57 protein-coding genes (2 of these 57 cut by a window edge) are annotated in these 55742 nt (G+C 59.9%); 34 read left to right on the top strand and 23 right to left on the bottom strand.

Annotation, left to right across the window (positions count from 1 at the left end):
• Together nthB and FKG95_RS10360 are read left to right on the top strand one after the other, a co-directional pair.
• Positions 1–470 carry the 3' portion of a nitrile hydratase subunit beta gene (gene nthB, locus FKG95_RS10365; RefSeq protein WP_142896282.1) on the top strand. The gene continues 190 nt to the left of window position 1, outside the view, so the window shows 470 of its 660 coding nt (coding positions 191–660); its start codon lies off the left edge, out of view; the stop codon is at positions 468–470.
• Positions 457–822 carry a nitrile hydratase accessory protein gene (locus tag FKG95_RS10360; RefSeq protein ID WP_218940156.1) on the top strand — a complete coding sequence of 122 codons (366 nt, stop codon included), beginning with the start codon at positions 457–459 and terminating at the stop codon, positions 820–822. The genes nthB and FKG95_RS10360 overlap by 14 nt, the downstream gene beginning before the upstream one ends.
• 124 nt (positions 823–946) lie before the next feature.
• Here the strand turns inward: FKG95_RS10360 and FKG95_RS10355 are convergent, their stop codons facing one another.
• Complete coding sequence (locus FKG95_RS10355) at positions 947–2272, bottom strand: ferredoxin reductase family protein (RefSeq protein ID WP_142896280.1); 1326 nt, start codon at positions 2270–2272, stop codon at positions 947–949.
• Between the two features lie 99 nt (positions 2273–2371).
• A complete protein-coding gene (locus FKG95_RS10350) occupies positions 2372–2980 on the bottom strand; it encodes a DJ-1/PfpI family protein (RefSeq protein WP_142896279.1) in 609 nt (202 codons plus the stop codon).
• Positions 2981–3071: 91 nt separating this feature from the next.
• On the opposite strand from FKG95_RS10350, the gene FKG95_RS10345 reads away from it, so the two are divergent.
• A complete protein-coding gene (locus FKG95_RS10345) occupies positions 3072–4088 on the top strand; it encodes a GlxA family transcriptional regulator (protein ID WP_142896278.1) in 1017 nt (338 codons plus the stop codon).
• Between the two features lie 121 nt (positions 4089–4209).
• On the opposite strand, the gene FKG95_RS10340 is transcribed toward FKG95_RS10345, so the two are convergent.
• Positions 4210–5394, bottom strand: a complete 1185-nt coding sequence (locus FKG95_RS10340; protein WP_142896277.1) for a trans-sulfuration enzyme family protein — start codon at positions 5392–5394, stop codon at positions 4210–4212.
• A gap of 6 nt (positions 5395–5400) precedes the next feature.
• Positions 5401–6783: a pyridoxal-phosphate dependent enzyme gene (locus FKG95_RS10335; protein ID WP_142896276.1), complete on the bottom strand. Its 1383-nt coding sequence runs from the start codon at positions 6781–6783 to the stop codon at positions 5401–5403.
• A 217-nt stretch (positions 6784–7000) separates the two neighbouring features.
• Here FKG95_RS10335 and FKG95_RS10330 point away from each other — a divergent pair, with 217 nt between their 5' ends.
• Complete coding sequence (locus FKG95_RS10330) at positions 7001–7387, top strand: hypothetical protein (protein WP_142896275.1); 387 nt, start codon at positions 7001–7003, stop codon at positions 7385–7387.
• Positions 7388–7411: 24 nt separating this feature from the next.
• On the opposite strand, the gene FKG95_RS10325 is transcribed toward FKG95_RS10330, so the two are convergent.
• Positions 7412–9376, bottom strand: coding sequence for a sigma 54-interacting transcriptional regulator (locus FKG95_RS10325; RefSeq protein WP_246116737.1), 1965 nt, complete (start codon positions 9374–9376; stop codon positions 7412–7414).
• Between the two features lie 219 nt (positions 9377–9595).
• Between FKG95_RS10325 and FKG95_RS10320 the strand changes: the two genes are divergently transcribed.
• Genes FKG95_RS10320 through cynS form a run of 4 tightly spaced genes read left to right on the top strand, consistent with a single transcriptional unit; the run spans position 9596 to position 13314 of the window.
• A complete protein-coding gene (locus FKG95_RS10320; RefSeq protein WP_142896274.1) occupies positions 9596–11020 on the top strand; it encodes a CmpA/NrtA family ABC transporter substrate-binding protein in 1425 nt (474 codons plus the stop codon).
• A 12-nt stretch (positions 11021–11032) separates the two neighbouring features.
• Complete coding sequence (gene ntrB, locus FKG95_RS10315) at positions 11033–11860, top strand: nitrate ABC transporter permease (protein ID WP_142896273.1); 828 nt, start codon at positions 11033–11035, stop codon at positions 11858–11860.
• A gap of 7 nt (positions 11861–11867) precedes the next feature.
• Positions 11868–12827 (top strand): ABC transporter ATP-binding protein, encoded by a 960-nt coding sequence (locus tag FKG95_RS10310; protein ID WP_142896272.1) that lies wholly within the window; start codon positions 11868–11870, stop codon positions 12825–12827.
• A 46-nt stretch (positions 12828–12873) separates the two neighbouring features.
• Positions 12874–13314: a cyanase gene (gene cynS, locus FKG95_RS10305; RefSeq protein ID WP_142896271.1), complete on the top strand. Its 441-nt coding sequence runs from the start codon at positions 12874–12876 to the stop codon at positions 13312–13314.
• 8 nt (positions 13315–13322) lie between these two features.
• Here the strand turns inward: cynS and FKG95_RS10300 are convergent, their stop codons facing one another.
• Positions 13323–15728 (bottom strand): penicillin acylase family protein, encoded by a 2406-nt coding sequence (locus tag FKG95_RS10300; RefSeq protein WP_142896270.1) that lies wholly within the window; start codon positions 15726–15728, stop codon positions 13323–13325.
• A gap of 260 nt (positions 15729–15988) precedes the next feature.
• On the bottom strand, positions 15989–16567 hold the full coding sequence (locus tag FKG95_RS10295) for a helix-turn-helix domain-containing protein (RefSeq protein WP_142896269.1): 579 nt from the start codon (positions 16565–16567) through the stop codon (positions 15989–15991).
• 130 nt (positions 16568–16697) lie between these two features.
• Between FKG95_RS10295 and panE the strand changes: the two genes are divergently transcribed.
• Together panE and FKG95_RS10285 are read left to right on the top strand one after the other, a co-directional pair.
• The gene (gene panE / locus FKG95_RS10290) at positions 16698–17627 is read left to right on the top strand and encodes a 2-dehydropantoate 2-reductase (RefSeq protein ID WP_142896268.1); all 930 of its coding nucleotides are present in this window, start codon (positions 16698–16700) and stop codon (positions 17625–17627) included.
• 8 nt (positions 17628–17635) lie between these two features.
• Positions 17636–18529: a DMT family transporter gene (locus tag FKG95_RS10285; RefSeq protein ID WP_218940155.1), complete on the top strand. Its 894-nt coding sequence runs from the start codon at positions 17636–17638 to the stop codon at positions 18527–18529.
• Positions 18530–18547: 18 nt separating this feature from the next.
• Here the strand turns inward: FKG95_RS10285 and FKG95_RS10280 are convergent, their stop codons facing one another.
• The gene (locus tag FKG95_RS10280) at positions 18548–19618 is read right to left on the bottom strand and encodes an endonuclease/exonuclease/phosphatase family protein (RefSeq protein ID WP_142896266.1); all 1071 of its coding nucleotides are present in this window, start codon (positions 19616–19618) and stop codon (positions 18548–18550) included.
• 147 nt (positions 19619–19765) lie between these two features.
• Complete coding sequence (locus tag FKG95_RS10275; protein WP_142896265.1) at positions 19766–20266, bottom strand: GFA family protein; 501 nt, start codon at positions 20264–20266, stop codon at positions 19766–19768.
• A 160-nt stretch (positions 20267–20426) separates the two neighbouring features.
• Here FKG95_RS10275 and argC point away from each other — a divergent pair, with 160 nt between their 5' ends.
• On the top strand, positions 20427–21398 hold the full coding sequence (gene argC / locus FKG95_RS10270) for an N-acetyl-gamma-glutamyl-phosphate reductase (RefSeq protein ID WP_142896264.1): 972 nt from the start codon (positions 20427–20429) through the stop codon (positions 21396–21398).
• Between the two features lie 10 nt (positions 21399–21408).
• On the opposite strand, the gene FKG95_RS10265 is transcribed toward argC, so the two are convergent.
• Both FKG95_RS10265 and FKG95_RS10260 read right to left on the bottom strand, forming a co-directional pair.
• Positions 21409–22929, bottom strand: coding sequence for a malonate--CoA ligase (locus tag FKG95_RS10265; RefSeq protein WP_142896263.1), 1521 nt, complete (start codon positions 22927–22929; stop codon positions 21409–21411).
• A gap of 99 nt (positions 22930–23028) precedes the next feature.
• Complete coding sequence (locus FKG95_RS10260; RefSeq protein WP_142896262.1) at positions 23029–23709, bottom strand: GntR family transcriptional regulator; 681 nt, start codon at positions 23707–23709, stop codon at positions 23029–23031.
• 156 nt (positions 23710–23865) lie between these two features.
• Between FKG95_RS10260 and dctP the strand changes: the two genes are divergently transcribed.
• The 5 genes from dctP to FKG95_RS10235 all read left to right on the top strand — a co-directional run bounded on the left by dctP (position 23866) and on the right by FKG95_RS10235 (position 29839).
• A complete protein-coding gene (dctP, locus tag FKG95_RS10255; protein WP_179954034.1) occupies positions 23866–24885 on the top strand; it encodes a TRAP transporter substrate-binding protein DctP in 1020 nt (339 codons plus the stop codon).
• 192 nt (positions 24886–25077) lie between these two features.
• Complete coding sequence (locus FKG95_RS10250; protein ID WP_142896261.1) at positions 25078–25599, top strand: TRAP transporter small permease; 522 nt, start codon at positions 25078–25080, stop codon at positions 25597–25599.
• A complete protein-coding gene (locus tag FKG95_RS10245; protein ID WP_142896260.1) occupies positions 25596–26903 on the top strand; it encodes a TRAP transporter large permease in 1308 nt (435 codons plus the stop codon). Before FKG95_RS10250 ends, FKG95_RS10245 begins: the two co-directional genes overlap by 4 nt.
• Positions 26904–26979: 76 nt before the next feature.
• A complete protein-coding gene (locus tag FKG95_RS10240) occupies positions 26980–28446 on the top strand; it encodes a malonyl-CoA decarboxylase (protein WP_218940154.1) in 1467 nt (488 codons plus the stop codon).
• 223 nt (positions 28447–28669) lie between these two features.
• The gene (locus tag FKG95_RS10235; protein ID WP_142896259.1) at positions 28670–29839 is read left to right on the top strand and encodes a type III PLP-dependent enzyme; all 1170 of its coding nucleotides are present in this window, start codon (positions 28670–28672) and stop codon (positions 29837–29839) included.
• 85 nt (positions 29840–29924) lie between these two features.
• Here FKG95_RS10235 and FKG95_RS10230 read toward each other — a convergent pair whose 3' ends face one another.
• The 3 genes from FKG95_RS10230 to FKG95_RS10220 form a co-directional block, all read right to left on the bottom strand.
• Positions 29925–30647, bottom strand: coding sequence for a hypothetical protein (locus tag FKG95_RS10230; RefSeq protein WP_142896258.1), 723 nt, complete (start codon positions 30645–30647; stop codon positions 29925–29927).
• Positions 30648–31161: 514 nt separating this feature from the next.
• Positions 31162–32169, bottom strand: coding sequence for an endonuclease/exonuclease/phosphatase family protein (locus FKG95_RS10225; RefSeq protein WP_142896257.1), 1008 nt, complete (start codon positions 32167–32169; stop codon positions 31162–31164).
• Positions 32170–32267: 98 nt separating this feature from the next.
• On the bottom strand, positions 32268–32894 hold the full coding sequence (locus FKG95_RS10220) for a hypothetical protein (protein WP_142896256.1): 627 nt from the start codon (positions 32892–32894) through the stop codon (positions 32268–32270).
• A 463-nt stretch (positions 32895–33357) separates the two neighbouring features.
• Between FKG95_RS10220 and FKG95_RS10215 the strand changes: the two genes are divergently transcribed.
• A complete protein-coding gene (locus FKG95_RS10215; RefSeq protein ID WP_218940153.1) occupies positions 33358–33834 on the top strand; it encodes a GlcG/HbpS family heme-binding protein in 477 nt (158 codons plus the stop codon).
• A gap of 215 nt (positions 33835–34049) precedes the next feature.
• Here FKG95_RS10215 and FKG95_RS10210 read toward each other — a convergent pair whose 3' ends face one another.
• Both FKG95_RS10210 and FKG95_RS10205 read right to left on the bottom strand, forming a co-directional pair.
• A complete protein-coding gene (locus FKG95_RS10210) occupies positions 34050–34508 on the bottom strand; it encodes an ATPase (RefSeq protein WP_142896255.1) in 459 nt (152 codons plus the stop codon).
• 468 nt (positions 34509–34976) lie between these two features.
• Complete coding sequence (locus FKG95_RS10205) at positions 34977–35195, bottom strand: hypothetical protein (RefSeq protein WP_142896254.1); 219 nt, start codon at positions 35193–35195, stop codon at positions 34977–34979.
• Between the two features lie 40 nt (positions 35196–35235).
• Between FKG95_RS10205 and FKG95_RS10200 the strand changes: the two genes are divergently transcribed.
• A complete protein-coding gene (locus FKG95_RS10200) occupies positions 35236–36246 on the top strand; it encodes a lipid II:glycine glycyltransferase FemX (protein WP_142896253.1) in 1011 nt (336 codons plus the stop codon).
• A 486-nt stretch (positions 36247–36732) separates the two neighbouring features.
• The gene (pyrC, locus tag FKG95_RS10195) at positions 36733–37848 is read left to right on the top strand and encodes a dihydroorotase (protein WP_342779227.1); all 1116 of its coding nucleotides are present in this window, start codon (positions 36733–36735) and stop codon (positions 37846–37848) included.
• A gap of 6 nt (positions 37849–37854) precedes the next feature.
• Here the strand turns inward: pyrC and FKG95_RS10190 are convergent, their stop codons facing one another.
• Positions 37855–38487, bottom strand: coding sequence for a hypothetical protein (locus tag FKG95_RS10190; protein ID WP_142896251.1), 633 nt, complete (start codon positions 38485–38487; stop codon positions 37855–37857).
• 514 nt (positions 38488–39001) lie between these two features.
• Between FKG95_RS10190 and FKG95_RS10185 the strand changes: the two genes are divergently transcribed.
• The 6 genes from FKG95_RS10185 (at position 39002) to FKG95_RS10160 (ending at position 44146) form a co-directional block, all read left to right on the top strand.
• Positions 39002–39541: a superoxide dismutase family protein gene (locus tag FKG95_RS10185; protein ID WP_179954033.1), complete on the top strand. Its 540-nt coding sequence runs from the start codon at positions 39002–39004 to the stop codon at positions 39539–39541.
• 332 nt (positions 39542–39873) lie between these two features.
• On the top strand, positions 39874–40452 hold the full coding sequence (locus FKG95_RS10180) for a TetR/AcrR family transcriptional regulator (protein ID WP_142896250.1): 579 nt from the start codon (positions 39874–39876) through the stop codon (positions 40450–40452).
• Between the two features lie 31 nt (positions 40453–40483).
• On the top strand, positions 40484–40786 hold the full coding sequence (locus tag FKG95_RS10175; RefSeq protein WP_142896249.1) for a YciI family protein: 303 nt from the start codon (positions 40484–40486) through the stop codon (positions 40784–40786).
• Positions 40787–40826: 40 nt separating this feature from the next.
• Positions 40827–41435 (top strand): DNA-3-methyladenine glycosylase I, encoded by a 609-nt coding sequence (locus tag FKG95_RS10170; RefSeq protein ID WP_142896248.1) that lies wholly within the window; start codon positions 40827–40829, stop codon positions 41433–41435.
• 160 nt (positions 41436–41595) lie between these two features.
• Positions 41596–42468, top strand: a complete 873-nt coding sequence (locus FKG95_RS10165; RefSeq protein ID WP_142896247.1) for an alpha/beta fold hydrolase — start codon at positions 41596–41598, stop codon at positions 42466–42468.
• 601 nt (positions 42469–43069) lie between these two features.
• Positions 43070–44146, top strand: coding sequence for a YheT family hydrolase (locus tag FKG95_RS10160; RefSeq protein WP_246116736.1), 1077 nt, complete (start codon positions 43070–43072; stop codon positions 44144–44146).
• Between the two features lie 125 nt (positions 44147–44271).
• Here FKG95_RS10160 and FKG95_RS10155 read toward each other — a convergent pair whose 3' ends face one another.
• Positions 44272–45135, bottom strand: a complete 864-nt coding sequence (locus tag FKG95_RS10155; RefSeq protein WP_142896246.1) for an SDR family NAD(P)-dependent oxidoreductase — start codon at positions 45133–45135, stop codon at positions 44272–44274.
• Between the two features lie 73 nt (positions 45136–45208).
• Between FKG95_RS10155 and FKG95_RS10150 the strand changes: the two genes are divergently transcribed.
• Both FKG95_RS10150 and FKG95_RS10145 read left to right on the top strand, forming a co-directional pair.
• A complete protein-coding gene (locus FKG95_RS10150) occupies positions 45209–45637 on the top strand; it encodes a MarR family winged helix-turn-helix transcriptional regulator (RefSeq protein WP_142896245.1) in 429 nt (142 codons plus the stop codon).
• Between the two features lie 312 nt (positions 45638–45949).
• A complete protein-coding gene (locus FKG95_RS10145; protein ID WP_142896244.1) occupies positions 45950–46714 on the top strand; it encodes a hypothetical protein in 765 nt (254 codons plus the stop codon).
• An 87-nt stretch (positions 46715–46801) separates the two neighbouring features.
• Here FKG95_RS10145 and FKG95_RS10140 read toward each other — a convergent pair whose 3' ends face one another.
• Both FKG95_RS10140 and FKG95_RS10135 read right to left on the bottom strand, forming a co-directional pair.
• On the bottom strand, positions 46802–47086 hold the full coding sequence (locus tag FKG95_RS10140) for a type II toxin-antitoxin system RelE/ParE family toxin (RefSeq protein WP_142896243.1): 285 nt from the start codon (positions 47084–47086) through the stop codon (positions 46802–46804).
• Positions 47086–47382 (bottom strand): CopG family ribbon-helix-helix protein, encoded by a 297-nt coding sequence (locus tag FKG95_RS10135; protein ID WP_142896242.1) that lies wholly within the window; start codon positions 47380–47382, stop codon positions 47086–47088. The genes FKG95_RS10140 and FKG95_RS10135 overlap by 1 nt, the downstream gene beginning before the upstream one ends.
• A gap of 264 nt (positions 47383–47646) precedes the next feature.
• Here FKG95_RS10135 and FKG95_RS10130 point away from each other — a divergent pair, with 264 nt between their 5' ends.
• Positions 47647–48912 (top strand): flavin-containing monooxygenase, encoded by a 1266-nt coding sequence (locus FKG95_RS10130; protein ID WP_142896241.1) that lies wholly within the window; start codon positions 47647–47649, stop codon positions 48910–48912.
• A 168-nt stretch (positions 48913–49080) separates the two neighbouring features.
• On the opposite strand, the gene FKG95_RS10125 is transcribed toward FKG95_RS10130, so the two are convergent.
• A complete protein-coding gene (locus FKG95_RS10125; protein ID WP_218940151.1) occupies positions 49081–49647 on the bottom strand; it encodes an NnrU family protein in 567 nt (188 codons plus the stop codon).
• Between the two features lie 93 nt (positions 49648–49740).
• Entirely contained in the window at positions 49741–50625 is an 885-nt protein-coding gene (locus FKG95_RS10120) for a LysR family transcriptional regulator (protein ID WP_142896239.1), read from the bottom strand.
• Between the two features lie 187 nt (positions 50626–50812).
• Between FKG95_RS10120 and FKG95_RS10115 the strand changes: the two genes are divergently transcribed.
• The 3 genes from FKG95_RS10115 to FKG95_RS10105 all read left to right on the top strand — a co-directional run bounded on the left by FKG95_RS10115 (position 50813) and on the right by FKG95_RS10105 (position 52531).
• The gene (locus FKG95_RS10115; RefSeq protein ID WP_142896238.1) at positions 50813–51457 is read left to right on the top strand and encodes a class I SAM-dependent methyltransferase; all 645 of its coding nucleotides are present in this window, start codon (positions 50813–50815) and stop codon (positions 51455–51457) included.
• A 63-nt stretch (positions 51458–51520) separates the two neighbouring features.
• On the top strand, positions 51521–51853 hold the full coding sequence (locus FKG95_RS10110; protein ID WP_142896237.1) for an L-rhamnose mutarotase: 333 nt from the start codon (positions 51521–51523) through the stop codon (positions 51851–51853).
• Positions 51854–52009: 156 nt separating this feature from the next.
• Positions 52010–52531: a hypothetical protein gene (locus FKG95_RS10105; protein ID WP_142896236.1), complete on the top strand. Its 522-nt coding sequence runs from the start codon at positions 52010–52012 to the stop codon at positions 52529–52531.
• Here FKG95_RS10105 and FKG95_RS10100 read toward each other — a convergent pair.
• Positions 52464–52934 carry a DUF1127 domain-containing protein gene (locus FKG95_RS10100; RefSeq protein WP_179954032.1) on the bottom strand — a complete coding sequence of 157 codons (471 nt, stop codon included), beginning with the start codon at positions 52932–52934 and terminating at the stop codon, positions 52464–52466. The two genes, FKG95_RS10105 and FKG95_RS10100, sit on opposite strands and share 68 nt — an antisense overlap.
• A gap of 101 nt (positions 52935–53035) precedes the next feature.
• On the opposite strand from FKG95_RS10100, the gene FKG95_RS10095 reads away from it, so the two are divergent.
• The 3 genes from FKG95_RS10095 to FKG95_RS10085 form a co-directional block, all read left to right on the top strand.
• Positions 53036–53920, top strand: a complete 885-nt coding sequence (locus tag FKG95_RS10095; RefSeq protein WP_142896234.1) for a LysR substrate-binding domain-containing protein — start codon at positions 53036–53038, stop codon at positions 53918–53920.
• Positions 53921–54016: 96 nt separating this feature from the next.
• Entirely contained in the window at positions 54017–55036 is a 1020-nt protein-coding gene (locus tag FKG95_RS10090) for a DUF2157 domain-containing protein (RefSeq protein WP_179954031.1), read from the top strand.
• Positions 55029–55742, top strand: partial view of a DUF4401 domain-containing protein gene (locus FKG95_RS10085; RefSeq protein WP_142896232.1) — the 5' portion only. It continues 387 nt past the right edge of the window; 714 of the gene's 1101 nt are visible here — the first part of the coding sequence; the start codon lies at positions 55029–55031; its stop codon lies beyond the right edge, outside the window. The genes FKG95_RS10090 and FKG95_RS10085 overlap by 8 nt, the downstream gene beginning before the upstream one ends.

Here is a 55742-nt window from a genome sequence, read left to right as displayed (position 1 = left end):
ATGGCCTGTCCTATTACGAGATCTGGTACGAGGGGGTCACGGCCCTCTTGAAACGGCACGGCGAGTTGACGGATGCCGAGTTGGCGGCGGGAAAGGCCTTGCAGCCCGGACTGCGCACGAACCGCAAGGTCACCGGTGAGGCTATGCCGAAGGTGCTGGCTTCGGGCGGGCCGTCCGAGCGCCCGAAAAGCAGCGAGCCGCTTTTTTCCGTTGGACAAAAGGTGCGAACGAAGCTGGCCCATCCGGCCGGGCATACTCGGCTGCCCAACTATGCACGCGACAAAATCGGCGTCATACAGGCCCTGCGCGGCGTACACGTTTTCCCGGACACCAGTGCCCATGGCGAGGGGGAACAGCCGCAGTGGCTCTACACCGTTGAATTCGACGGTGCTGCGCTCTGGGGGCCGGATGCTGAGCCAGGTTTGAGCAATACGATCGATGCGTGGGAAAGCTACCTTGACCCAGCCTGAAGCTCCCCAAAAGTCCAATCCGGCCACTCAGCCTGATCCAAAGGTATTCGACGAACCCTGGCAGGCGCAGGCCTTCGCCTTGACGGTGACGCTGCATGAGAGCGGGCTATTCGACTGGCCGGAATGGGCGCAATTCCTCTCGGCGGAACTGCATCAGAAATCGGCCAAGGAGGATGGCTCGGACTACTACAGCCATTGGCTGACGGCGCTGGAAAAACTCCTGGCGTCGAAAGGTGTCGTGGACGTTCCAAGTGTCGCGGCGCTGGCAAAGTCCTGGCAACGGGCGGCGCACGCTACTCCGCATGGCGTTGCGATCACGCTGGACAACGACCCGATCGGACGGCCGGTCTAAGTAAGGGGAGCGCAGGAAGATGTCCGCTCAACGCAATGCAAAGATGACCGAAGACAGGAGAACGACCGCGTTGGTCGACCACCAGACGCAAAGCAAGAGCGTTTTTTTCGGCACTATTGCCTCCTCAATCATAAACGAACCGCTCGGAGCGGATAGAATTCGACTGCACGCCCCGCGCCCGCAGTGCGGCCTCTGCGCTGTCGATCATGGCAGGCGGACCGCACAGTAAATAGGTCCAATCGCGCGCGTCGCTGAACCCGTCGAAGGTGGCCGCGATCGATTCCGCATCCACCAGACCAACGCCGCCGCGCCACTCGGCAGAGGGTTCGGACAGCACATGATGGACCGTCACCATGTCTTCGGCGGCCAGCTTCTCAAGTTCGTCGCGGTAGACGATCTGATCCTCGACCCGGTTGCCGTAGAGCAATGCGACCGGCCGCAGATCGCCCGTCGCCCGCATCTGACGCAGAATGCCCACCAGCGGCGCGATGCCGACGCCGCCGGCGATCAGCCCGACCCCGGGCGCTTCCGGGCCCGGCGTGGTCAGACTGCCGTGCGGCCCGTCGATCCAGGCGCGCGCGCCCGGCTGGATTGCCGCGAGCGAGCGGGTGAAGTCACCGGCCTCCTTGATCACGAACTCCACCCGTTCACCGGCGGCGGGTGCCGAGCTGATCGAGAAAGGGTTCTCATGCAGCGAGAACGGGGTCGGGCCGATATTGAGCCAGACGAACTGGCCGGCCTCGAACGGCAGCGGTTTCCGGTCCTTCCGGGCGATTGCCAGCTCCCAGGTCCGCTCGGCGATGCGTCGCACGGATAGAACCTCATAGGGATGGCGGATTTGGAGGAGTGGCGAGATCAGGTAGACATAAAGGAGCGAGGCCAGAGCACACCCGAGGAGGACCAGCCAGAAGGTGTAAAGCGGTTGTTCTGCGCTGTAGCGCCCGGCCTCCAGCACGTGATGCGCGCTGAGCCCGGCGATCAGTGCCGAGCCGATCCCGTGGCCCAGCCGCCAGCTCTCGTAGCTGTAGGGCAGACCATCGCGCGCGATCGCCGTCGCCACCAACACGATGAGCAGGATCCAGGCCAGCACGCCGCTTGCCATCGTCCAGACTGTGAGCTTCAGATAGCTCTGCGCCGTCACATCCCAGGGCGGCGGATAGTCAGGGACCGGGGTCGTGTAGAGAAAGGGATGCAGCAGGAGCAGCGCGACGATCAACCGGGCTAAGAGTTGATGGAACCGCATGGTGGTGTCCATACCAACGCGGTCCGAGATCGTTCGGAATCTTCCCGACAACAGGAACTCAACCAAGAGTGCCGCGAAGGCAACCAGTGCCAGGCCCGTCGAAAGCTCGTCGATGAGAGGACGCGGCGGCATCCCGGATAACCAGGTGAGCACCAGCGGTGTCAGTACCAGAGCGAGATAGATCAGCAGTAAAATCGGCGCGGGCATTCAGACTGGCCCTTTGCGTTCTCAACGAGCGTGATGCGTTATAGCAAATGGTTACACGCAAACCAGCCCTTGGCCCTCTCGCTGCGCATGGCCGCGCCTTCAGATCAGGCCGGCAGACTTCGCGAAGGGGTCCCAGGTTGGGTCGCTATGCCATGTGTATTCGCATGATCTCGCCATTTCCCTCGCGACATCCGCACCGAACAAATCTGCAAGTACGGCCAACGCCATATCCATTCCGGCCGAGACACCGGAAGAGGTAAAGAACTTTCCGTCTTCGACCCACCTTGCCTGCTTTACCCATTCCACATCAGGCGCCAGAGGCACTGTCTTGGTGAAATCAAGCTTGTTGGTTGTCGCCTTGCGTCCATCCAGAACACCCGTCATCGCCAGCAGCACAGTTCCGGTGCATACGGCCAGCACCCGCTCCGCGTTTGCAGATGCCTCCCGGATCCATGCCATGAAGTCCGGATCTTCGCTTTCGATCAGCGCAGAATCACCGCCGGGGATGAACAAGAGGTCGTAGTCGTCCTTTTCCGACAAAATCCTGTCCACAACGATTTTCTGACCATGCACACTCGGCACGGGATCTCTATCTTTTGCGACCGTGACAACTTCAATTTCATCTGTCAGCCCCCCGAGCATTTCGATCGGACCAAAGTAGTCGAGGGTTTCAAAGCCGGGGAAAACCAGTGCGCCGAGTGTTCTCATAACCTGTGCCCTTTGCTGAAGGTAACGGAGCCCTGCGTGGCTGCGTGATCGCCATTGTATGACCCGAGTGTTGAATGGCATAAATGCCAAAATGACCTCATATCCTGCCAATCTGCCGATAGATGCGCCTGACCGGATGAACGTCCTGTTCATCGTGTATCCGAATATTGTGCTTCTCGATCTGGTTGGTCCGCTTCAGGTTTTTACGCATTCACGCCGGAACGCTCTGTCGGAGGCCGCATACCGAACCTATGTCGCTTCGCGTGACGGGGGGCGGATTGAAACCAATACGATTGTGCAGATCGAGAGTGACCCGCTCGTCAATTGGAGCGAGGCGCGTCAGAAGCCGCCCATTCATACCCTAATCGTCATCGGTGGAGACGGGGCCGGCGAGGCAGCTCGCGATAAGGCTTTTGTCGAACAGATCAGGATTCTTGCGAAGCAAGCCACCCGGGTCTGTTCGGTTTGTTCCGGCGCGCTTGTTCTGGCAGCGGCGGGATTGCTGAACGATCGGCATGCCGTCACGCATTGGGAGGACTGTGAACAGCTTGCAAGTCAGTATCCGGCAGTGAAGGTGGAAGTCGATCCGATCTTTATCAAGGACGGGAAGGTCTGGACCTCCGCCGGCATCACCGCTGGTATCGATATGGCCTTGGCGATTGTTAAAGAAGACCTTGGAAAACCCGCCGCCATTGAGATGGCGCGTTCGCTGGTGACACCCATGGTGAGGTCCGGCGGCCAGTCGCAATTCAGCGCGGAACTGGACCGGCAAGCCCGCGACACCGAAGGCAGGTTCTCACGTCTGCACGATTGGTTGTCCGACAATATCCGGCGCAGGATTTCAGTCGATGATATGGCCGATGAATGCGGGATGAGTTCCCGAAACTTCTCGCGACGCTACAGCGACGTGATGGGCATCTCACCTGCGAAGTCGTTAGAGGCTATCCGTGTAGACAGGGCACGTGATCTTTTGGCGACGACGGACAAAAGCATAAAAGTCATCGCAAGCAGATGCGGCTTTCAGGACGACGAAGGGATGAGACGGGCTTTCCTGCGTACCGTCAACACCTCGCCGAGCGAGTACCGAAAGCAATTCCGGCTCCGCTGATGGGCATAGCCCGGATACCCTCACACCCTGACACCGTTTCAGGAGGTTTTGGGCAGGATAGATCTCGAAAGCGGGCCGTCCGTCGCAGGGAGTGCGTTCGCTGGCTGTTTAAAGGCCCAGTCTAGGCCAGGGCTTGCTCTAAATCCGCAATCAGATCGTCAACGCCTTCGACACCGACCGAGAGACGCACGAGCCCGTCGCTGATGCCGAGTGCTTCCCGGTTTTCGGGTGGGATCGAGGCGTGAGTCATAATGGCGGGATGCTCAATCAGGCTTTCGACACCGCCCAGGCTCTCGGCGAGCGCGAAGAGCTCGACCCGCTCCAGGAAGCGGCGGGCATCGTCCAGGCCGCCTTTCAGCACGGCAGTGACCATGCCGCCGTAGGCCTGCATCTGGCGCTTGGCCAACTCGTGCTGGGCGTGGCTCTCAAGACCGGGGTAGTAGACCTTTTCGATCTTCGGATGAGCTTCCAGGTGGCGCGCGATGGTGAGGGCTGAGTTGCAGTGCCGTTCCATGCGCAGGGCAAGTGTCTTAAGGCCGCGCAATGCCAGGAACGAATCGAAAGGCCCCTGAACGGCGCCGATCGCGTTCTGAAGGTAGGCCATCTGTTCGATCAGGTCCGGCCGGTTGCCGATCACCAGCACACCACCGACCATATCGGAATGGCCGTTGAGATACTTGGTGGCCGAGTGCATCACCATATCGAAACCCTGTTCGATCGGGCGCTGGACCCAGGGGGAGGCGAAGGTGTTGTCGCAGACGCAGAGGATGCCGCGCTTGCGGGCCAGAGTAGCGACGGCTTCCAGGTCGACCAGCTTAAGCAGGGGATTGGTCGGGGTCTCGACCCAGATCATCTTGGTCTCGGGCCGGATCGCGGCTTCCAGGGCCGAGAGGTCGGTCATGTCGACAAAGCTGAACTCCAGGGCCGCCGAGCGCTTACGGACGTTCTCGAAGAGCCGGTAGGAGCCGCCATAGAGATCGTCCATGGCAATGATATGGCTCCCGCTGTCCAGCAGCTCCAGCGCGGTGCCGATGGCCGCGAGGCCCGAGGCGAAGGCAAAGCCGTTCGTGCCACTTTCCAGATCGGCGATGCAGCGCTCGTAGGCCATGCGGGTCGGGTTTTGGGAACGGCTGTATTCGTAGCCTTTGTGGACCCCCGGACTTTCCTGCACATAAGTGGAGGTGGCGTAGATCGGCGGCATGATGGCACCGGTCGAGGGGTCGGGGCTTTGACCGGCGTGGATCACGCGGGTTTCGAAGCTCGCGCGGTTGGTCTTGGCGGTGGTGCGGTCGGGGCTATCCGGCATAGTTTTCTACTTCATCCTGCGACGCAGATAGTTCAAAAGATCGATCCGCGTAATGAGTCCGAGGAAGGTATCGCCATCGACGACGATGGCGACCATGTCCTTGTTGAATATGGGAAGCAGGGCTTCCATCGGCGCGTCGGAGGGGACCGTTTCCAGTTTGCTGGTCATGGCCTCGCCGACCTTCTTTTTGAAATGGTCTTCGTTTTCCGTCACCGCCAGCAGAATATCGCTTTCATCGATGATGCCGACCGCCTTGCTGTCCGCGTCCAGGACAGGCAGTTGCGAGACGTCGTAGAGCTTCATGCGGCCGTAAGCGACCAGTAGCGTGTCTTCAGGGCTGACCAGAACCGTGGCATGCTTCTCGTGCAGGCGGGCGATCAGGTCGCGCAGGTCATTATGTTGCTCGCGCTGGATAAAGCCTTGGTCGACCATCCAGAAGTCGTTGAACATCTTGGAGAGGTACTTGTTGCCGCTGTCGCAGACAAAGGTGACGACCCGCTTGGGTTCGGTCTGTTCCCGGCAATAGCGCAGGGCGGCGGCAATGAGCGTCCCGGAGGAGGAGCCGCCGAGAACACCTTCCTTGGTCAGAAGCTCCCGTGCCGTCATCAGCGCTTCCTTGTCGCTGATCGTGTAGGCGGATTTTGCCAGCGATAGATCGGAGACCGGTGGGATAAAGTCCTCGCCGATCCCCTCGACCACCCAGGACCCGACGTCCTCGGAGAGGTGTCCGGTGTTCACGTACTCCGCGAGGATCGAGCCTTCCGGATCGGCCAGGACCATTTCGGTCTTGGGAGAGGCCTTGGCGAAATAGCGGCCCAGTCCGGTGATGGTGCCGCCGGAGCCGACGCCGCAGACCATGGCATCCAGGTCGCCGTCCATCTGCTCCAGGATCTCCGGCCCGGTCGTAGTTTCGTGCGCGTAGGGGTTTGCGGGGTTATCGAACTGATTGACGAAGATCGCGCCGGTTTCGGCGGCGATGCGCTCGGCCATGTCCTGATAGTATTCGGGATGACCTTTCCCCACGTCGGAGCGGGTCAGAATCACTTCAGTGCCCAGAGCCTTCAGATGGAAGATCTTTTCCTGCGCCATCTTGTCCGGGACGATCAGGGTCAGGTGATAACCTTTCTGCGCGGCGACGAGCGCCAGGCCGAGCCCGGTGTTGCCTGCGGTCGCCTCGATCAACTTGCCGCCGGGCTTGAGCGAACCGTCTTGTTCAGCCGCTTCGATCATCGACTTCCCGATGCGGTCCTTGATGGATCCGCCCGGGTTCTGGCTTTCCAGCTTCAGGAACAGACGGCAGGGGCCCGTATCCAGGTGTGTGACTTCCATCAGCGGCGTGTTGCCGATGGCTTCCAGGACGCCGCCAAAAACCGGTGCTTTTGCTGTCATTGCGTTCTTCCCTGAATTTTCATCACCGCTTCTACTCTTCGGTGTTTCATAGAAAGGTAAGGCGCCATGCTTGGGAAGGCGACTCAAAAAGCCGCTTTGCGTTATCTCTGGGCGAGACCACACCACACTTGCCGCCGTCATGGTAGCACTCAATATCAATTTGCATGACTGACATCTGATCAGGTTTTAGCGGATGAGAGGAAGGGAGCGTTCGGCCATGAGACTGAACCGATATTCTACTGGGGCCCTCTTGATCGGCGCTGTCATTCTCAGTGCCTGCGCGAGTGAACGGGATCTTTTGCTTGAACAGGGTTATCCTGTTGCTTATGCGGACGGCTTTGAAGACGGCTGTCACAGCGGCAAGAAGGCGGGCGGGGCGCTGTTCGAGGACTTCAAGAAAGACGTCAACCGCTTCGAAGCCGACAGCAAGTATGCGCAGGGCTGGTCGGACGGGTTCCGGCAGTGCGAATCGGAACAGGAAGCCATGGACAGGCAGATGCGGATGGCGCTTGAGATCCAGCAGATGGAAGAGGCGCGCAAAGACCGTATTGGCCAGGATGCGCTAAAGGGAATCGACACCAGCGGCCTCAAAGGTTTGAAGTAGGTTGTTGCTTCGTATGCCGCCGGGTCAGGCGGTGCGTTTCTCGCCAATGCCCATGTTCTTGATTTTCGAGTAGAGGGTCGTGGCTTTCATGCCCAGCAGGGCGGCCGCACCGTCTGTTCCCGACACCTTGCCGCCCACGGCCAGCAGGGCGCGCTCGATATTGGCTTTTTCGAAGGCGGACATTTGCTTCGAGGTGAGAATCCGGCCTTCGTCTGTGGCAGCTTCCTCCGATTTGCCGGCGGACGCCGTATCGCCGGGCAAATGGAATTGCAAACGGCCATGGCGGGCCAGGATCATGGCCCGCTCTATCACGTTCTGAAGCTCACGGGCGTTGCCCGGCCAGGCATAGGCCCGAAGGGTCTCTATGTTGGCATTGGTCAGCGTCAGCTTCTTCAGGTTCAGGCGGCTGGCAACCGTCTTCAGGAAATGCTGGGCCAGAATGGGAATATCGTCGCTGCGTTCGCGCAGGGGCGTACATTCGATGGGAAAGACGTTGATCCGGAAATAGAGGTCTTCCCGGAAACGTCCGGCGGCGGCCTCCTTCTTGAGATTGCGGTTGGTCGCCGCGATCAGGCGGATGTCGACCTCGCGGGTTTTTTCGTCGCCCAGCCTCTCGAAGCGGCGGTCCTGCAGAACGCGCAAGAGCTTGGACTGGAGATCGAGCGGAATCTCGCCGACCTCGTCCAAAAAGATGGTCCCGCCGTCTGCCAGCTCAAAACGCCCCACGCGGTCCCGCAAGGCGCCGGTGAAAGCACCCTTCACGTGCCCGAAGAACTCACTCTCGAAAAGCTCGCGCGGGATCGCGGCGCAGTTCACCCGGATCAACGGCCGGTCCCGGCGGTCCGAGGCCTGATGAATGGCGCGGGCCACCAGCTCTTTGCCGGTGCCGCTTTCGCCCGTGATCAGAACCGAGGCATCGGTCGGGGCAACAAGATCAATCTGTTGCAGGATCTTTTTGACAGCTGCGGAGTTCCCGAGAATTTCATGGTGGTTGGACTGGGTCAGGATTTCTTCCTGCAGATAGGCATTTTCCTTCTCCAGGCGCTCACGCAGGGCGGCGTTTTCCTCGAGGGCCTGACGCAGCTGTTCCTCCGATTGCTTGCGCTCGGAGATATCCCGGAACACGATCACGGCGCCAACCATGGCCCCGTCGTCAACGATCGGGGTCGAGGTGTATTCGACCCGGAGTGGTTTGCCGTCCTTACGCCAAAAGACCTCGTCGTCGACCGTATTTATCTTGCCTTCCCGAAAAGCGTTGAAAATCGGGCAACTGGCGTTGGGATAGCAGGTGCCGTCCGCGTGGCTGTGATGGATCATGCTGTGCATTTCGGAGCCGACCAGTTCCTCTGCCTTCCAGCCCAGCATCGCTTCCGCCGCCGGATTGACGAAGGTCGTGATGCCATCGGCGTTGACCCCGTAGATGCCTTCACCCGCGGCGCTCAGGATCATCTGGTTCTCGCGCTCGATTTCCCGGAAGAAGCGCTCGGCGCGACGCCACTCGTCAAGGCCCTGGCGATGATAGCTATCGGCTTCGCTGTCGATGCTGCGATAGCGCAGGGATGTGAGGTCCAGGATTGAAACCAGCAGATAGCGCCTGTCCCGTTGCTTGCAAGCGACGAAGCCGTGCTCCAGGTCCATCGCGCTGCCGTCCGGGCGCCGCAGGACCAGATCCCGGCTCCAGGCATGGCCGCGCTCGAAGGCTTCCTCGCTCACCACCAGCAGTTCGCCGCGGCACTCCTTGTAGAGGCCCGAGAAGGCGCGTTTCAGCAGTTCGTCACTCGTGAGCGCGTAGATGGCGCAGGCGGTTTTGTTGGCGCGCAGAATCACGTCGTTGAGGGGATCGATCAGCAGAAGCGGTTCCGGCGCGTTCGCAAAGGCGGTCTTCAGGAGTTCGCCGGTCATCGGCAGGGGCGCGTCGCGCAGGCTCTCTGGGTCAAGAGAGACGCCAAAGCGGCGCGCTGCTTGAGGATCGGGAAGCTTGACCGGCACGGCGTGAAATCTCCTGAGAGCAACGATTACGAAAAATCATAACCGAATTACGAAAAAATAGAAATTACGAATTTTCGTAATGATGTATCAATGGAGGAGGGTAGAGTAAGATCTTGATGTTTATCAATACTGTGCGCTGCACAATAACTGGCACGGTCTTTGCGAATACCCCTGTCAACGGCCACGAGCCAAACAACGATCTATGACAGGGGAACCGAAATGGCTTCGAAAAGACCCAGTAATTCCTTAGGCAATCCCTACAGCGCCAAAGCGGACCTGCGCCACGGCGCAAACTGCGGCTGCGAGGTCTGCGGCGCTGAGACACTGTCTGATGAAATGGCGGCCACCGAGATCGAGGTGGCCGGGGAACAGGATTCCTTGAACTCCAGCGAGGCGGTCATGGAGCGTGCCATCGAGAGCGCGGTTGTCCGCTCGGTCTTCGGACACAACGAGCTCTCGCGCCGCAGCTTCGCCGGCTTGCTGGGAACGACCGCGTTGGCGGCCGCAATCTCCAGCGTCTTCCCGATAGAGAAAGCCAAGGCGGCGATCCTCGATACCCTTGGCAAGCCGGAGAAAAGCAAACTGAATGTCGGTTTCGTGCCGATCACCTGCGCGACGCCGATCATCATGGCGAAGCCGCTTGGTTTTTATGAGAAATACGGCCTGGACGTGGATGTCATCAAGACGGCGGGCTGGGCGGTTGCCCGCGACAAATCCCTGAATAAGGAATATGACGCGGCGCATATGCTGACCCCGATGCCGCTGGCCATCACCATGGGTGCGGGTTCGACGGCGACGCCCTTTATCATGCCGGCGGTCGAGAACATCAACGGGCAGGCCATCGTTCTGCATGTCGACCACAAGGACAAGAACGATCCGAAGATGTGGAAGGGCTTCAAGTTCGGCGTGCCCTTCGAATACTCCATGCATAACTTCCTGCTGCGCTACTACGTCGCCGAGGCCGGGCTCGATCCGGATAAGGACATCCAGATCCGCGTCGTGCCGCCGCCCGAGATGGTGGCAAACCTGCGCGCCGGTAATCTCGACGGCTATCTCTCGCCGGACCCCTTCAATCAGCGCGCGGTCTGGGAGAAGGTCGGTTTCATTCACGCCCTGACCAAAGAGATCTGGGACGGGCATCCCTGCTGCGCCTTTGCCTGCTCGGCCGAGTTTGCCGAAACCCTGCCCAATACCTACGGCAATCTTCTGAAAGCGCTGGTGGACGCCACGACCTATGCCAGCAAGGCCGAGAACCGGAAGGAAATCTCCGCCGCCATCGCGCCCACCAACTATCTGAACCAGCCGGTGCCGGTCATCGAGCAGGTCATGACCGGGCGTTACGCCGACGGGCTGGGCAACATCAAGGACGTGCCCGACCGGATCGATTTCGATCCCTTCCCCTGGCACTCCATGGGAGTCTGGATCCTGACCCAGATGAAACGCTGGGGCTATATCGAGGGCGAGGTCGATTACAAGGGTATTGCCGAGCAGGTTTATCTGACCGCGGACTGCGCCAAGATCATGAAGAAGCTGGGACTGACCCCGCCGGACGAGACCTACGAGAGCTACACCATCATGGGCAAGACCTTCGACCCGAGCGAGCCCGAGGCTTACGCCAAGAGCTTCGCGATCACCCGGGTCTGAGGTATGGCCATCATGTCTTCACTGGCCGCACGGGCCTTATTCCTCTCCGGTATCATCCTTGTGGTGACGTTGGGGATCTGGGAATTGTCGACACCGGCGGTGAAAGCCGCCGGTGAGATGACCGAATACGAGAGACTTATGGGCGGGGCGGACCAGGAGGCCAGAGTCCCGCCGCCCTCGCAGGTGCTCGGACGCGCCTGGGAGGAACTCTCCAATCCCTTCTACGATAACGGACCCAACGACAAGGGGATCGGCATTCAGGTCGGCTATTCGCTGTTCCGGGTGCTGAGCGGATATTTCCTGGCTGCGATGATCGCGATCCCCATCGGTTTTCTGATCGGCATGTCGCCCCTGATGTACCGGGCGCTTGATCCCTTCATTCAGGTGCTGCGGCCGATCTCACCGCTGGCCTGGATGCCCCTGGCGCTTTTTATCATCAAGGACAGCGAGGCCTCCTCGATCTTTGTGATCTTTATCTGCTCCATCTGGCCGATGCTGATCAATACGGCCTTCGGGGTCGCCGGGGTGCGCAAGGACTGGGTGAACGTCGCGCGCACTCACGAACTGGGATCGCTGCGCACGGCCTTGACCGTCATCCTGCCGGCCGCCGCGCCGACCATCGTGACCGGCATGCGCATTTCCATCGGCATTGCCTGGCTGGTGATCGTGGCGGCGGAGATGCTCGTGGGCGGAACCGGCGTTGGTTATTACGTCTGGAACGAGTGGAACAACCTCGATCTGACCAGCGTGATTTTCTCCATTCTGGTGATCGGTGTCGTGGGCATGTTGCTCGACGCCGCCTTCGCCCAGGTTCAACGCGCCGTGCGCTATCAGGAATAGGGGCAGCATGAAGAATCCGTTTTTAGAAATCGATGCACTCACCAAGCGCTACCCCAGCCCCGGCGGTGAAGATCTGACCGTGTTCGAGGATGTCAGCTTCGACATCAATAAGGGCGAGTTCGTCTGCATCATCGGGCATTCGGGCTGCGGCAAGTCCACCATCATGAACGTCCTGGCCGGACTGGATACAGCGACCTCGGGCGCGGTTACTATGGATGGCAAGGAGGTCGTGGGGCCGAGCCTCGACCGGGGCGTGGTCTTTCAGAACTATTCCCTGCTGCCCTGGCGATCGGCGCTTAAGAACGTGACCTTCGGCGTGCGTGCCCGCCATCCGGACTGGAGCAAGGAGCAGATCCTTGAGCACTCCTACAAGTATCTGGAGATGGTGGGACTGTCCGGCGGGGCGGAGCACCGCAAGCCCTCGCAGCTCTCCGGCGGCATGCGACAGCGGGTCTCGATCGCCCGCGCTTTCGCCATTCAGCCGAAGCTGCTGTTGCTCGATGAACCCTTCGGGGCTCTCGACGCCCTGACACGGGGCACCATTCAGGACGAGCTGATCCGGATCTGGTCGGGCAGCGAACAGACGGTCTTCATGATCACCCATGATGTGGACGAAGCGATTCTGCTGGCCGACCGCATTCTGCTGATGACCAACGGGCCCTACGCCCGCGTTGCCGAGAGTGTGGTGATCGATATTCCCCGGCCGCGGAACCGGGCGGAGATCATTCACGACCCGGGCTACTACAAGATCCGCAATCATCTGGTCGAGTTCCTGGCTTTGCGCTCCAAGGCTTTGGCTGAGGAACGCCCCGACGATGACGGACCCATGAAGCCCCGGCGGCCTGCGACAGTCCGACCGGCACATTCGGCTGAAGGGGAAGGGTCCGGGGAGGGACTCGGGGAGCGACCGGGGGAAGACCGGCCTGCACCCCTCGTGGAACCCGAACGCATGTCGCTGGTGCAGTGACCAACTCAACACTCTAATCACAGGAATCCTCGAGAAAGGACAGACAATGAATAAAGTCGATGTCGCGGAAATGATCATTGAGAAAAAGAAGACCGCCGGTCTGACCTGGGAAGGCATTGCCGAGAGCATCGGCATGTCGCCGGTCTTTACGACCTCGGCCTGCCTGGGCATGAACTCCCTGCCGCGCGAAAAGGCCGACCTTCTGGTCAAGACCCTGGCCCTGCCGCAGGAAGCCGCCGTCGTGCTCGCGGAGTTTCCCACCAAGATGTTCAATCAGACCATCCCCACGGACCCCTGTATCTACCGGCTTTACGAAATCGTCGGCGTCTACGGAGATACCATCAAGGAACTGATCCAGGAAAAGGGTGGCGACGGCATTATGAGCGCAATCGACTTCGAGATGTACGTCGATAAGATTCCCGACCCCAAGGGCGACCGTATCGAGGTGAAGATGAGCGGCAAGTTTCTGCCCTATAAAGCCTGGTAGCTCGGCGTCTATTCCGGCTTCAGCAGCATGCGGTACTTCGCGTTCGCCTCGCTGGTGTCGATCGTCACGTATTGACTGTCCCGCCAGCGTTCCGCGAAGCTGCCGTAGTGTTGCGAGAGGGGATTGGCCGACTGGCCGGTCGCGATCATGAAGCGCGAGTTCGCCGGGTCGGCCAGATCGTAGACCGCCCGGTAACCGGCGCCGTGGCGGTCATTGAACCGCTTGTCGAGCGGACCGTTGAAACTCACGCCCGCGCGCTTGACGGTCTCGGCGCCGCCATCTGTTTCGACTGAAATATCGAAGAGGTCCGAGAGCACCGGAATGCGGCTGAGAATGGGATGGGGCAGGGTGGCGCGGTGCACGTCTCCCCAGCGCCAGGCATCTATGTCGTCGCCATAAGCCGCCGCGATTTCCGCCAGGGAGTCTTCGAGACTGCTTGCCAGGATCTGCGCGCAGCTCTCGACCTGCCCCGTGCCGATGTCGTCGCACCAGTCCAGCGGCGGGTCGGAGGCTGCGGCCGCGCCGGAGAGAATACGGGCGACCAGCTCTGTCTTGGGGCGGCGGAAGCTGCTGAATTCGGCCCGGAGCTCGTCCTCGAGCAGGGCCGCATTCAGCTTATTGAGCCAGTTATTGTAGATCAGACCCTCTGGCCGCGTGCGGTCCAGTCTGAAGTCCCAATTCGACAGCAGCGCCAGTGCTTCTTTGGCGGCTGGCGAACTCGCTTCGGTCTGCAGCAGGAAAGGCATGAGCGTGCGCGCTGGAATCGAGACGATATCGTTCTGCAATGCTAGCGAGTCCTCAATGCTGCCTTTCGGCGTCGCGTCCAGCACCTCCTGAATGCGGGCGGCGCGGTATTGGCTGGGCCAGTCGGCGGTGATCAGGTGCGGATAGTCGTCGTCGACGATCTTATTGTTGGCGACCACGTAGAGACCGGCTTCAGGGTTTGCGCCCTGGGGCATCTCCTCGAAGGGAATGAAGCCCGTCCAGGCGTATTCGTCGCTCCAGCCGGGGACCGGAACCCGGCCGTCGCCCTTGGCGCGTATCGGCACACGCCCCGGCACGACCAGACCGATGTTTCCATTCACGTCGGCATAGACGATGTTTTGCTGAGGTGCGTGGAAGAAGCGGCTGGCAGCCAGAAATTCCTGCCAGTTGCTGGCTTTGTTGAAGCCATAAATGGCCTGCGGGATGAGGTCGTCATCGCGTAAAGCGGGCCAGGCGAGGGCAAGCCGTGTCCCGCTCTCCGCGCCGGCGGTTTTCGACGCGCTCGCGAGGTCTTCGGGATCGGCGATGTCATCGATGATTGGCCCGTTCCGGCTGCGTCGGACGTTTAGGACGACGTCTTCTGCGCCGCGGACCGCGATCACTTCTTCGCGCGTTTCAAAGGGACGCGGGCCTTCCGGTGTGATGTAATGTCCGGCTTGCGCCGGGTCGAGCTTCTCTACGAAAAGATCCTGCGTATCGCTGTGCGTGGTGGTAAAACCCCAGGCGAGATGCTGATTTTGTCCCAGAACGACAAAGGGTACGCCCGGCGCGGAAGCGCCGCGAATGCGTCCGTCGGGGGTTCGGATATCGACCAGATACCAGAGTCCGGGAGCATTGAGGGCGAGATGAGGGTCGTTGGCGAGGATCGGTTTGCCGGTCGTTGTTTTTGCGCCGGAGAGTACCCAGGAATTCGAGGCATCCTTGGGTTCCAGCGCCCAGGGCAGACTCTCCAGCGGATCAAGCGCGGCTCTGCGGTCGAGCCCCGCCAGCGCGACCGGGGCGTCCGCCGGATAGTCCGGCCACAGCGCGCGGATCTGTTCCGGTTTCAAAAATTCATTCAGGCGCGCCCTTAACAGTTCGCTGCGCCAGTTGCCCGAGAGCTGGATCGCCATCAGGCGGCTCCAGACCAAGGAGTCTGCCGGGCTCCAGGGCTCAGGGCTGTAGCGAAGCAGATGGAACTCCGGCGGCAGAGCGCCGCTCCTGCTGTCCATGTAAGCGTTCACGCCGGCCGTATAGGCGTCCAGCGCCGAGCGGACTTCAGGTGTGAGCTTGCTGTAGCTTGCCTTCGCCAGATTATAGAGCCCAAGCGTGCGCATGATCCTGTCCATCCGGATCGTCGGGGAACCGATCACTTCCGACAAACGTCCGGCGGCACTGCGGCGCATAAGGTCCATCTGCCACAGCCGGTCCTGGGCGTGCAGATAGCCAAGCGCCCGGTAGGCGTCCAGATCGGACCCAGCTTTGATGGTGACGATGCCGTCTTTGTCGCGCAGTGCGGTCACCTCTGCCTGCAAACCAGGTAACAAGACGTCGCTGTTCAGGTCCGGTAGTGACGTTCGCAGCCAGAGAAAACCGCCGACTGCAACAACGAGGAGCAGGGCCAGGAGGGATGTGACGCCCCAAAAACCGTAACGCAAGACTCTTCTCATACACCCGTCTCCGCGAGATGCGGTCTGGCTGCTGGTGGTACTCGAGTGGGGCGCGGCGGATAGAGGCGGCGGGCTGGCATTTTTAACGGACCTCGCTACGAGTTCTCATCTTAGTCTCAAAGACAAGATGGATTCACAGGCATGACGACTCAAGGGGTAAAGCGATTTGTTTGCATGGCTTTAGCGTGCTGACTCTCGCTCATGATCAAGGTCGCTGCAAAAGCCCGGTGTTAATGAAAGTTCATTCGGCCCGGGCTGCTTTATTTCCGCAGGGCCGAACTGTCGATCACTATGAAGAACGTAGCATCGTCGTCACCCGGGTTTTCGAACTCGTGGGCTATGTCGGCCTGGTAGTAGATGCTGTCTCCCGCCGCCAACTCATACGCGCTGTTCCCAAGGTGGATACGCAGTTTGCCGCTGGTGACATAGAGGTGCTCATCCACGCCGGTCTTGTGACCGACTGCGAGATCGCTGCGGGATTTCGCGGCCAGTGTGTTCAGCACGACGTCCACGCCCCGCGCCGGGAAGATCGGCGAGAGGCAGCGGCGCTGGAAACTGCCGTCGATGCTCCGGAACACAGGTTGTTCCGCTTCACGCAGAACAACGACCTCGCGTTTTTCCTGCAGGCCCATCAATTGGGAAAGGCTGACATCGAGCGCCTCGGCTAGTCGGCCGAGGGTGTTGGCGGTTGGACTGGTTTCACCGCGCTCAATCTTGGAAATCATGGATTTGCTCACATCGGCCCGTTTTGCGAGCGCTTCCAGACTCAGTCCTGTTGTGCTGCGGAGGCGGCGGATGGATTGCGCGATGGGGGCATCCAGGTTGGGCGATCTGGTCATTAAGCTGTCGAGCGTCCTTGCGGCGATTACGCTTGAGGTTCGTAAACCTGAAATTGCTCCAACGTCGCTTGACAGGCGCCGCTGATCCAATAAAGTGGAAATAATCTAATATATTATACGGACAAAGTCGATGCGCATTCTCGTGTTGGGGGCCGGCGGAACCGGAGGATACTTTGGCGGACGTTTGGTGGAGACGGGTGCGGATGTCACGTTCCTTGTGCGCGAACGCCGGGCCGGTCAGTTGGCCAAGGAGGGATTGCGGATCGAGAGTCCCTTTGGCAACGCGGAGCTTCAGGTCAAGAGCCTGACCGCCGACCGGATCGATACGCCCTACGATCTGATCCTGCTGAGCTGTAAGGCCTATCACCTGACGCAGGCCCTGGAAGACATTGCACCGGCGGTCGGGGAGGGGACGCTTATCTTGCCGCTGCTGAATGGGATGGCTCATCTGGACCGCCTGGTCGAACGCTTCGGGTCTTCGAAGGTGCTGGGCGGCCTCTGTCATCTTGCGGTGACCCTGACGGGCGAGGGCGTGGTCCAGCACATGAGCAAACTGCACCGGGTGACCTATGGCCCGCTCGAAGAGGGCCAGAAAGCGCGTTGCGCCGAGATCGAAGCGCTTTTTTCCGAAGCCGGTTTCGACAGCAAATGCAGCGACCGGATCCGCAATGATCTCTGGAAAAAATGGGCGCTGCTGGCGACTCTCGCCGGGATCACCTGTCTCATGCGCAGCTCCATGGATGCGGTGGCCGCCACCGAGCGCGGCACGTCCTACACGCGTGCCATGCTCGAGGAGTGCGTGGCGATCGCAGGCGCGGAGGGCTTTGAGCTTGACGAGAAGTTCGTCGAAGGCACCTACGGTTTTCTGACCCACAAGAGCGCGGTTCAAACCTCTTCCATGCTTCGGGACATTCAGAATGACGCGGAGGTCGAGGCGGACCATATTATCGGCGACCTGGTCGCGCGAGGCGACAAAGCCGGAATAGAGACACCGATGCTCGACATGGCTTACTGCCATCTTCAGGCCTACGTGGCCACCCGCGAAGCCCGCAAAAGCTGACCCGGTCTGTGAAAAGCCTTGGGTCCCGGGATGCGCAAGGCCTGTTCTACGGTCTGATCGGCGTCCTCATTTTCGGTCTTACGCTGCCGACCACGCGTATCGCGGTGGCCGAGCTCGATCCGGTGTTCGTCGGCCTGGGGCGCGCGCTCCCCGCGGCGCTTTGTGCCGGGCTCTTGTTGCTTGTCACCCGCACAGCCATACCTGCGCGCAGGCACTGGTGGAACCTCGCCATAACCTCCGGCGGCATCGTGTTCGGGTTTCCGGTCTTTGCAACCATTGCCATGGCGACGGTTCCAGCGGCGCACGGCGGTGTGGTCCTTGCGATCCTGCCGCTCGCGACCGCGGTGGCGGGTTCGCTCTTTGGCGGCGAGCGGCCGTCACTGGCTTTCTGGTTCTTCGGTCTGATGGGCGCGGCGTTGGTCTTTGCCTTTGTCGTCGTGCGCGGTGGTGGGATCGGCGGGATCTCGTTCGGCGATTTGCTGCTGGTGATCGCCGTGATCTGCGCGGCGGTCGGCTATGCCAAGGGCGGTGTGCTGGCCCGCGACATGGCCGGATGGCGGGTGATCTGCTGGGCACTGGTCATCGCCGTGCCTTTCCTGCTGCTTATTGTCCTCCTGGCCTCCGGACCGATCAACTGGCAGGCCGGAGTGGGCGCCTGGAGCGGCTTTTTCTATGTGGCGCTCTTCAGCCAGTTCCTGGGTTTCTTCGCCTGGAACCATGGTCTTGCTCTCGGGGGGATCGCCCGCGTCGGCCAGCTGCAGTTGCTGCAGCCTTTTGTGACGTTGCTGGCGTCGGCACTTTTACTGGCTGAAGCCGTCGGGTGGATCGAAATCGCTTTCGCGCTTGCCGTCGTTGCCTCGGTCATGGCCGGACGGCGGACCCAGGTCCGGCGCGTGCCGTAGCCATCTTCTTCCTACAGGTCAGTTCAGCTTCAGGCTCTCGTCGTTCTTACCCTCTTCGATCATGCGCCGGGCCTCGTGATGATCCTCTAGCGCCGGCTCCGGAGGTTCATGTTCTTCATGGACCGAATGATCGAGCAGCAGCTCGCAGTAAAGGGGAAAATGGTCAGACCCGAAGTAGGGCAGCCGCTTCAGGCTCAGAAGCCGGAATGAACTGCTGTGAAATACATGATCGAGGGGCCAGCGGAAAAAGGGTATCTTCGCGTTGTAGGTACTGTAGAGCCCCCGTCCGATCCGGGGATCCATCATGCTGCTCAAACGCAAAAACAGCCGCGTGGTATGAGACCAGGCGACGTCGTTCATATCACCGGCCACGATGACCGGCTCTGAATGACCCTGAATCTCCCGGGCAACAATGACGAGCTCGGCGTCCCGGCCGACGGTGTCCAGACCGACCTGCGGCGGGTTGGGATGAAGACCGTGAAACCGGACCCGATCACCTGATGGCAGCTCCAGAAAAGCTCGGAAAGAGGGAATGCCCTCGGCGACCAGGAAACGGCATTCCGGTTCGATCAGCGGGTGCTTTGAGTACAGCAGCATGCCGTAGGTGTTGTCCAACGGGCGCTTTATCGTGTGGGGATAGTCCTCCTCGATGGCGTCGAGCTTTTGCTGCCACCAGTCGTCCGGCTCCAGGACCAGAACGATATCGGCGTCTGCGTCGCATATAATCTTGAGCAGATCGTCCGCGCGCCGGTTCGGGGTCAGGACGTTGGCCACCAGAATACTGACTCTGTAGGGATCATCTCCCTCTTCGGCCCTCACGACCTGGCTCCTGAAGATCGGTGAAAAGGGGATCACAAGCCAGAACTGATAGACCAGGGCGGCAAGGAGGGCCGCGGCGACCGGCCACTTCATTCCCTCCGGCACCTCCAGGAGAAGCAGGCCTGCAAGTGCCAGGAGCCCGAAGAACCCGATTTGTAGCCGGGGGTAGTCGCACACCCGGATCCACCAGCGCCCGCGTTTGATCAAAGGCAACAGGGTAACGATGATCACCAGCACAGCGACAATCAGTGCGACATAGGGCAGAAGCATTGAGAAGAATTCAGAAATGAGCGTCGGCCCAATCAAAAAAATGAATCTTAAGCGGAAAGTTCCAAATTAGACGGCTGCGCATGCCGGGTCCAGCCGGATGCAGGAATTGATTCGCGTGTGAGGCCTGCAAAAAAAGCCTGAGTACGCTCAGTTGTCAACTTGCGCTGCCAGTCCCATCCGTTCGTGCCAATCCGCCAGTGATTCATCCGGATAAGCGTCAAAACAGGCGTCATTCTCGGCGCGTTCAAGCGGCACCCAGGACGCCTTGAATTCCAGCATGATGTGGTTGTGGGATGGCGCGGCAGGCAGGTCGCTGTCGATGGCGGAAGCAAAGGGATGCAGCAGTTCGGGCCAACGTGAATCCCAGACCCAGAGCGCTGTGCCGCAGAGACCGCAGAAGCTGCGCTCGGCTGGGCTCTTGGAGGTTTTGCCGGTTTGAGGATCCTCGATCATGGCCTGGTAAACCCGAATGTTCTCTTTACCCTGAAGGCTCAGGCTGTTGTGGGTCGCGCCCAGATTGATGGCGTAACCGCCACCGCCGCCGGTTTTACGGCAAACGCTGCAATAACAGCGCATGTAGGGCACGGGATGGGCAGATTCGACGCTAAAGGTCACTGCTCTACAGTGGCACGAGCCTTCCAGATGCATGATTTACCTTCCAATTGAGGTTCCCGTGGAGGGCTTGGAGCCTACTACAGAATAGGTGCAGGTGCCGCACGCATAGGGGCTATTCCGCCAAAGAACTTGCTATCCGACACGGTCTGTAAGACAAATTTGCATTAATCTAACAGCAGAAGGAGGCGGCCCGATGGGCGCGCGGGTGTTTATTGACGGTGAGGCAGGTACGACCGGGTTACAGATCCGGGCCCGCCTGCAGGAGCGGAGTTCGATCGAACTGCTGAGTCTGGACGACTCGCAGCGAAAGGACGCCGTTCACCGCGCACGCCTGCTGAATGCCGCCGATCTGGTCATTCTCTGCCTGCCGGATGCTGCTGCGCGCGAGGCTGTCAGCCTGCTCGAGAACCCGGAGACCCGGGTGATCGACGCCAGTACGGCGCACCGGACCGACCCCGACTGGGTCTTCGGATTTCCCGAGCTGGACGCCCGGCAGGCGGAACTGGTGGCAAAAGCGCGGTTCGTCAGCAATCCGGGCTGCTATTCCACCGGCGCCATCGCGCTGATCCGGCCCCTGATCGACGCAGGTCTGCTGCAGCCGGATTTCCCGCTGACCATCAACGGGGTGTCGGGCTACAGCGGCGGCGGTCGCGGCATGATCGAGTCCTACGAGGACGAGTCTTCACCGAACTACACAACCCGGGCCTTTCATACTTACGGGCTCGGCCTGCACCACAAGCATGTGCCGGAAATCGTCGCACGCGGCGGTTTGACCCAACGGCCGATTTTCGTGCCCTCCGTGGCCCGTTATAGCCAGGGCATGCTGGTGCAGGTGCCGCTGCAACTCGGCGCCTTGGCGGCGAAACCCTCGGTCGCGGCCATCCATGCGGCTATCAGCGCGCATTATGCCGGACAGCGTTTTGTCTCGGTGGCGAGCCTGGAGGAAGCGGCGCGGTGCGCAACAGCCCTCGACCCTCGAGCCCTGAACGGCACCAACGACATGCGGTTGTATGTATTTGGCGACGAAGAGCTGGGGCAGGCGGTCCTGGTTGCGCAGCTCGACAATCTGGGCAAAGGGGCGTCCGGCGCGGCGGTTCAGAACCTGAACCTCATGCTGGGTCTGACCGCTGACGAAGGCTTGGAGACTCGCGCTGCTGCTGAATGAAGCGGCGGAACTACCGGGTTGTGAAGCTGTCTTTGTAGGTTTCCCGCAGGACGTTTTTCTGGACCTTGCCCATGGAGTTACGCGGCAGTTCCTCCAGGAAAACCACTTTCTTCGGTACTTTGAAGTTGGCCAGATCGTCTTTCACGCTATCGATGATGGATTGTCCGTCGAGGTTCGCGGCACCTGAGCGCGTGACCACGGCGACCACGGCCTCGCCGAAGTCCGGATGGGGCAGGCCTATCACGGCTGATTCGCCGACACCCTCGACGGCATCGACGCAGAGCTCGATCTCCTTAGGATAGACGTTGAAGCCACCGGTGATGATCAGGTCCTTGGCCCGGCCGACAATGTGGATGTAGCCACGTTCGTCGATCTTGGCCACGTCACCAGTGATGAAAAAGCCGTCCGGGCGGAATTCGGAAGCGGTCTTTTCCGGCATGCGCCAGTAACCCTGAAAAACGTTCGGCCCCTTAACCTCCAGGACGCCGGGCTCGTTGGTGGCCAGTATGTTGCCGTCGTCATCGGCAATGCGGACCTCCACATCCGGCAGAGGAAAACCGACCGTTCCCGCGCGGCGCTCACCTTCGAGAGGGTTGGAGGTGTTCATATTGGTTTCGGTCATGCCATAGCGTTCGAGAATGCTATGGCCGGTGCGCGCCTGAAACTGCTGGAAGGTCTCTTCCAGCAAGGGGGCGGAACCCGAGATGAAGAGGCGCATATTCGCGCAGACGTCTCTCGTGAAGCGGGCGTCCGCCAAGAGCCGTGTGTAGAAGGTGGGAACGCCCATCATGACGCTCGCACGCGGCAGTAGCTCGATCATCTTGTCCGCATCGAATTTATTGAGGAACAGCATGCTGCTGCCGTTCAGCAGGACGCAGTTGGTGGCCACGAAGAGCCCGTGGGTGTGGAAGATCGGCAGGGCGTGCAGCAGGACGTCGTCGGGCTGGAAGCCCCAGAGCTTGTGCAGTGTTTCCGTGTTCGAACCCAGGTTCCGGTGGCTCAGCATCGCACCTTTCGAGCGGCCGGTGGTTCCGCTGGTGTAGAGGATGGCTGCGATGTCATCGTGACTTGCCTCGACGCACCCGATTTCCGGATCCAGATCCAGGCTGCGCTCGACCAGTGTGCCGTCGCGGTCTTGCCCCAGGGTCAGCACCCCGCTCACGCCGGCGCTTTCGGCAATCTTGCCCATGGCGGCCTCGCTTGCCGGTCGGCACACCACCACGGTGGGTTCGGCGTCGCCCAGGAAGTAAGCGACCTCGGTCTCCTTGTAGGCAGTGTTGAGCGGCAGATAGATGGCGCCGATCCGCAGGCATCCGAGATAAAGGAAGATGGCTTCGGGCGACTTTTCGACCTGGACCGCGACCCGGTCACCTTTCTTGACGCCCAGGTTTGACAACAGGCGTCCAAAACGTCCGGAATGCTCGATCAGATCGGCGTAGCTGTAAGTCGCGGCGTCGGCGGTTTCGATGAAACGCTGAGAGAGATCTTTTGGAAAGTGGGCCGATAGAAGATTGTATAGGTTCTCATTCATGGATTTAATCTCTGCGAAGCTCTCTCGTTGCGGCGCGCGCTGGCGACGGCCTGTTGCTGGTTCGAAAAGTGTCGGGATAAAACCGGCCTTGCCGACGCCTTATGCCGTCTTTGCCTGGACATAGGAAGGCGGGAGTGCGGAAACCAGATCAGAGAAGACATCGCCCTGGATACTGACGTGTCCGCGCATCCGTTCCGCCGCCAGCTCCGATTCACCCTCGCGGATCGCTTCGACCACGGACGCATGCTCCTGGAGCGACCTGCGGATACGGCCCGGGTGATGAAGCTGAAAGCGCCGGTAGGGGGCAAGGCGGTTGCGGGTATTGGATGTCATGTTCTCCAGAAATTCGTTGTGTGCGCCCGCGTACAGGGTCTCGTGAAAAACCTGGTTTTCCTGATAGTAGGCGTTCACGTCTCCGCTTTTGGCCAGATCGGCGCAGCGCTCATGGCTTTCCTCAAGCTGTTTGCGCTCTGCGGGAGTCATCCGGCGGGCCGCCAATCCGGCGCAAACGGCTTCCAGTTCGGCCATGACTTCGAACATCTGCAGCAGTTCCTGAACCGTCACGGCTGCAACAACCGCCCCTTGCCTGGGACGCAGGTTGATCAGTTTCGCGGTCGCAAGCTGATGCAGCGCCTCGCGTACCGGTGTGCGTGATACGGAGAAGCGGGCGGCAAGCTTCGTTTCGTCCAGTCGGTCGCCTGGCGCCAGCTCGCCTGAGAGAATCTCGCCCTCCAGCCGGACTCTGAGTTGGTCTGCAAGACGGGTTGGTTCCTGTTTCATCGATAAGACCTAGGCATACAAACGGTACTGTTTAGAATACACATATGATATCCTTGTATACAAGACTGGACTCATAAATCGAGCCGCGATAGGCTCCTATGAAGTTCGAGAAGGAATGCGGGCTGATAGAAGGCGCGCGAACATGGGAGGGAAAAAATGAAAACTCTATCTGGTTTCTTGCCGGGTTTGATGGCCGGTGTCGTCGGTGTGACCGCGGTTATGGCCCTATCCGCAAACGTTCAGGCGGCTGATATCAAGCTCAAAGCCTCGCACCAATGGCCGGGCGGTAAAGGTGATGTGCGTGACGAGATGGTTCAAATCATCAAACGCGAGGTCGAGAAGGCCGGTGTCGGCGTCACCCTGCAGGTCTACCCGGGCAAATCCCTCTTCAAGCCAAAGCAGCAGTGGGACGCCATGGTCAAGGGGCAGCTCGACGTCTCTGCCTTTCCGCTCGATTACGCCAGCGGTAAACATCCGCAGTTCAGCTCGACCCTGATGCCCGGTCTGGTCAAGAACCACGATCACGCGAAGCGGTTGAACGACTCTGACTTTATGGCGGACATCAAGAAGATCATCGATGATGCCGGTGTCGTGGTGATTTCAGATGCTTGGCTGGCCGGCGGTTTTGCCTCCAAAAAGGAGTGCATCCTGGATCCGGAAGATGCCAGGGGACAGGTCCTGCGGGCGGCCGGGCCGGCCTTTGAGCAGATGCTGGTGGCTGCGGGTGCGTCAATCAATGCCATGCCGAGTTCGGAAATTTACACCGGTCTGCAGACCGGCGTTCTCGACGGCGCCAACACCAGTTCCGGCAGCTTCGTTTCCTATCGTATCTATGAGCAGGTCAGCTGCCTGACCGAGCCGGGCGCGAATGCCCTGTGGTTCATGTATGAGCCGATCCTGATGTCCAAGAAGACCTGGAACAAGCTCGACGACAAACAGAAAGACGCTTTCATGGCCGCGGGGCAGGTTGCTGAAGACTACTTCTTCGATGCCGCCAAGGGCCTCGATCAGAAACTGGTCGACGCCTACAAGGGCGCTGGAGTCGAGGTCGTCGGCATGTCGGCTGAACAGCACGCCAAGTGGGTCGCGATCGCCAAGGAGTCCTCTTACAAGAACTTCGCCGAGAAGGTTCCCGGCGGTAAGGAACTGATCGAGAAGGCGCTCGCCGTCGAGTAAGCTCAAGTGGGTGAGGGGACGCTGGCTGGACCTGATTGGCGAGCGTCCCTCCCACGACTTCTAAAGAATGAATTGGCGCTCACAAGAGCGTGCCTATCGAGTTGTCGCTCATTGCGCTGCCGTCCTGCCGGGCAGCGTGCCTCCCAGCGCGACCGCTTTGTCGTTGCTCCTGAAGCATAAAGTATTGAAGTCATGAATATTTTTATCGAAGCTGTCCGGCGCCTATCTGTCGCTTGCGGCGTTGCCTCCGTCCTGCTCCTGATTGCATCGGTGGTCGTGGTCTGCCATCTGGTGATCGTGCGCTATGGTTTGGGCGCATCGGCGATTTGGCAGCACGAGTTCGTCACTTTCAGCCTGATCGGCGCGACCTTCCTGGGTGGCCCTTACGTTCTGCTCACCAAGGGGCACGTCAATGTGGACCTGCTGCCGATTTACCTGGGCCACAGGGGCCGGGTTGCATTGGCGCTTCTGTCCTCGGTCCTGTCGCTGATCTTCTGCGTCATCATTGCCTGGCGCGGTTTGCTCTGGTGGGAAGAAGCCTGGGTCGGGAACTGGCACGGGGAGACAGTCTGGGCGCCGCCGCTCTGGATACCCTACATCGCAATGCCTCTGGGCATGGGTTTGCTGTCGCTGCAGTACGTGGCGGACATGCTTTCACTGATCACAGGGCGTGATATGCCCTTTGGCCTGAAACCAGAGGAGCGCCAGTCATGAGCCCTCTGGCCCTTGGCGTATTGGTCGCCGTCGTCACCATCGTGATCCTGATGTCCGGGACACCGGTGGCATTCTCCTTGGGCATTGTCGCCGTCGGCTTCCTGCTGATCTTTGACGGCATGGGCGCGTTGGACGTCATTCCGCAGATCTTTTACGGCGGCATCGACAGCTTCGCGCTGCTCTCAATCCCGATGTTCATCGTTATGGGCTCCGCGATTGCCTCTTCCAGAGCCGGCAGCGATCTCTACGAAGCGCTGGACCGCTGGCTCTACAAGGTGCCGGGCGGATTGCTGGTCTCCAATATCAGTGCCTGCGCGATCTTCGCGGCGCTCTCGGGATCCTCGCCGGCGACCTGCGCGGCCATCGGCAAGATGGGCATTCCCGAAATGCGCAAGCGCGGTTATCCCGCCGGTTTGGCGACAGGCTCCATCGCGGCCGGGGGCACATTGGGCATCCTGATCCCGCCCTCGGTGACCATGATCGTCTACGGTATCGCGACCGAAACCTCCATTGGCCGCCTGTTCCTGGCCGGTCTGCTGCCGGGACTGATGCTGACCGCGCTCTTCACCTGCTGGGGACTCTTCGTCGCCTGGCGCGGCGGTTACCGTTTCAGTGATGTTTCCGCGCACTTCACTCTGAAGCAGCGTTTCGAGATTCTGCCCAAGGTTCTGCCCTTCCTGATCATCATCGCCGGTATCCTCTGGGTGCTTTACGGCGGCGTGGCGACCCCTTCCGAGGCGGCAGGGGTCGGGGCGGTTTTCTGCATCCTGGTGGTGGCCGTGATCTATCGCATGTGGCGGCCCTTCGCCTTTTGGAAGATCTTCAAGGAGTCCATGCGGGAATCGGTCATGATCATGATGATCATCGCCGCTGCGGCGCTTTTCAGCTACATGATGTCGTCGCTCTTCATCACCCAGTCCCTGGCCATCTGGATCGGTGAGCTGGAGGTGAACCGCTGGGTTTTGATGTTCTGCATCAATATCTTCCTGCTGGTGGCCGGGTTCTTCCTGCCGCCGGTCGCGGTGATCCTCATGACCGCACCGACCCTGGTACCGATCATCGAGGCCGCCGGCTTCGATCCCATCTGGTTCGCCGTGGTTCTGACCATCAACATGGAAATCGGGTTGATCACCCCGCCGGTGGGCCTAAATCTCTACGTTATCAACGGGATTGCCCCTGATGTGCGCCTGCCGACCATCCTCTGGGGTGCGCTGCCGTTCATGTTCTGTATGGTTTTGGGGATTATCATCCTTTGCCTTGTCCCAGAAATCGCCCTGTGGCTGCCGCGCACAATGATGCAATAAATCCGTGATAGGATTGAGGACGGCGGGTCTCCCACCAGGGTTATGGGGCGGCACGGATGTAGGATGAGGTGAAGAGATGGCGGTTCCAGAGACGGAAACCCTTGTAGAGCGGACACTCTCCAACCTGGCCGGTGCCTGGCGGGATATTGCCAATAGCGCCGCGCGTTCGGTTGGACTCAAAGCTGTGCCCGCGGCCAATGGCGACAAGAAAACCATCCGCAAGCTCATGGCGGAATGCCTGGAAGCGCGCGGCGGCGAGGTCTCCGCGCGCATGCGGGCCGCTGAACTGGGCAAGAGCTACCTGGAACTGGACACGCAGGGACGCGCCGATTTCCTCGCGACCCTCGCACGCGAATACGCGCTCGATCCCGATCTGGTGGCCAAGGCGATCTCGGACTACCAGTTCGAGGCCGATCCGGACGCGAAGCTCGAGGCCGAAGAGCGCCTGCGCCGGGTCGTGATTCCTCCGCGGGTCAGACTTCTCAAGCAGTTCAATGGGTTACCCGAGGGCGTCAAGTTCCTTGTGGACCTGCGTGCCGACCTGCTGCATTTGAGCAACGGCGATCCCTATCTGCGCGGGCTGGATCACGATCTGCGGGATCTCCTGTCGTCCTGGTTCGATCCGGGTTTTCTCGACATGCTTCGGATCACGTGGGATTCGCCCGCGGCGCTGCTGGAGAAACTCATCGCTTACGAGGCGGTGCACGAGATCCGTTCCTGGGACGACCTGCGCAACCGCCTGGATTCCGACCGGCGCTGCTTCGCGCTCTTCCACCCGCGCATGCCCGAGGAACCCCTGACTTTCATTGAGGTCGCGCTGGTCAAGGGCATCGCCAGAAACGTTCAGACACTGCTGGATGAGAGCGCGCCGCAGGCCGACCCGGGCGCGGCGGATACGGCGATTTTCTACTCGATTTCCAACACTCAGCGCGGTCTGCGCGGCGTGACCTTCGGCGACCATCTGATCAAGCAGGCGGTGCAGTCGCTGGCCCATGACCTGCCGGGTCTCAAGGTCTTCTCGACCCTCTCTCCCGTCCCCGGTTTCCGCAAGTGGCTGAGAGACGGAGACCCCGAAAAGATTGATGTTTTTCTGCAGGATAACGAACGTGACGGCATCCGGGCGCTCGGTGAGAACGAGAAGACGCTGGACGCGCTCGACACCATCCTGGCGGTTGAAAACTGGTTCCAGGACAAGGTGACCGAGGAGACTTTGCGCGGTCCGCTGATGCGCCTCTGCACGGCCTACTTCCACGCGCGCCAGGCCAAAGGCCTGCCGGTCGACCCCGTGGCGCGCTTTCACCTGAAGAACGGTGCGCGTCTGGAGCATATGAACTGGCTGGGCGACACCTCGCAAAACGGCATAAAACAGTCCGCCGGGATCATGGTGAATTACCGCTATATGCTTGAGGATATTGAGAAAAACCACGAAGCCTATATGAAGGATCACCGCATCGCCATCGGCAGCGAGGTCAAGGCCCTGGCCAGGTCTTTCAAGGACGTGGGCGCAGAGGCCATGAAACGGCTCAACATCGTTCGGAAGTAGCGGAGCGTCTTTTCGAATCGGCCCGCAGAATCGGCCCGCAGAATCGGCCTACAGAATTGGCCTGCAGCTTTTCATTATGACATACAAATGTCACAGCTTTTGAAAGCGGGCTGGACTTACCCCCCGGCCCGTGGCTTTTTGCCCGCGCCCGCCCGAATGAGGCGCTGGAATTTCGTGACATCGGTTAATATCTGATGACCGATTCAGGACAGAGGCAAAGCTTTTGCGCAAGGATGTAAGACGCTTCGCGGACGCCGATGCCGTGGTGCGGGCTCTGGAACCCAGCTACCCGATCTTCTGCCTGCGTCCGGACCTGATCCGGGACGTCACCCGCCGCTTTCTGGCCGGATTTCCTGGCAAGGTTCTCTATGCCCTGAAGTGCAATCCGCACCCGCTGGTTCTGAGCTGTCTTTACGAGGCCGGCGTCCGGCATTTCGATACGGCCTCGCTGCCGGAAATCGCCCAGGTCGCCGAGACCTATGACGACGCCAGCTGTTACTTCATGCATCCGGTCAAGAGCCGTTCGGTGATCAAGACCGCGCGGCGGGTTTACGGCCTGACCCACTATGTGGTCGACCACCCGGATGAACTGGAGAAGATCCTGGAGGAAACCCGGATCGCCGGAGGAACGGAGGCCGACTTCGGCGAACTGGTCATCCTGGTGCGCGTGATCACGCCACCTGCCGAGGGGACCCTGCTGCATCTTTCTTCCAAGTTCGGTGCCAACCCGGTCGAGGCCGCCGCGATCCTGCAGCAGGCCCGGGTGCGCGGCTGCCGCACGGGAATCGCCTTTCATGTCGGCAGCCAGTGCTGCCATCCGGAGGCCTTTATCACCGCGCTCAAGATCGTGGGCGAGGTGATCGAGATGGCGGGAGTCGAAGTCGCCTGCCTGGATGTGGGCGGCGGCTTCCCGGTCAGCTACGCCAATGTCGAAGCGCCGCCCCTGGAAGACTTTTTCGAGGCAATCCGCGCGGGGGTCGCGGCGCTGGAGCTCGGCCCGGACCTTGAACTGCTCTGTGAGCCGGGCAGGGCATTGGTGGCGGAGGGCTGTTCGCTTCTGACCCAGGTGCACCTGCGCAAGGGGGAGCAGCTTTACATCAACGATGGAATTTACGGCAGCCTGTCGGAACTCGGCATGATCGCTATCGAGCCTCCGGCCCGCCTGATCCGCCTGGAGGGCGAAGTCTCGCCGATCTCCGCGCGCTTCACCATCAACGGCCCGACCTGCGATTCCATTGATGTGCTGCCCTGTCAGTTCACGCTGCCGGACGACGTGCGCGAAGGCGACTGGATCGAGATCGCGCGTATGGGCGCCTACAGCTCCTCGGCGGCGTCGCGCTTCAACGGCTTTTCTGCGGAGACTTTTATCGAGGTTGGAAACGCGCCATCGTGATCCTGCCCATGTGCAGCGGCAATGCACAAAACATGACGTGACACCAGTTACAAGAGACCCCGGTTACAGTCAGAGGTCGGATCTTTTATGCTCTAAAATGTTCAAAGATATCAATAGCGCTCGATCTAAGTTGCTTAAACTCGTGAGGTTCGATCCGTTTATATGGACGGTAATTAGTGGTTCGATACTCTGTATTTGCAGTGTAAATAATAATCTCGTCATGGTTCGCTTCAATATGAAATCCATCCTGATTTTCAAGGAAAGAAACAAGCTTGTCGTCAAATAGTTTCAGCACGGCTTTTTCATTATTGCTTGTAAGATAATACATTTCGGAAAATTTGGGATGATTCTTTAAGTTTATTCCAGAGTTAGGCGTCATAAATCCAAGTAAAAGCTGAGTGGCGGGAAGCATTTCACGCAAAGAGAACTGGGGTAAGTTCATCGATGGTGATCTAAAATAGAAAACACTATCCATAGCCCCAGATTTCCCCCACCTTTGCCGGCATTCAAAAAACACCATCTCGACGCCATTCCTGCTGTCGCGCAATACATTGATTATGTTTGCGTGATAACGGTACTTTCCGACAGGGCTAGCACGGTACTTTCCGCCACGGCTGGCAAAGCGGCCAAAGTCTTTGAGCCGCTTGCGGAACGCTCTATCAGCTTTTTTAGAGAAGGATAGGCCCAATTCTTCAGCTATGCGTATGAACTCGGTCCTGCGTTTTTTTTCCTTCACGAAGTGATGCGAAACGACAAGTATTCCGAGTAAAAAGAGTAACGCAAAGAAAATTATCAGAGCTACAGGCATGTTTATTTTAAACCTTTATGGTTCACTATAATATTTTCATAATTATTGTAAATAATTGATTTTTAAATGTTAATTATTATAGATATGGCAGATGTCAACGGACCTTCCTCTTATGAAAGTTAGTGCATAACCGTTAAAAAACTTTCAATCAGAAATAGGCGCAAGAGGTGGTCCCTATTTGCGAGACAGTTTGTTTCAATGAATTGACCGAAGCTTTCAGTTGCCGCTTCGTCCAGCATCGCCGCACATCTCAATCGTTCGTTCAGCCTCAAATGCCGAGCGGGTGCCGGTCATCGGCTATTTATCGATCATGCGGAGGCGATCGCCGAGACCGTGCAGCGCCAGACCATGCGCTTCGTAGCGACCAAAACGCCCGCGCAACTGGAATCGGGCCGTCCACACAAGACCCCGTTTATTCAAAAGACCATCTGACCCTGGTTCCCCTGCTATGGAGTGCAGTGGTAATTTGCGCGCTCTCGGGATGCAGAGTAGATAGTCATTGTTAGGTCAGCGGCTAGGCGAGTTCAACGATGATGGGACGATGATCGCTCGGTCGATCCTGACGGGCGGTGCCGTTGCCTGTGATCTGAGCCTCATATGCGTCATGACAGATATCCGCGTTTTGAACGACGGGCGCGAGCGCCGGTGAAACAGCGAAATGATCGAGCAATAGAGGACGGTCGTCGATTTCGTCCACGAAGTCATCGAAACGCGCCGTAAACAGCGCAGGTGCCTGTACATGTCTCAGGAGCGGATGGTGAAAAATCAAATCAGGGGTAAAGGTTGATCCAAGAACAATATCGGCGACGTTATGGGTTAAATAACTGCGCTCGAACAAATCCCGGCCGGGGCCGTCGTTCCAATCACCAGTGACGATGATCCGGGCGTCTCGATCGACTTGCAGCAGGTCGTCGAGATAAGCGCGCAAGCGAAACCCTTCCGCAGAGATCCGGCGGCGCGCCTCTAAAGCCTCAACGACAAACTCCTGTCGGCGGCTTGGATTGTTCCATTTGCTTTCGCCTTGGTGGACATATTTCGATTTTGTGTGCAGAACGACCACCCGGATTGGCGCGGTTCCAGCCGGGTCGACGTCGACAACAAGCGGGAGTCGCGTAAAATCATAACCTTCCAGAAGCATATCCCCGTTCACGTCGGCGTCCCATTGATCAGCTAAAGCCTGTGTGGGCGCATCTATGACGCGTTCCATTGCAGTGAACGCGCCGTCTCGGCGACGCAAGACATACAGCTTTTGAGCACGACCATCGCTTCCAATAATTGCTTCAAAGACCGGACCACTTGTATCGGTAAAGAACTCCCCCAGGAACAACTCCATTTCCGCAATTGCGCTCGGACCTTCCTGAAGACAAAGAAGATCTGGGCCAACGTCGTTGATTACCGCTGCGGCCTTGGCTGCGCATGTCATTGCCTGACTTTCAGACAGACTGCTCGATCCCCATCGGGGGGTATTGTTGCCGGAAAACCACTTGTTCATCCACTCGATGTTCCAGTTCATGATCTTCATCGAAGTCTCTCCGGGTTTAGACGCATTTGCGGCCGTTTGTCCGGCTTTGCATCAGAGGTGAGATGCGGACGGGCGACCGGACCGTCTGAAAGAAGTGCTTAAGATGACCCGTCAGAAATTTTGGTGAGAGTCGTTGTTCGGGTATCGCCGTTCTTTCTGATTTGCACGGCTTTGATCTCAACGCCAAGTGCCGGGCTAAACCAGGTCGTCTTCGTGCGGGATTTGGATTCCGTCTCCAGTTTGTAGACAGGAAAGGTTCCCGCTGGCGTGGTCAGATCTTCGAAGGCAACAACTTCCCATGACTCTTTGATTGCGTAGTTTTTGCCTTTGCCGTGGTTCTTCCAAGTATATCTTGTGTTCCAGCTTTCGCCGATCTTCATGGGCCATTTGTATTGACCGACATAAGGGCTTCCCGAGAACGTGGGTTGGCCTTTTTCGTTTATCCAACCGACATAATTTCCATCGGCGACCCGTCGAGCCGTGGTGTATTGAGCGCCGGGCCTACCCTCCAGAAAATATACCTCGTGACCATTGTGCTGACCGACGCCCTTAACGGTCTCGGTCCAGGCCAAATCGGGTTTCCCGGTTTCTGTTTGCTGATAGCTGAAGGACTGTCCGATAGCGGGCATTTTAAAGGGGTGACCCTCGTCTGCGGCGGCGGCGAAGGGCATCAAGAAAAATAAGGATGCGAGCGAGACTGTCCTCGAAAAGCTTTCAAAGCGCATGACCATTCTCCTTGGTAAGGTTTTTGAACCGCGTCGGCGCACCGGAGGCTCCCAAAAACAGAATGTTTGGTCGGTGTCGAAAAAAGCGCGCTGCGCGACGGATGTAAAATGCATTTTTTACGATATAAAAAGTAGTGTATCACAATTTATGGTAAAACTAGATGGAAAATTTGCGCGCGCTGGAATTGGTTTCCGGATTGTCCGCACATGACCTACTGGCGCCGATCGGACTATCTTGGTCAAGCGTATGTAATCGGGGTAGCTCAACCCAAGCGTAGCGTATGTAGCCGGTGTCAGGTCCAATGGGATAGCCCTCCCAACCGCGGTTTTGCTTTGCGATGCTTGATGTGCCCACATCAGCAACGCAAGGAAGGACCATCCCATTAAACCTTACCCCCATGACTTGCCGGGACGGCAAAAGCCTGCAAGTCTTGAATAACAATTTGCAGGGAGGACTATATCAGTGCGGAGATTTGCAGTTTCCATCCTCGGTCTGTTCGCTTTGGCCGTTTTCTCGACGCCGGCGGCGGCGCAGCAGCGGCCGGACTATGGCGCCCCGGTGGATGGTGCCACCGCCAAGCGCATCGCCGCGGCCACGATAGAAGCCTGTCGCGCGAATAGCTGGAACGTCGCCGTTGCCGTCGTCGATAATCACGGCTTTCTTGTCTATTTCGAACGCATGGACAATACGCAAACAGCCAGTGTTGAGATCGCCCAGATCAAAGCGAGCGCGGCGGCGACCTACCGCCGCCCGACCCGTGCTTTCGCGGAGGCGATCGCCGGGGGCCGGACCGCATTGGTGACTTTTCCCGGCATTGCTGCTTCGCCCGGCGGCATGCCGATTATGAAAGATGGCAAAGTCATCGGCGGTGTCGGCGTCAGCGGCGTTCAGGGCGGGCAGGACGAGGAGTGCGCCAAGGCAGGTCTCGCCGCCATGTGACGAGCTTAGAGTTTTGCCGCATCCAACAAGCAGCCGTGACCCTGATTGCCTGAGCAGTGATTGCCCGGGCATGTGGCGGGGGGCAGATCGATCTCACTGCGTCGCGGGCAGATAGACTAGAGCGCGTCATATAGTACGAGCAGATTCACCGGTACGACGGATCGCCGAAGGCGATTCCATCTAAACCGGATCTGCTCTGGCTGAATGCCAAGCCTTCACATATCCCGCATTCGGTTTGTCTGTTGCGCGAGACGCATCGTCTCGTGCTCCTCTGTAGCCAGGAGCTCCTTCAGGAGTTCTTGGGCTTCGAGAATATCGGCGCGAGCCAGCAAATCCCGATAGAGATCGATCACCTGGTTGTGCACGTTGAACACTCGCCCGCAGATCTCATCGAAGTTCATTTCCGCAAAGGGCGCGTCGCAGCTGCGGTGGATATCGACCGGCTCGCGCCCCAGATAATCGTACACCCAGGTTTTGAGCGCTTTGGAATCGGCTTGCTGCTCGAAGCCCTCGATAATTCTTTCCAAAGCAGTCTCGTGGTCAGCGAGGTAAGCCAACAGCAACTTTGTCATTTCCTGCTCATGTTGCGTCGAACCGTCGGCCAGACTCTCGGCGAGCTGATGGTGCATCATCCGAGTCCAGTCAATGAGATCAGAAATCGTTTGGACCTTCATGACCTTAATCTCCTATAGGTCGGTCTTCGGCGGCTTGCGTCAGCCTTTTGCCGGTCCGGCACCAGATTGGGATTTGGCATGGCTCCAAGCCAGCGGTATGGTGCCCCGCCTCAAAGCATAGGTCAGCGGGGCGACTTGCGACAAGTTCGCTTCCCGAGCAGAGGGAAAACCTGCCGCCATGCATTGTCTGCGCCGACAAGATTCTACACCCTCTATGCTGCGCAGAGGTGACGCTGAGAGCACGAATGTTGAAGCCGCTCGCGAATGGCTGTCCTCAGTACTGCAAGCTACGCCGCGATTATCCTCGGCACCCAAAGAGCGTTTTCGGCCTGTGTCGGATCGGTTCCAGCCCGGTCTCGAGCGTGTTTTGTTCAATCGGAATCATCAGGCATTCAAATGCGCGTTTAAGGCAAATCCAAAAGGCAGCATATTTGAATTCTATTGAGCAAAACACGCTCACATGACGCGTCAGTTAAACAGACAGAAAAGCGCGTAGCAGTGGCCGGTGAAGCGGGTGAAAAGAAAATACAAAAGCGCGTCGGCCAGCAGGCTGACGCTCAGCACCGGCAGCACGATGTAGAGCATGAAGTAGTAGAGCGCCCAGCGCGTGAAGCGGCGCTTGGGAATCCGGTGCCCCCGGATCTCCGCTAACTTCTCCGATGAAGGGCTGTCGGCCGACTGGGTCATAGCCACAGACTAATGATTGCCGGGCCCGGTGAAAACCGGGATGATGACGGCCATGGTCATCGCCCCAAAACCAAAACCCGAACCTGAACCTGAACCCGAAGTCGGCGCCGATATTGCCTGGCAGCCCTGTCCCCGTGAGACCTGGGACGCCCTGACACGCCAGGCCGGGCAGAGCAGCCTGGAACAGGCCTGGGCTTACGGCGCGGCGATCGAAAGCGAGCAGGGCCTGCGGGCCGAGCGCGGTCTGATCGTCGGCCAGGGCGGCGAACCGCTGGCCCTGGTCCAGGCCTTCTGTCGGGACCGCCTTGGCCTCCGCATTGCGCGGGTGCTGCGCGGCCCCATCTGGCTGATTGACCCACCGGACGACCCACGCGAAGATCCGCGCGCACCAGCGGTCTGCGAAACCATCGCCCGGCAGTTCCGCCGCCGCCGCTTCGGCGACTTCCTGTTCTGGCTGCCGGAACTGCCTGATACGCCGCAGAGCGCCGCCATGCTGCGGGCCCAGAGCCTGCGCCCGGTCGTGACCGGCTACAGTTCGATCTGGCTCGACCTGCGGTCGCCCCTGGAGGCCTTGCGCGCCGGCTTGCACGGCAAGTGGCGCAACGCCCTGCGGCAGGCGGAAAAGGCCAGCTTTGACGTGGGGGTGACGACCAACCCGCGCCGCCTGAACCAAAGTCTGCAGCTCTATGATCGCTTCCGCCGCAAGAAGCGCTTCGTCGGCCCCAGCGGCGATTTCATCGCCGCCCTGGCAGGCCACGACCGCAAGGCCGTGGTCGCCCTCACGGCACGGCTGGGCGGAGACCAGGTCGCCGGCGTCATCCTGGTGCGCCACGGCAGAGCCGCCACCTACCTTGCCTCCTGGACCAGTGACGACGGGCGCGTCGGCCAGGCCCACAACCTGCTGCTCTGGCGCGGCATCGAGACTCTGAAGGCGGGCGGGATCGACTGGCTCGACCTGGGCGGCGTGAACACCGAAAGCCAGCCCGGCATCGCCCGCTTCAAGCTCGGCCTCGGCGGCGAAGTCTTTACGCTGGCGGGGACCTATTTGTAACCGCGGTCACGTTTGGCGGAGATAACTCCGCTTGAACAAATCCCGGCCTGGGCCGCCGTTCCAGTCGCCAGCAACGATTCTTCGAGCATCCCGATCGGTTTCCGGCACGTCGTCGAGACAGGCGTGTTGGCGAGACAGATTCGCGTAGATCCGGCGGCGCGCCTCCGTAGTCTCAGCGGCAGGCTCCTGCGGGCGGCAACGGCATGTTTGGATAGAAGCCGGACCTTGCAAGAGGTCCGCAGGAGCCGATCGTCGAGGCGCCGAAAACCCCTTCCTGGATCGACTCGGACCTGCGGGACGGGAGGCCTGACGAACAACGGCTTGGCGGGCTGACTCCGAACTTCGTTTATAGCTTGAATAAACGCGGTGTTTCGTCAAATTAGGGGCCTGATGAGACGGGCCGCATCGGGCATAAGGCAATGATGAGGCGCATGGTTTCGCGTTTGAGGAGACGACGTCATATCCCAGGACACTAACGGCCAAGAGCTGGCGCAGGATACTCTGGCGCAAGACACCAACGACAGTCTGACTAGTGACAGTCTGACTCTGCGGGAGCCGGACGATTGGCATGTCCATCTCCGCGATGACGACATGCTCGCTTTCGCCGCCGACTACACAGCCCGGCAGTTTGCGCGCGCCATCGTGATGCCGAACCTGGTCCCGCCGGTGACGACCGCCGCCGCGGCCGACGCCTATCGAACGCGCATCCTGAGCGCCTTGCCGGAAGGCCGGCGCTTCACGCCGCTGATGACCGCTTACCTGACCGATGAGATCGATCCGGCTGAGATCGCAACGGGCTTCCAGGATGGTGTCTTCACGGCCTGCAAGCTCTATCCGGCCGGGGCGACAACCAACTCCGCAGCCGGCGTGACGAATGTGCGCAAGATCTGGCCTGTACTGGAACGCATGCAGGCGATCGGCATGCCGCTTCTGGTGCACGGCGAAGTGGTTGCCGCCGATATCGACATCTTCGATCGCGAGGCGGTGTTCCTCGAGACGGTGCTGACGCCGCTCCTGGCGGACTTCCCCAGCCTCAAGGTGGTGCTTGAACATATCACCACCGAAGACTCCGTTCGCTTTGTCGAGGCAGCGGGAGCGAATCTGGCGGCGACAATTACGGCACATCATCTGCGCATCGACCGCAACGCCATGTTCCAGGGTGGGATTCGCCCGCACGCCTATTGTCTGCCGGTCGCCAAGCGCCGCCGTCACAAGGAAGCACTGCGCAAAGCGGCGACGTCGGGCCAGCCCAGGTTCTTTCTCGGAACCGACTCGGCACCCCACCAGAAACACGATAAGGAAAGCGCGTGCGGCTGCGCCGGCATCTTCAGCGCGCCGATGGCGCTGGAAAGCTACGCCCAGACGTTCGAAGAAGAAGGCGCTCTCGAGCGGCTCGAGGCCTTCGCGTCGGAGTTCGGTCCGCGCTTCTACGGTCTTCCGCTCAACGAGGGAAGCGTGACGCTGCGCCGCGAGGCGCAGGACCTGCCCGAGTTGATGGGCGACGGTAATGTCAGCGTCGTGCCGTTCCACGCGGGCGAAACCCTGGCCTGGCGATTTACAGGCCGCTCCAGTCAGGCCAAGGCCTCGCCGGGGTCAGCTTGAGCTACTTCAGGCCGCAGTCTGTGCCGGATCATTGTCCGGCCTGACGCGCGTCAGGCCGAAAGCCAGGATGGTCAGTGCCAGCGCAAAAAGCGCCAATGAGCGCGGTTCGGGAATGGCGGTCGAGGTCTCGGAGACGGGGGCGCTGTCGAAACGGATGGAGCGTGCGAAGGAACCGCCGTTGGAGAGGAAGGTGGTGCCGAGGGTAAAGGCGACGAAGTCCGGGCCGATGTCTACATCGAAAATTCCAATGCCCGGCGTTCCCGAGATGTTTGTCAGGCCGGTGATGATCCGGGGCATCTGAAAGTCGATATCGCTGAAGGTGAAGCGGTAGTTAGGTGCCGTCGCGTTGGGCGAAAGCGGTATACGGTCTACGAAGACATTAAAGAAATCTGCGGCGAAGAAGTCAGCCCTAAGTTCGTAGTCGCCATCGGTTCCGGTAAACTCGAACGCGTTGCTGATGTTCGCGGTGTCCTGATCGAAGAAGTTGGTGCCGGCAGGATCCGTGACCTTGCGGACGGACCCATTGATTTCGTCCCCGAAAATAAGAAAGGGTGTGGCGTGCGCCGGAGCGGAAGGCTGACCCAGCAGGAGGGTTAGCATCGGCAATAGAGCCGTGAGGCGGAAAAGTCTCAGTCGCATGATCGTTGTTCCCCAAAAAGATCTGTCGGCAGTGCAGCCGTGAAATGACCTCAGGCTATGAAGCCGGAGTCATCCTGTCACTCGGCTAAATTCGTATAGGCCTATGCGTTCTTTTAGGAGGGTGATGCCGGGCCGCCGGGCTCAAAAGTCATGAAAAGGAGCGGGGGAACAAGATCTCCCGGTCTTGTCCTTTGTGACGGCGTTCTCTCTGATCGGGATGGCCCGTTGCGCAGGGGCCTGTCCTGCTTCAGCCAGTATGAAGACTGCGCTGCAGTTTGACGGCAGCGCTCGCGAGGTGGCCCCGGTTCGCGGCAGTGAGGAAATAGCGGAGATGCTTCAGCGTGAGGCCATTCATTTGTTATTTCTATCAAAAAACATCAGCCTTTAAAATTGCTCCCGTTAACGCAAAACCCTCATATGGAGCGACGCTGCGCTTATACGGCGTCGCTGGAGTCGCCATCCGCCGCGGGAAATGCGGCCTGCTGTTAAATTTGAGCTCGAAAGGAATGACAGGATGAAACGATCTTTGTTGAAAGGCGCGGCTTTCGCCGTCTCCGTAACCCTGGCGGGAGCCGCCCAGGCGGCGGATCACGGCTCGCACACCGCCAGCGCAAAGATCATTGGCCTTGAGAATACAGAGATCGGCTTCGCCAATTTCGAGCAGGGTCCTCACGGTGTGATGATTCACATCCGGGTCACCGGCCTGGAGCCGGGAAAGAAAGGCGTGCATCTGCACAACCACGGTCTGTGCGAGCATCAGGAAGGCTTCACCACCGCCAGAGGGCATATCGGCCTCAAGGAGGGCGGCCACGGCCTGATGAATCCAGATGGGCCGGAAGAAGGCGACTTGCCGAATATCTTCGTGGGCGCAGACGGTATCGGCGAAGCGGAGATGTTTACCACGATGGTGAATATCGGTGGGGGTGGCGTGGGCGACCTGCTCGACGCAGACGGCTCGACCCTGATGATCCATGCCAATGCCGATGACCATGTCTCTCAGCCGATCGGCGGTTCGGGCCCGCGCGTCGCCTGCGGAGTCATCGAAAAAGAATAACCGGGACCGCAACCCGGCCCGATAAGCGTGCTTCGACGGATCGGCCTGCGGGCTGGTTCGTAAGCCTGCGAAACAAAATGCCGGCAGCCGCTTTCAAAGTCGATTGCGGCTGCCGGCCGAGCGCGCCGGCAGCGCTGCCACGTCACGGGTGTTTCTGTCGTCACCATCCGCTCTATCGGTACCTGCCGCCTGGATAACGGAGAGGGGCGGCGGTCTCTGACTGCTGCCGGTATTTCCCGGAAAAACTCTCTTGTGTCCTGGCTTGACTCTTTAGGACGATTGACCTAATTTCCGTTTCTAGGATGAGCGTCCTACAGAATGAAAGCAGGGTCATGAGCGGTAAGACAACCCGGGATGATATCGTCGCGGCGGCGGACGAGCTCTTTTACAAGAAGGGCTTTGAACATACCTCCTTTTCGCAGATCGCCGAGGCCGTGCGGATCTCGCGCGGGAATTTTTACTATCACTTCAAGACCAAGGACGAGATCCTGGAGGCGGTGATCGCGCGGCGGCTCGCCAAAACCCGCGACCTGCTGGCGCAGTGGGAAGAGGACGGCGAGACGCCGGAGGCGCGGATCCGGAGCTTCATCCACATTCTCATCGTGAACCGGGCCGATATCAAACGCTACGGCTGCCCCGTGGGCTCGCTCTGCACGGAGTTGGCCAAGTTGAACCACGTGGCCCAGGCGGATGCCAACAAGCTCTTCACGCTGTTCCGGACCTGGCTGCGCCGGCAGTTCACGCTGCTCGGGCGCAAGGCGGACGCGGACCTGCTCGCCATGCATCTGCTGGCGCGCAGCCAGGGGGTTTCGACCCTGGCGAATGCCTTTCACGGCGACAAATTCATCCGGCGCGAGGTGGAGGAGATGTGCGGCTGGTTGAGCGACCGGGCGCAGGAAGTGGCCGGATAAATCCGTTGGAAAAAAGGGAGACGAAAAAGAGATGTTTATCGTATTGCTGAAGTTCGCGGAGAACAAAAGCCAGGCTGCCCAGTTCATGCAGGCGCACAAGGATTGGATTGCACGGGGGTTCGAGGAGGGCGTGTTTCTGCTGGTGGGCAGCTTACGGCCCGACGACATTCAGCCCATTGGGGGCGGCGGAATTCTGGCCCATGGCAGTTCGCGGGCCGAACTTGAGGCGCGGGTGCAGGAAGATCCCTTCGTGGCCGAGAAGGTGGTCCGCGCGGAAATTACCGAGATCGCACCGGCGAAGGCCGATGATCGGATGGCGTTTCTGCTTGGGTGAGAGGGCATGTTGAAGGCGGCAGCATAGAGGCAGACGCAACGTGAGTACGGCAATCCCAGGTCCGGATGGAAAACCCCGCTGCCGCTGGAGCGGCGCAGCGCCGGAATTCATCGACTATCATGACCGAGAGTGGGGCTTTCCCGTCGCGGACGACCGCCGTCTCTTCGAAAAGCTCTCACTGGAATCCTTTCAGTCCGGCCTGAGCTGGCGGACGATTCTGGCCAAGCGGGATAATTTCCGCACGGCCTTTCATCATTTCGACTTCGATGAGGTTGCGGGCTTCACCGAAGCGGACGTCGATCGCCTGCTGCAGGACCGGGGTATCGTGCGTCACCGCGGTAAGATCGAGGCGGTGATTAACAATGCGCAGCGGGCGCGCGAAATGGTGGCGGCGGAGGGCTCACTGGCGGCGTTCTTCTGGCGCTATGAGCCCGATTTGCAGCACGTCGAGTCGCAGACAGCGTCGGTCTCGGCGGAGTCCAAAGCGCTCTCAAAGGAGCTCAAAAAGCGGGGCTGGAAGTTCGTAGGGCCGACCACGGTCTATGCCTTCATCCAGGCCATGGGCCTGATCAACGACCATGCCGAAGGCTGCGCGATCCGGGCCGACGCGGAACGGGCGCGCAAACGCTTCCTGCGGCCGGGCAGATAGCAGCAATGGCCTCGTTCAGTTAAAAAGCTCTCGTTTCGTCCGGCAGGCTGTTTGTCTAGACTGTCATCACAGACCCTGCCGCCGTCTTGCGGCGCGCAGTGATGCTGTTCGTTTTGAAGATCGTTCAATACCGAAGACCGGCCAACAGGAGAGTGACCCTATGACACCTGAGCTGCACAGCTTTCTCGGGCTTACCGCCGGCGGGTTCCACAGGGTGGTGTACCGGGAGTGGCTGCCGGAAGGGGGCGGCCGGGGCAATGGACGGACTGTCGTCTGCGTGCATGGCCTGACCCGCAACGGGCGCGACTTCGATGCGCTGGCGGCGGATCTGGCCGGGGCGGGCTACCGGGTGATCTGTCCGGATGTGGTCGGCCGGGGCGACAGCGACCGGCTTGCCGATGCGCGGGGCTATGGCTATCCGCAGTACCTGGCCGATATGGCGGTGCTGATCGCGCGGCTGGACGTGAAACAAGTCGATTGGGTCGGCACCTCCATGGGGGCGCTGATCGGGATGATGCTCGGGGCGCAGCCCAAGACGCCGCTGCGGACTCTTGTGCTCAACGACGCGGGAGCAGTGATCCCCAAGGCGGCTCTGGAACGCATTGCGGCCTACGTCGGCGCGGAGCCGGTCTTCGAGGACTTCGCCGCCGCTGAACAGTTTGCGCGTACGACCTACGCGGGCTTCGGCCAACTGAGCGATGCGCAGTGGCGCAAGCTGACCGAGGTGACGGTTCTGGAGACCGGCAATGGAACTTATGGTCTGAACTACGATCCGCGTATCGCCGATGCCTTCAAGCAGGCTGAACTGAACGATGTGGTTCTCTGGCCGGTCTGGGACGCGGTTTCCTGCCCGAGCCTGATCCTGCGCGGAGCGGAGTCGGACCTTTTGCTCGATGAAACCGCGCAGGAAATGACCGGGCGCGGTCCGAAGGCGGAGCTCGCGACCATCGCCGACTGCGCCCATGCGCCGGCGCTGATGGATGCGGATCAGATCGGGATCATCCGCGACTGGCTCGATGCAAAGGCGCCCTGAGAAAGGGGTTTGATCAGGAAGACCCGGCGGCTCGCGGATCAGTCAGACGGATCGTCCTCGTGATGCGCTTGCCACCGGCCCGGCCCGGCTCACCAAAATACGTGAGCCGGCCGGGTTCGTCGGAGAGGAGACAGGCAATGCGACGGCTGTGGTCAGAGCCACAGAGAGAAATTTGAAGGGTACACTATAGTTCGTCATCTGATTGAATGATCACGGGTCGGTAAAAAGTGAATATACTGCTGTTTTACGGCAGGAATAAGCCTCTCACAACGTCCTTCGGTGGCCCAACCCTTTGATTCGCAAGGCTGCGATCTCCGTCCGGCTGAGCTGTCTGTGAACTTACATTTGGAAATTCGTTCCGTGAACCCGAAGGGCCGCACGAACCTCATGCAGTTTTGCATTGCAATTTTCCGGTGCAGCGGCGGAAGCGAAAAGACGAGGGCGCGGGACGTCCCGTTGAATGACAAAGTCTTGAAGATATCTCATTGCTGTGGCGTGTTTTTCGGTGCTGGGCTTGTCGGTGCTGGATTTGTCGGCTCCGGACCAGAGGCTGCCGGCCAGATCGCCGCAAGATCACGCGCGTGCAAGGGGCACTTGGAATTTGGATCGTTACGTAACACCGCAACCATCACCCGGGCCTGAGGCCTGGCGGCCGCGCGCGCCGCTGGACCTGAAAGCCTGGCAGCCGCCGGGTGCCTTCAGGGAACGCTTCCCCTGGATCGGCGGCGACCTGCAGACCCTGCGCAACTACATCCTGCGCCACAGTGCGGATCTTTCGCCCTGGCCGTCGCGGCGTATTGAGATCGGAATGACAGATGGCAGCGGCGACCGTTTGATTGCGGAGGTGCACGAAGGGGAAGAGGCTGCGCGAGAACGGCCCCTGGTGCTGCTGATCCACGGCCTGACCGGCTGCGCCGACAGCGCCTATATCCGCAACACGGCGCGGGTGCTGCTGGCCGCCGGTTTCGCTGTGGTGCGCATGAACCTGCGCGGGGCGGGGCCCACGGCGGGATCAGGCGCGTCTGCGAGTCGCTTCCACTACCACGCCGGCCGCAGCGAAGACCTGCGCGATTTCCTGACCGGACTGCGCGAGCAGGACTCCGCCCTCTGCGCGCAGGGCTTTCACCTGGCCGGCTATTCCCTCGGCGCCAACATGATGCTGAAGTTCCTGGCCGAGTACGGACGCGACTTCCCGGTCCGGGCCGCGGTCTCGGTCTCCGCGCCGCTGGATCTGAAGGCCACCCAGGTCCGGATGATGGCGCCGCGCAACCGGCTCTATCAGAACTACCTGCTCGAGCGCATGAAAGCCGAGACCTCGGCGGCGGTGCTGGAACAGGCCGGGATCACCCGCGAGGCTTTGCAGAAACTGGAAAACATCTTCCAGTACGACGACCGGGTCATTGCGCCCGCCAACGGCTTTGACGGGGCCGAAGACTATTACCGCCGCTGCTCGTCAGGGGCTTTTCTGGAGGCCGTCGCCGTACCCAGCCTGGTGATCCACGCTGCCAACGACCCCTGGATTCCCGCGTCGAGTTACATGGCCGCGCTATCGCTCGAGAACCCTCAGGTCCGGACCCTGTTGCTGGAGAAGGGCGGCCATGTCGGGTTTCATGGGCGAGGCGGGGAGATGGCCTGGCACGATGCGGCGATACGGGCGGTTTTTGCGAAGGCGGCTTAGGGGCGCGCGGATGAAGCCGGAACGGACGGCGCGGCGTCGCTGAGCGGTCTTGCTGCATTTGAAACACACAAGCGAAGCCAGAGGAAAGTAATGCTGAATGGAGCACGGCAAGGTAATCACCGCTTCTATCCGTGCAGCAATCGCTCGAGTAATGCGACGAGTTCTTTCTGCATCTTGGCATCGGCCGCAGCCTTGGGCAGTTTCTTTTCCTTGCGATTTGCGATATAAATCCCCGACCGCGAGCCAAATGCTTGCGGATCGGCGCCATCGACCAGCTTTGCTGCCTGCTTGTCCGCAGGACTGAAGAAGAACGTTGCCAGCCATTGCAGCGGTTTTGGCATTGCCGAATTTCCGCTTGTTGTCATTGCGGTTCTTGTCGCGCCCGGATCGATGGCGCGGATCAAAATGTTGTCTGATTTCAGGTCATCGGACAGAGCCGCCGAGAGAGCGGTGACCGCCAATTTGGTCTGCGCATAGGTGCCCATGATGCCGCCGACCTTTTCCGGGTCGGCCAGATTGCCCAACTCCAGTGTTTTTTGCGCGTTTACGGCACTGGACGAAAAGTTCACGACGATAGCAGGTGTCTCGTTGGCGGGCCGCGCCATCTTCCGCCGCAGGCCCGTGATCAGTTGATAAGGAGCCAAGGTGTTTACGGCGAACTGAGACTCGAAGCCTTGTGCGCTGAGAACCCTCTCGGCGGTCAACACGCCCGAGTTGTTGTACAGCGCATCGATCCGGCCGGGAAAGGCGCCTATCTTGTCCACCGCTGTATCAATTTGTGCAGTATCCATCAGATCCACGGTGATCAGCTCGACCTTCAAGTTCGGATAATTGGCGATGAGCTTCGAGCGCTGCGTTTGGGCTTTCGGTTCGGACCGGTTGACCAAAATCATGTCATCGCCGCGAGCAGCAAGAATTTTGACAATCTCGCCGCCGATTCCACCTGTCGATCCGGTGATAACGGTCCAGTTTGCATCGGTCTCGTTCATCGGTTACCTCTTGTCCGATAGGTATTCCATGTATGTATTCTTAGTGTATATGTAAACTAAATGGAAAGAGCAAGTGGCGATCTCTCCTGCTGACGCAATCTGCCAGTTTATTCCCCCGTTTCTGCGGTTCCTGCGGCAGGGTATGGCCGAGTTGGACCTGTCACCGGCGCGATTTCAAATCTTGCAGGCTTTGAGCAAGGGGCAAGCGCGGTCGATGGTGGATCTGGCGGAACGGCTGTGCGTGACCAAGCGCAACATCACGACCCTGGTCGATGGACTGGAAAAGGACGGATTGGCCGCCCGCCGCCCGCATCCGACAGACAGACGTTCGACACTGGTGGTACTCACACAGACCGGTGAGGCCGTATTTGTCGAAGCCGCAAGGGTGCAGACGGAAAGCCTTACAGAACTGTTAGGCAACCTGGAACCGGCTGAGCGAGAGGCGATGGCTCAGGCGCTCACCCATCTCACAGATGCCTTGGCGCTAAAGCTAGAGAATTAGCCGGGCTGGTCGGAAAATCGCTTTCTGATTGAGCGAAGCCAATCCCGCGAGGCGATTTTCATCCTGTTGCGCACGCCCTTTCTTTCTGGTCCCGGACCGGAATCTTGCCTCTCGGCGGACGTTTCTGAAACCCATAGGTTTTAGTTATCAGCAATAACGATCATTTTGTCCCATCTGCCGGAAGCGGCCATTGGCGCGGTCATCGCAACAACGGCTGAATTACCTAAAAAACGCCACAATTTTGAAGCGAGTGAGTACATTGTATTAACGTGTGTGTGGTTCACTTCGTCGCAGACCGTTCGAGGATAAGTGATGCTGAGAATCATGTTGTTGTCGCTTGTGGCGAATACTTTGGCAGTTCCGAGTGGCTTTGCTCAGATTGCTCACGACCCGATGAATTTGGTCGGGGTCCTAGATGTATCCGGACGCTATGATGGCGAGCCAAGTCCGGTGCTTGGTGTGCCAGTTGATTGGTTCGCCGCCGCTTGGGGCGAGGAAGCTTCACCCAAAGAGTTCACAGTTGCGCGCGACTGGCCGTTGCGTGGCTCGGATATCGATTTGACAGAGCAACGCATCCCTCTTTCGGACTTCTTGCTGATCGAAACCGACTATGAACAACCGCATATCTCCGTCTTCGCCAAGCAAGGGCAATGGCTTGAGGTAAGGGTCAAGGATGCGCCGGTCTGGATTCGCGCAGAGTCCACCGACAAATTTGTTCCCTACACGACCTTGGTTTCAGACAGTCTGCCGTACCTTACGACGTCGAGCATCACATTCGCGGAAACGCCGGACGGACCGCTGAACGAGTTTGACTTTGAACCTAGTATGCAAGGGGCGGAAACCAAGTCTGAGTTTTGGACGCCCACCATCTCCGTCCTGGAAGTCCGTCCGAATCTCTCCGAGACCTCAGCGGGGACAAACTCGACACGCCGAGGCTGGATCAAAATACAGGTCACGGATGTACCGCACTGCAGTGCACTATCCACAAAGACTGAAACGACGATCTTTGAAGGGTGGATTCCGTCACATCAACCGGATGGTTCCGTTTCGGTCTGGTTTCATTCGAGAGGATGTTGAGCAGATCAGGGCGATACGGGCGGTTTTTGCGAAGACGGCTTAGGGGTGCCGCGCTTTAATGTCCAAATGCCTGACCAAAGGCCCTGCTTACCGCTCCTCCAGGGCGTGCCAAACGCGCACAACGAAGACTTGACCCTCGAAGACGCGATAGCGAATGACGTAGCCGCTTGCGCCGAAACGGACGGGCAATTCTCGATAGTCCATTTCCAAATCCCAAGGGCGGCCCCGTTCCGGGAAAGCTGCAAGGGTTTCGGCTGCGGCGATCAGGGTCTTGACGGCGCGGGCGGCTGCGTTCGGACTATGGGGATCGATGAAAGCATGAAGGCGCTTGAGGTCTCCCAGAGCGTCGGGGAGCCATCTGACCTCCGCCATCAGGCGGAATCGGCTTTCGTGTCGCCGCTCTCCGGATCGCTAGACAAGGAGTCGTCGAGCCCGTCCGCCCAGGCCTTTACATCGGCATGATCGAGCGTTTCTCCGGTGAGTTTGTATTTCTCCCAGCGGGACGTCACCAGTAGGCGCTCTTCCTCGAGCGCTTCCTCGACGTCCAGAAAGCGTTCAATCGCCGCTTTCATCAGGTAATGGGGCGATCTGTCCCGCGCTCTGCCGAGGGCTTCCAGACGGCTTTGGGTTTCTTCGCCCAGGCGCACGCCCATGGTTGATTTTGCCATTGTCATCTCAAGTTCGCGATGGATCTCTGAGCATTGTGCAACTTTGTTGAACAGTTTGTCAATGCAGGCTGAATTTTCGCTGTTGTGATTTGCGGCGCTTGACCAGATTGACGGTTCAGCTTCCCGAAAAGCCCACGCACCAGAGATTAGCCATAACCGAAGCAAAGCTTTCCGAATGTGTATTTTCCGACCTTATCCGCTTTCGCTAGAGTGATCTTCGAACGCGCGGTGCAACATCTCGCGCCACACTCGAGGGACCCAGTTATGCCGGTGGAAGAAATCGATACGCTCGTGGTGGGCGCCGGGCAGGCCGGGATTGCCGCGAGCGAGCACCTCGGTAAAAACGCGGTGCCGCATCTGCTCCTGGAGAAGAACCGGGTGGCCGAAGCCTGGCGGTCGGGGCGGTGGGACTCTCTGGTCGCCAACGGGCCGGCGTGGCATGACCGCTTCCCGAACCTGGACTTCGAAGGTGAGGACCCGGATGGCTTTCCAACGAAGGAGCGGGTTGCGGATTATCTGGCGGACTACGCGAAGATGGTCGGTGCGCCGATCCGCACCGGGGTCGAGGTGCTCAAGGCGGAGCGGGTCGAGGGCCGCGGGCTGTTTCGGGTAGAGACGTCAGACGGGCTGATCGAAGCGCGGAACATCGTGGCGGCGACGGGGGCCTTCCAGCATCCGGTGATTCCGCCGATCCTTCCCGAGGATGTGGCCATCAAGCAGCTGCATTCCTTCCATTATCGTAATCCCGAAGAGCTTCCTGAAGGCGCGGTCCTGATCGTAGGCGCGGGCTCTTCAGGGACGCAGATCGCGGATGAGCTCAGGCGGGCGGGCAGGGAGGTCTATCTCTCGGTGGGGCCGCATGAACGGCCGCCGCGTGTCTATCGGGGGCGTGACTTCGTCTGGTGGCTGGGTGTGCTCGGACTTTGGGACATCGAGGCGCCGGGACCGGGGACGGAGCATGTGACGATTGCAGTCAGCGGCGCCTACGGCGGGAAGACGATCGACTTCCGGCGGTTGGCGGGGGAGGGCCTGAATCTGGTTGGCATGACCCAAGACTATCGCGACGGCGTTCTGACTTTTGCCCACGATCTGGAAGAAAACCTCGCGAAGGGTGACGCAAGTTACCTGGCCATGCTGGACGCGGCGGATGCCTATGTCGCGCGGACCGGGATCGAGTTGCCGGAAGAACCGCAAGCCCGCGCGGCCTGGCCGGACCCGGACTGTCTGACCCATCCGATCCGGCAACTGGATCTGGCGGCAGCGGGCGTGACCTCGGTGATCTGGGCCACCGGGTTTCGGCAGGATTTCGACTGGCTCAAGGTCGATGCCTTCGACAAAGCGGGCAAGCCTCTGCATCAGCGCGGCGTTTCATCGGAGCCCGGCATCTATTTCCTGGGACTGCCGTGGCAATCGCGCCGGGGCTCCACTTTCATCTGGGGTGTCTGGCACGACGCGAAGCATGTCGCCGACCATATCGCCACCCAACGCAAATATCTCGAGTACCGGGGACCGGGCGAACGCGCATCATAGACCGCGCAAAGGCGGCGATGCAGGCTGAAAGTCCATAACCTAGTGTGATGTTTCAGAAGTTCGCCGCATAATCTGCGGCGAGTTTTAGACACTGAATCACACCGGATTCAATGAGGTAGTGTCCCGTTGAATCTGAAATTCAATGAAGTGAATTTCAGATTCGGGATACTAGCGCGCGATCACCGGCACGCCGGCGAACCAGGGGTGGAGTGCCATGGCGGCGAAGAAGATCACGAAGCTGATCGCCAGACCTCGGAATTCGACGACCAGGCTCGGCGCCTCCGGCTTCACCCAAGCGCCCTCACGGGCCGAAATCAGGAAAATCTCCGCCAGCGCCCAGAGCCCCAGACCGCCGAAGAGGATCAGCGAGCGGCTGTCGCCGTTCGAGATCAGGTGGGCGACGGACCAGACCGCCAGTCCCGAGAGCTGCGGATGCCGAATGAAGCGCTTTATGCGCGTCGGATAATTTGTAGCCCCCATGAGAATGAAGGCGCAAAGCACGAGGAGCGTGGTTACGGGGCTGGTCCAAGAGCCGAGAGCGTAGAGGAAAAGGGGATCTGTCGATCGCCATCCGAAGATCATCAGCAGGATCGACGTGGCCACCAGGAGGGCAAAGAGAATCCTGTAGCTTTTCCTGCCAAACTTTCCAATGAGCCGGGTCTTTAACGCCGGGCCGAGGCTCGGAACGAAATGGACAGCGCTCCAGAGGATGACGCCGAGAAGCAACCAGATCACCAGACCCTCCATATGAACAGACGCACTGCGAGCCGCGTTACTGGCGAATGCAATAGTCTTTAAGCAAAGCTTGTGATGGGCGCAAATGCTCTCTCACCCCAAGACCTCCTGCAATAAATCGAACACCACCCGGATGCGCCGGCTGCTGCGCAGTTCGCGGTGGGTGGTCAGCCAGATGGGGAAGGTGAAGGGCGGCAGGTCGGGCAGGACGCGTTCGATACCCGGGGTTAGGGCGGCAATTTCCTCGGCCATGATGCCGATGCCCAGACCGTGTTTCACCAGTTCCCAGCCGACCACGCCGCTTTCCGAGCCGACCCTGAAATTGCGGCGGGTGAGGGTGAGACCCGCGCCGTTGAGGGCGGCGATCAGGCGGTCGGCCTGGCCGAAGCCGATGAAGTCGAGATCCGTCAGCGCCTCGGGCGTGGTCGGGCGGCCGTGCGTTTCGAGGAACGCGCTCGAGGCATAGAGGTAGGCATTGGTCTCGCGGATCAGCTTGGCGATCAGGTCCGGCTGTTCGGGCCGGACGTGGCGGATGGCGATGTCAGCCTCGCGGCGGCGCAGGTCGCTGAGCGCGTTGGAGGAGACCACTTCGATCTCGATCTTGGGTGCGGACTCACGCAGGCGCTTGAGCACGGTGGGCAGGAGATACGCTGCCATGGCGTCGCTGGCGGAGATGCAGACCTGGCCTTCGATCGATTGGGACTGGCCCGAGGCGGTCATGGAAATCCGCCCGGCGGCCTCGCCCATGGCACGGACATGGTCGAGCAGTTCCAGGCCGGAGGGCGTGAGAGTGAAGTTGCGGCCGATGCGTTCGAAGAGGATCACGCCCAGTTCGGCTTCCAGCGCGGCAACCTGGCGGCCCAGGGTCGGCTGGGTCTGACCCAGCGCGCGGGCGGCGGCGGAGAGCGATCCCTCCTCGGCGGTGGCGAGAAAAGCCCGGGCCTGGTTCCAGTCGAAGGACACCGTGTTCCAGTTCATCTTGCTGCGCACTCCGTGTGGGAGATCATTCGTCTTTGTGTTCCTCTATGGGGAAAGATCAATCCATGCAAATATGTATAAGTATGCTGCATATTTAGAGGCTATATCTTTTATCTCCGTATGGGTAGAGAAACGCAGAGCCGAGAGCGGCGAGACCTAGAGAGACAAGAGAGGCACGGGAACGACGATGCTGGCTGCGGGAAAATACTGGGACAAGGTGGCGCGGCGCTACGAAACGCGGCCGATCAAGAATTTAACCGCCTATCATGAGACGCTCGATCGGACGCGGGCGCGGCTGTCGCCGAACGACCGGGTGCTGGAACTGGGCTGCGGCACCGGGATGACCGCGCTGAAACTGGCGGACGCGGTGGCGCAGATGACCGCCAGCGATATCTCCGCCGAAATGGTCGCGATCGGCCGGGAAAAAGCTTCGGCGCAAGGGGTAGAGAATGTCGAGTTTTTGCAGGCGACGGCCTTTGACGATGCTCTGGGACGCGGCGGCTACGATGCCGTTCTGGCCTTCAACTACCTGCACCTGATGGAGGACACGGAGGCGACCGTGGCGCGGATCGAAAGTCTGTTGAAACCGGGTGGCGTCTTCATCTCTAAAACCGTGTGCCTGGCCAACGCGAACTTTTTCTTCCGGCTGCTGATGCGACTGATGATCCCCGTGATGCAATGGCTCAACAAAGCGCCTTACGTTCGCGCCATGTCGTCCGCGGAGGTGGAGAGCTGCATAGGTGACGCGGGCTTCGAAATTCTCGAGAGCCGAAGCTTCACCGATCAGTCCATCAGCCGTTTCGTCGTGGCGCGCAAGACCCGGGCGCTGTAGCCTTCCGCCTTGATCCAGGTAACGGTGTCCAGGAATAAGGGACCGGAAATCGGGGAGCAGGAGATGAAACGCTACGGATTTGTGATCGGCATCCGCCCGGAGGATATCCCGGAGTACAAACGGCTGCATGCGGATGTCTGGCCCGAGGTGCTGGCGCAGATCCGGCGCTGTCACATTCAGAACTACTCGATCTTTCTGCGTGAGCCGGAAAACCTGCTGTTCGGATATTACGAGTACCATGGCACGGATCACGCCGCCGATATGGCGCGCATGGGGGAGGATCCGAAAACCCGGGAATGGTGGGCGATCTGCAACCCCATGCAGGCGCCGCTTGAGAGCCGCCGTGACGGAGAGTGGTGGGCGGAGCTCGAACCGGTGTTTCTGATGGAAAAATAATTTTGAACCCTTTCCATTTGCCTACCGACTAATGGACGCCTTTCTCCAAACGGGGGACGGGTGCGCGGCCGCCGGAAACTGCCGAGGTCCCTGAACCTCGCGAGATCTGCGCGCCGACCGCGCTCAAGGTATCGCGTTCTGGAACAGGGGACGGAGTTGAATAGCTTTAAGCTGTCGATGACGCTGGCGCTGGCAGGCGTTCTGCTCTCGGGGTGCTACAAGTTCACCAAGCCGCCCTTTTTCCAGGGCGAACTGGTCAGGATGGAAGATACCGCGTTCGGCAGGGTTATCCGCGATCATGTCAGGTCGATGCCCGATAGCGGAGACACCCGGGTTCTCAGGGACGACATTCTCTCCAACCCGCGGGTTTACCGGGTGTCCGAGGAATTTCTGATCCTGCAAAAGCAGTCCGCGGTCGATGCGTCATGGGAGCTGGTGGTGATGACGCGCAACCGGCATCACATCATGTTCTGTCTTTTGCTCGAACACGAGACGGTCGAGATTCCGGACGGGGCGGCCTTAAGGCGCCCCCAGGGCGATCCCCGGAACCCGGCGCTGATGGCATCCGGGCCGCCCGAAGCGGTTAAACAACTTGCGTTGAACCTCTCCCTTACAGCGCCCAAAGCCTGTATGGCTTTGCCCATTGCGGACCCGTCGAAGCCAGGGGAGACGCTATGAGGCTTCCGGCCGACAGGTTTGTGTTTGGGAAGTCCGGGGATCGGCTGGAGCCGTTCGGACCGGCTTTCGCGCGCCGGCGGCGCGCCCGGGCTCTGGAATGCAGGGCCCGGGCGGCATTGAACGCGAGGGGCAGGCCCGCAGCCCATTGCACCTCTTCACGGGTTACACCGATGTCGTCCAGCATGCGGTCGTCCAGGCGTACCGTGGCCATGAAGGCGTCGCGCGCGAGCTTCTGCGCTCTTCGCCGGGCGCGGTTGTGCCGCTGCTTCGCGCAGCCGTGCCGCAGGGCAGCGAGGACAGACAGCAGAAAGGAACGCGCGGCGCTTGGCACGGCGCTTCTGGGCGGCGTCTCATTTCGGGCGCTAGCGTCGGCATTCGCGGGGGCTTTCGAATGAGTCGTCATGGTCATCTCCGTGGCTGCGGAGATCATGGCAGTTAGAGATTAGTCAATACAGTTCATAGATTTTATGATATTGATCAATTTTATTGAAAACAGGGTCTGTGATGGGACCAAATGCAAACGCCTTACTTGAAACCGACCTGATCCACACTTTCGTGGCCATTTCGGAAGTCGGCAGCTTTACCGCTGCGGCGAAACGCGTGCTGCGCACGCCCTCGGCGGTGAGCATGCAGATGAAACGCCTGGAAGACCAACTGGGACGGCCGCTGTTTCATCGGCACGCCCGGCGGGTGTCTCTGACGGTCGACGGTGAAGCCTTTCTTATTCACAGCAGGGAACTGCTGCGGATCAATGAGGAGGCGCTGGCCCGCTTCCGGGTCGCGCAGCTCGAAGGACGAATCCGTTTCGGGGCCCTCGATGACTTCGGGTCGCGCTTTTTACCACAGATCCTCGCGCGTTTCGCGGCCACCCATCCTCTGGTCGAGGTGGATGTCGTGCTTTCCACGACCGCGGCACTCACGAGACAATTGGAGGCCGGCGAACTCGATCTGGTTCTGACCGCTGCCGATAAACACGAAAGCCTGCCGGGAAAAACCATCTACAGTGAGCCGCTGGTCTGGGTCGGCAAGCGCAACGGCAGGGCGCACCGCCGCGTGCCGCTTCCGCTCACCCTCTCGGCGCAGGGATGCCCCTGGCGGGCGGCGGCGCTGGCCTCTCTCGAAGAGACGAACATGCGCTATCGGATCGCCTATACCTGCGAGACCGGGCAGGGACAGTTGGCCGCCGTGGATTCCGACCTGGCGATCGCGCCGATCCCCGCCAGCCTGGTTTCGGAGGATCACGAGGTGCTGGGACTCAAACAGGGACTGAAGCAGATCGGCGATTACCGCCTTCTTCTCTGTGAGGCCACGCGGATCGGTTCCGCAGGCAAAGCCTTTTCGGCCCATGTGGTCACAAGCTTCAAGGAGGCAGCGGGTTTTCCGCCCTAGGCTTCCCGTAAAGTGGGCCGTGAAGCGGGCCGTGCAGCGGACTTTTTTATCGATACTGTTTGAATATTTGCAGCGAAATTTTTCACCGAGGACATTTTGGAACAGACACCTCAAGTGACGCTCGCGGACATCCCCGCCAATCGCAGGCTGGTCGACGAGCTTCTGGCACACAAGAAGATCACGCCGGAGGGCAGGGACTATGCGCTGGACTTTCTCACGCCGGCGGATCAGTGGGGTCTTTGGATCTCCCGCCTGTTTCTCGCGGCGGGCAGCGCGCTGGTGCTCTGCGGCGTGGTTTACTTCTTCGCCTTCAACTGGGCGAAGATTGCGCCGCTGGTCAAGCTGTCTACGATCCAGGGCGGCCTGCTCTGCTGTCTGATCGGGGCATACTACTACAAGCTGGAGCGTGTCAGCGGGCAGATCCTGCTGCTCTCGGCGTCGGTTCTGACCGGCGTGTTCATGGCGGTCTACGGTCAGATCTACCAGACCGGTGCGGACGCCTATCAGCTTTTCATGATGTGGTCGCTGTTCATCTTCGGCTGGACGGTGATCTCCAACTTCGCCGCGCAATGGGTTCTCTGGCTGGCGGTCACGAATGTCTTCCTGGCCTTGTGGTGGGAACAGGCGGCCCTGCCGGAGCGGGACATGGAAGCGCTGATCTTCGTCGGCTTCGCGGCGCTCAACGGGCTGGCGCTGGTTCTGCGGGAAGTCTATGTGGCGCGCACGCAGGCGGCCTGGCTCGACCGGCGCTGGTTGCGGGCTCTTCTTACCATCGCGGTACTGGTTCCGCTGGCCACGCCGATCATGATCTGGATTCTGGATGGCCGCGACGTCAGTGCATCGGTCAAGATCAGCGCCCTGGCCGGGCTGGTGGGGCATGGGCTACTCTACGCGCTCTACCGCTTCAGGTTCCGCGATATGTGGCCGCTCGCGGCCATCGCGCTCTCGGGCTGCATTCTTCTGGAGACCCTGGTGCTGGATTTCCTGGTCATGAATTTTGAAGACACGGAAGTTCTGATGTTCCTGCTCATGGGACTGGCGACGATCGCGATCTTCAGCCTGGCGGTCCTTTATTTGCGCAGGATTATCTCGGTGATGGAGGCCAAGCATGTCTAGATACATGACATCTTACAGCGCCTCCGATCTTTTACGGGCGCTCTCGGCAAAGGGTTTCGTCGAGAGCGGGGATCAGGAACTGGAGAGCTTTGTGCTCGCGCAGCAGCAGGAAACGGAATTGCCGCTCTATATCCGGGCGCTGGTCGGCGTGGGCGCCTTCATCGCGTCGATCTGCCTGATCGGTCTGGTCGCGCTCGGACTGTCCGTCGATGAGAACGAGGACTTTCTGATTATCGGCCTGGCGTTTGTCGCGCTTGCCATCGTCCTGCAGAAATTCAGCGGGAACGGCGCCACGATCAGGCAGAGCTTTATGATGCAGTCGTCTTTCGCTTTCATGGCGACCGGCAAGTCGCTTTTTGTCTTCGCCCTTGTGATGATCTTTGAGTCGGGCTGGGCCGGCACTCTGGCAACCCTCGGCATCACTGTTGCGACCTACTATGTCTACCGGATGTCGGTGGACCGGTTCCTCTCCAGCTTCGCGGTGCTTTTTTCGATCCATCTGAATGTCGCGTTTGTCGAGGAGCTGCCCGAGTCCAGGGAGATCTTCTTCAATCTTTTTGTCTTTTGCGAAGTGCTGCTGGCGGCGCTGCTGACCTGGAGCGGGAAAATCAGGCGTGACTTCGTTCCGGTCAAATACGCGCTCTTCTGCTCGCTGTGCGTGGCGGCCCTGTTCCTGGTTTCCCGCTTCGAGTTTGCCTATGCGATG

It is taken from the genome of Denitrobaculum tricleocarpae (assembly GCF_007004665.1).
Lineage (GTDB): Bacteria > Pseudomonadota > Alphaproteobacteria > Kiloniellales > Kiloniellaceae > Denitrobaculum > Denitrobaculum tricleocarpae.
This window is presented reverse-complemented; position numbering and strand designations above follow the sequence as displayed.

Bases quoted from the DNA above. Each gene is read 5' to 3' on its own strand.
- FKG95_RS10355 (WP_142896280.1), bottom strand. From the start codon at position 2,272: ATGCCCGCGCCGATTTTACTGCTGATCTATCTCGCTCTGGTACTGACA.
- FKG95_RS10350 (WP_142896279.1), bottom strand. From the start codon at position 2,980: ATGAGAACACTCGGCGCACTGGTTTTCCCCGGCTTTGAAACCCTCGAC.
- FKG95_RS10345 (WP_142896278.1), top strand. From the start codon at position 3,072: ATGACCTCATATCCTGCCAATCTGCCGATAGATGCGCCTGACCGGATG.
- FKG95_RS10340 (WP_142896277.1), bottom strand. From the start codon at position 5,394: ATGCCGGATAGCCCCGACCGCACCACCGCCAAGACCAACCGCGCGAGC.
- FKG95_RS10335 (WP_142896276.1), bottom strand. From the start codon at position 6,783: ATGACAGCAAAAGCACCGGTTTTTGGCGGCGTCCTGGAAGCCATCGGC.
- FKG95_RS10330 (WP_142896275.1), top strand. From the start codon at position 7,001: ATGAGACTGAACCGATATTCTACTGGGGCCCTCTTGATCGGCGCTGTC.
- FKG95_RS10320 (WP_142896274.1), top strand. From the start codon at position 9,596: ATGGCTTCGAAAAGACCCAGTAATTCCTTAGGCAATCCCTACAGCGCC.
- ntrB (WP_142896273.1), top strand. From the start codon at position 11,033: ATGTCTTCACTGGCCGCACGGGCCTTATTCCTCTCCGGTATCATCCTT.
- FKG95_RS10310 (WP_142896272.1), top strand. From the start codon at position 11,868: ATGAAGAATCCGTTTTTAGAAATCGATGCACTCACCAAGCGCTACCCC.
- cynS (WP_142896271.1), top strand. From the start codon at position 12,874: ATGAATAAAGTCGATGTCGCGGAAATGATCATTGAGAAAAAGAAGACC.
- FKG95_RS10300 (WP_142896270.1), bottom strand. From the start codon at position 15,728: ATGAGAAGAGTCTTGCGTTACGGTTTTTGGGGCGTCACATCCCTCCTG.
- FKG95_RS10295 (WP_142896269.1), bottom strand. From the start codon at position 16,567: ATGACCAGATCGCCCAACCTGGATGCCCCCATCGCGCAATCCATCCGC.
- panE (WP_142896268.1), top strand. From the start codon at position 16,698: ATGCGCATTCTCGTGTTGGGGGCCGGCGGAACCGGAGGATACTTTGGC.
- FKG95_RS10280 (WP_142896266.1), bottom strand. From the start codon at position 19,618: ATGCTTCTGCCCTATGTCGCACTGATTGTCGCTGTGCTGGTGATCATC.
- FKG95_RS10275 (WP_142896265.1), bottom strand. From the start codon at position 20,266: ATGCATCTGGAAGGCTCGTGCCACTGTAGAGCAGTGACCTTTAGCGTC.
- argC (WP_142896264.1), top strand. From the start codon at position 20,427: ATGGGCGCGCGGGTGTTTATTGACGGTGAGGCAGGTACGACCGGGTTA.
- FKG95_RS10265 (WP_142896263.1), bottom strand. From the start codon at position 22,929: ATGAATGAGAACCTATACAATCTTCTATCGGCCCACTTTCCAAAAGAT.
- FKG95_RS10260 (WP_142896262.1), bottom strand. From the start codon at position 23,709: ATGAAACAGGAACCAACCCGTCTTGCAGACCAACTCAGAGTCCGGCTG.
- dctP (WP_179954034.1), top strand. From the start codon at position 23,866: ATGAAAACTCTATCTGGTTTCTTGCCGGGTTTGATGGCCGGTGTCGTC.
- FKG95_RS10250 (WP_142896261.1), top strand. From the start codon at position 25,078: ATGAATATTTTTATCGAAGCTGTCCGGCGCCTATCTGTCGCTTGCGGC.
- FKG95_RS10245 (WP_142896260.1), top strand. From the start codon at position 25,596: ATGAGCCCTCTGGCCCTTGGCGTATTGGTCGCCGTCGTCACCATCGTG.
- FKG95_RS10240 (WP_218940154.1), top strand. From the start codon at position 26,980: ATGGCGGTTCCAGAGACGGAAACCCTTGTAGAGCGGACACTCTCCAAC.
- FKG95_RS10230 (WP_142896258.1), bottom strand. From the start codon at position 30,647: ATGCCTGTAGCTCTGATAATTTTCTTTGCGTTACTCTTTTTACTCGGA.
- FKG95_RS10225 (WP_142896257.1), bottom strand. From the start codon at position 32,169: ATGAAGATCATGAACTGGAACATCGAGTGGATGAACAAGTGGTTTTCC.
- FKG95_RS10220 (WP_142896256.1), bottom strand. From the start codon at position 32,894: ATGCGCTTTGAAAGCTTTTCGAGGACAGTCTCGCTCGCATCCTTATTT.
- FKG95_RS10210 (WP_142896255.1), bottom strand. From the start codon at position 34,508: ATGAAGGTCCAAACGATTTCTGATCTCATTGACTGGACTCGGATGATG.
- FKG95_RS10205 (WP_142896254.1), bottom strand. From the start codon at position 35,195: ATGACCCAGTCGGCCGACAGCCCTTCATCGGAGAAGTTAGCGGAGATC.
- FKG95_RS10200 (WP_142896253.1), top strand. From the start codon at position 35,236: ATGATGACGGCCATGGTCATCGCCCCAAAACCAAAACCCGAACCTGAA.
- FKG95_RS10190 (WP_142896251.1), bottom strand. From the start codon at position 38,487: ATGCGACTGAGACTTTTCCGCCTCACGGCTCTATTGCCGATGCTAACC.
- FKG95_RS10185 (WP_179954033.1), top strand. From the start codon at position 39,002: ATGAAACGATCTTTGTTGAAAGGCGCGGCTTTCGCCGTCTCCGTAACC.
- FKG95_RS10180 (WP_142896250.1), top strand. From the start codon at position 39,874: ATGAGCGGTAAGACAACCCGGGATGATATCGTCGCGGCGGCGGACGAG.
- FKG95_RS10175 (WP_142896249.1), top strand. From the start codon at position 40,484: ATGTTTATCGTATTGCTGAAGTTCGCGGAGAACAAAAGCCAGGCTGCC.
- FKG95_RS10165 (WP_142896247.1), top strand. From the start codon at position 41,596: ATGACACCTGAGCTGCACAGCTTTCTCGGGCTTACCGCCGGCGGGTTC.
- FKG95_RS10155 (WP_142896246.1), bottom strand. From the start codon at position 45,135: ATGAACGAGACCGATGCAAACTGGACCGTTATCACCGGATCGACAGGT.
- FKG95_RS10145 (WP_142896244.1), top strand. From the start codon at position 45,950: ATGCTGAGAATCATGTTGTTGTCGCTTGTGGCGAATACTTTGGCAGTT.
- FKG95_RS10140 (WP_142896243.1), bottom strand. From the start codon at position 47,086: ATGGCGGAGGTCAGATGGCTCCCCGACGCTCTGGGAGACCTCAAGCGC.
- FKG95_RS10135 (WP_142896242.1), bottom strand. From the start codon at position 47,382: ATGGCAAAATCAACCATGGGCGTGCGCCTGGGCGAAGAAACCCAAAGC.
- FKG95_RS10130 (WP_142896241.1), top strand. From the start codon at position 47,647: ATGCCGGTGGAAGAAATCGATACGCTCGTGGTGGGCGCCGGGCAGGCC.
- FKG95_RS10120 (WP_142896239.1), bottom strand. From the start codon at position 50,625: ATGAACTGGAACACGGTGTCCTTCGACTGGAACCAGGCCCGGGCTTTT.
- FKG95_RS10115 (WP_142896238.1), top strand. From the start codon at position 50,813: ATGCTGGCTGCGGGAAAATACTGGGACAAGGTGGCGCGGCGCTACGAA.
- FKG95_RS10110 (WP_142896237.1), top strand. From the start codon at position 51,521: ATGAAACGCTACGGATTTGTGATCGGCATCCGCCCGGAGGATATCCCG.
- FKG95_RS10100 (WP_179954032.1), bottom strand. From the start codon at position 52,934: ATGACGACTCATTCGAAAGCCCCCGCGAATGCCGACGCTAGCGCCCGA.
- FKG95_RS10095 (WP_142896234.1), top strand. From the start codon at position 53,036: ATGGGACCAAATGCAAACGCCTTACTTGAAACCGACCTGATCCACACT.